Annotated in this window: 50 protein-coding genes, 4 tRNA genes and 1 pseudogene; 41 read left to right on the top strand and 14 right to left on the bottom strand. The window is 36.4% G+C overall.

Translation table 11 applies throughout. The annotated features are described in order from the left end of the window. Positions 1 to 351 precede the first annotated feature (351 nt). From ACFSO7_RS06855 to dnaA, 8 genes are all read right to left on the bottom strand, one after another. On the bottom strand, positions 352 to 1,443 hold the full coding sequence (locus tag ACFSO7_RS06855; RefSeq protein WP_377876557.1) for an HD-GYP domain-containing protein: 1,092 nt from the start codon (positions 1,441 to 1,443) through the stop codon (positions 352 to 354). A 193-nt stretch (positions 1,444 to 1,636) separates the two neighbouring features. Then, on the bottom strand, positions 1,637 to 4,156 hold the full coding sequence (gene gyrA, locus ACFSO7_RS06850) for a DNA gyrase subunit A (RefSeq protein ID WP_377876556.1): 2,520 nt from the start codon (positions 4,154 to 4,156) through the stop codon (positions 1,637 to 1,639). Positions 4,157 to 4,304: 148 nt separating this feature from the next. Continuing rightward, positions 4,305 to 6,212 carry a DNA topoisomerase (ATP-hydrolyzing) subunit B gene (gene gyrB, locus ACFSO7_RS06845; RefSeq protein ID WP_377876562.1) on the bottom strand — a complete coding sequence of 636 codons (1,908 nt, stop codon included), beginning with the start codon at positions 6,210 to 6,212 and terminating at the stop codon, positions 4,305 to 4,307. An 89-nt stretch (positions 6,213 to 6,301) separates the two neighbouring features. After that, the gene (remB, locus tag ACFSO7_RS06840; protein WP_377876554.1) at positions 6,302 to 6,550 is read right to left on the bottom strand and encodes an extracellular matrix regulator RemB; all 249 of its coding nucleotides are present in this window, start codon (positions 6,548 to 6,550) and stop codon (positions 6,302 to 6,304) included. A gap of 10 nt (positions 6,551 to 6,560) precedes the next feature. Then, the gene (recF, locus tag ACFSO7_RS06835; protein WP_377876552.1) at positions 6,561 to 7,679 is read right to left on the bottom strand and encodes a DNA replication/repair protein RecF; all 1,119 of its coding nucleotides are present in this window, start codon (positions 7,677 to 7,679) and stop codon (positions 6,561 to 6,563) included. 14 nt (positions 7,680 to 7,693) lie between these two features. Beyond that, on the bottom strand, positions 7,694 to 7,909 hold the full coding sequence (gene yaaA, locus ACFSO7_RS06830) for a S4 domain-containing protein YaaA (RefSeq protein WP_377876550.1): 216 nt from the start codon (positions 7,907 to 7,909) through the stop codon (positions 7,694 to 7,696). A 200-nt stretch (positions 7,910 to 8,109) separates the two neighbouring features. Continuing rightward, on the bottom strand, positions 8,110 to 9,246 hold the full coding sequence (gene dnaN / locus ACFSO7_RS06825; RefSeq protein WP_377876548.1) for a DNA polymerase III subunit beta: 1,137 nt from the start codon (positions 9,244 to 9,246) through the stop codon (positions 8,110 to 8,112). A 183-nt stretch (positions 9,247 to 9,429) separates the two neighbouring features. Beyond that, complete coding sequence (gene dnaA / locus ACFSO7_RS06820; RefSeq protein ID WP_377876546.1) at positions 9,430 to 10,776, bottom strand: chromosomal replication initiator protein DnaA; 1,347 nt, start codon at positions 10,774 to 10,776, stop codon at positions 9,430 to 9,432. A 731-nt stretch (positions 10,777 to 11,507) separates the two neighbouring features. On the opposite strand from dnaA, the gene rpmH reads away from it, so the two are divergent. The 11 genes from rpmH (at position 11,508) to ACFSO7_RS06765 (ending at position 21,844) form a co-directional block, all read left to right on the top strand. Next, complete coding sequence (gene rpmH, locus ACFSO7_RS06815) at positions 11,508 to 11,642, top strand: 50S ribosomal protein L34 (protein ID WP_377876544.1); 135 nt, start codon at positions 11,508 to 11,510, stop codon at positions 11,640 to 11,642. A gap of 138 nt (positions 11,643 to 11,780) precedes the next feature. After that, a complete protein-coding gene (rnpA, locus tag ACFSO7_RS06810; RefSeq protein WP_377876542.1) occupies positions 11,781 to 12,149 on the top strand; it encodes a ribonuclease P protein component in 369 nt (122 codons plus the stop codon). Between the two features lie 143 nt (positions 12,150 to 12,292). Next, a complete protein-coding gene (gene spoIIIJ, locus ACFSO7_RS06805; RefSeq protein ID WP_377876540.1) occupies positions 12,293 to 13,072 on the top strand; it encodes a YidC family membrane integrase SpoIIIJ in 780 nt (259 codons plus the stop codon). Next, a complete protein-coding gene (gene jag / locus ACFSO7_RS06800; protein ID WP_377876538.1) occupies positions 13,069 to 13,689 on the top strand; it encodes an RNA-binding cell elongation regulator Jag/EloR in 621 nt (206 codons plus the stop codon). The genes spoIIIJ and jag overlap by 4 nt, the downstream gene beginning before the upstream one ends. A gap of 273 nt (positions 13,690 to 13,962) precedes the next feature. Next, on the top strand, positions 13,963 to 15,348 hold the full coding sequence (mnmE, locus tag ACFSO7_RS06795; protein WP_377876536.1) for a tRNA uridine-5-carboxymethylaminomethyl(34) synthesis GTPase MnmE: 1,386 nt from the start codon (positions 13,963 to 13,965) through the stop codon (positions 15,346 to 15,348). Between the two features lie 73 nt (positions 15,349 to 15,421). After that, positions 15,422 to 17,311, top strand: coding sequence for a tRNA uridine-5-carboxymethylaminomethyl(34) synthesis enzyme MnmG (gene mnmG / locus ACFSO7_RS06790; protein WP_377876534.1), 1,890 nt, complete (start codon positions 15,422 to 15,424; stop codon positions 17,309 to 17,311). 25 nt (positions 17,312 to 17,336) lie between these two features. Continuing rightward, positions 17,337 to 18,053: a 16S rRNA (guanine(527)-N(7))-methyltransferase RsmG gene (gene rsmG / locus ACFSO7_RS06785; protein ID WP_377876532.1), complete on the top strand. Its 717-nt coding sequence runs from the start codon at positions 17,337 to 17,339 to the stop codon at positions 18,051 to 18,053. Positions 18,054 to 18,292: 239 nt separating this feature from the next. Further along, positions 18,293 to 19,096 carry a nucleoid occlusion protein gene (noc, locus tag ACFSO7_RS06780; protein WP_377876561.1) on the top strand — a complete coding sequence of 268 codons (804 nt, stop codon included), beginning with the start codon at positions 18,293 to 18,295 and terminating at the stop codon, positions 19,094 to 19,096. Between the two features lie 198 nt (positions 19,097 to 19,294). Next, positions 19,295 to 20,056 carry a ParA family protein gene (locus ACFSO7_RS06775; protein ID WP_377876530.1) on the top strand — a complete coding sequence of 254 codons (762 nt, stop codon included), beginning with the start codon at positions 19,295 to 19,297 and terminating at the stop codon, positions 20,054 to 20,056. Next, positions 20,049 to 20,903 carry a ParB/RepB/Spo0J family partition protein gene (locus tag ACFSO7_RS06770; protein ID WP_377876528.1) on the top strand — a complete coding sequence of 285 codons (855 nt, stop codon included), beginning with the start codon at positions 20,049 to 20,051 and terminating at the stop codon, positions 20,901 to 20,903. Before ACFSO7_RS06775 ends, ACFSO7_RS06770 begins: the two co-directional genes overlap by 8 nt. A gap of 230 nt (positions 20,904 to 21,133) precedes the next feature. Then, the gene (locus ACFSO7_RS06765; RefSeq protein ID WP_377876526.1) at positions 21,134 to 21,844 is read left to right on the top strand and encodes a DUF554 domain-containing protein; all 711 of its coding nucleotides are present in this window, start codon (positions 21,134 to 21,136) and stop codon (positions 21,842 to 21,844) included. A 114-nt stretch (positions 21,845 to 21,958) separates the two neighbouring features. On the opposite strand, the gene yyaC is transcribed toward ACFSO7_RS06765, so the two are convergent. After that, positions 21,959 to 22,576 carry a spore protease YyaC gene (gene yyaC, locus ACFSO7_RS06760; RefSeq protein ID WP_377876524.1) on the bottom strand — a complete coding sequence of 206 codons (618 nt, stop codon included), beginning with the start codon at positions 22,574 to 22,576 and terminating at the stop codon, positions 21,959 to 21,961. Positions 22,577 to 22,766: 190 nt separating this feature from the next. On the opposite strand from yyaC, the gene ACFSO7_RS06755 reads away from it, so the two are divergent. From ACFSO7_RS06755 to ACFSO7_RS06670, 18 genes and pseudogenes are all read left to right on the top strand, one after another. Next, positions 22,767 to 23,600, top strand: coding sequence for a mechanosensitive ion channel family protein (locus ACFSO7_RS06755; protein WP_377876522.1), 834 nt, complete (start codon positions 22,767 to 22,769; stop codon positions 23,598 to 23,600). Positions 23,601 to 23,637: 37 nt separating this feature from the next. After that, positions 23,638 to 23,835, top strand: a complete 198-nt coding sequence (locus ACFSO7_RS06750; RefSeq protein WP_377876520.1) for a DUF951 domain-containing protein — start codon at positions 23,638 to 23,640, stop codon at positions 23,833 to 23,835. Between the two features lie 71 nt (positions 23,836 to 23,906). After that, positions 23,907 to 25,913 (top strand): molybdopterin-dependent oxidoreductase, encoded by a 2,007-nt coding sequence (locus tag ACFSO7_RS06745; RefSeq protein ID WP_377876518.1) that lies wholly within the window; start codon positions 23,907 to 23,909, stop codon positions 25,911 to 25,913. Between the two features lie 124 nt (positions 25,914 to 26,037). After that, positions 26,038 to 26,781 (top strand): annotated as a pseudogene (locus ACFSO7_RS06740) (HAMP domain-containing protein); the annotation flags it as partial. Continuing rightward, positions 26,758 to 27,726: a methyl-accepting chemotaxis protein gene (locus ACFSO7_RS06735; RefSeq protein ID WP_377876560.1), complete on the top strand. Its 969-nt coding sequence runs from the start codon at positions 26,758 to 26,760 to the stop codon at positions 27,724 to 27,726. The pseudogene ACFSO7_RS06740 and the gene ACFSO7_RS06735, both read left to right, overlap by 24 nt. Positions 27,727 to 27,953: 227 nt before the next feature. Continuing rightward, positions 27,954 to 29,054 (top strand): redox-regulated ATPase YchF, encoded by a 1,101-nt coding sequence (gene ychF, locus ACFSO7_RS06730; protein WP_377876516.1) that lies wholly within the window; start codon positions 27,954 to 27,956, stop codon positions 29,052 to 29,054. A gap of 151 nt (positions 29,055 to 29,205) precedes the next feature. Next, on the top strand, positions 29,206 to 29,493 hold the full coding sequence (gene rpsF / locus ACFSO7_RS06725) for a 30S ribosomal protein S6 (protein WP_377876514.1): 288 nt from the start codon (positions 29,206 to 29,208) through the stop codon (positions 29,491 to 29,493). A 73-nt stretch (positions 29,494 to 29,566) separates the two neighbouring features. Next, positions 29,567 to 30,085, top strand: a complete 519-nt coding sequence (gene ssb / locus ACFSO7_RS06720; RefSeq protein ID WP_377876512.1) for a single-stranded DNA-binding protein — start codon at positions 29,567 to 29,569, stop codon at positions 30,083 to 30,085. Positions 30,086 to 30,133: 48 nt separating this feature from the next. Then, positions 30,134 to 30,376, top strand: coding sequence for a 30S ribosomal protein S18 (rpsR, locus tag ACFSO7_RS06715; protein ID WP_230497304.1), 243 nt, complete (start codon positions 30,134 to 30,136; stop codon positions 30,374 to 30,376). A gap of 133 nt (positions 30,377 to 30,509) precedes the next feature. After that, positions 30,510 to 31,451: a YybS family protein gene (locus tag ACFSO7_RS06710; protein ID WP_377876511.1), complete on the top strand. Its 942-nt coding sequence runs from the start codon at positions 30,510 to 30,512 to the stop codon at positions 31,449 to 31,451. 62 nt (positions 31,452 to 31,513) lie between these two features. After that, entirely contained in the window at positions 31,514 to 33,487 is a 1,974-nt protein-coding gene (locus tag ACFSO7_RS06705) for a DHH family phosphoesterase (RefSeq protein WP_377876510.1), read from the top strand. Beyond that, positions 33,484 to 33,933, top strand: coding sequence for a 50S ribosomal protein L9 (rplI, locus tag ACFSO7_RS06700; protein ID WP_377876508.1), 450 nt, complete (start codon positions 33,484 to 33,486; stop codon positions 33,931 to 33,933). The genes ACFSO7_RS06705 and rplI overlap by 4 nt, the downstream gene beginning before the upstream one ends. Before the next feature lie 127 nt (positions 33,934 to 34,060). Continuing rightward, positions 34,061 to 35,413 carry a replicative DNA helicase gene (dnaB, locus tag ACFSO7_RS06695; protein WP_377876506.1) on the top strand — a complete coding sequence of 451 codons (1,353 nt, stop codon included), beginning with the start codon at positions 34,061 to 34,063 and terminating at the stop codon, positions 35,411 to 35,413. Between the two features lie 350 nt (positions 35,414 to 35,763). Then, entirely contained in the window at positions 35,764 to 37,056 is a 1,293-nt protein-coding gene (locus tag ACFSO7_RS06690; RefSeq protein ID WP_377876505.1) for an adenylosuccinate synthase, read from the top strand. A gap of 366 nt (positions 37,057 to 37,422) precedes the next feature. Continuing rightward, positions 37,423 to 37,495, top strand: a tRNA-Lys gene (locus ACFSO7_RS06685). A gap of 16 nt (positions 37,496 to 37,511) precedes the next feature. Then, positions 37,512 to 37,583, top strand: a tRNA-Glu gene (locus ACFSO7_RS06680). Between the two features lie 69 nt (positions 37,584 to 37,652). Beyond that, positions 37,653 to 37,728, top strand: a tRNA-Asp gene (locus ACFSO7_RS06675). Between the two features lie 8 nt (positions 37,729 to 37,736). Then, positions 37,737 to 37,809: transfer RNA gene (locus tag ACFSO7_RS06670), tRNA-Phe, on the top strand. Between the two features lie 51 nt (positions 37,810 to 37,860). Here the strand turns inward: ACFSO7_RS06670 and ACFSO7_RS06665 are convergent. After that, positions 37,861 to 38,382, bottom strand: coding sequence for a DoxX family protein (locus ACFSO7_RS06665; RefSeq protein ID WP_377876503.1), 522 nt, complete (start codon positions 38,380 to 38,382; stop codon positions 37,861 to 37,863). Between the two features lie 594 nt (positions 38,383 to 38,976). Between ACFSO7_RS06665 and ACFSO7_RS06660 the strand changes: the two genes are divergently transcribed. The 8 genes from ACFSO7_RS06660 to rlmH all read left to right on the top strand — a co-directional run bounded on the left by ACFSO7_RS06660 (position 38,977) and on the right by rlmH (position 48,294). Beyond that, positions 38,977 to 40,446 (top strand): peptidoglycan DD-metalloendopeptidase family protein, encoded by a 1,470-nt coding sequence (locus tag ACFSO7_RS06660; protein WP_377876501.1) that lies wholly within the window; start codon positions 38,977 to 38,979, stop codon positions 40,444 to 40,446. A gap of 117 nt (positions 40,447 to 40,563) precedes the next feature. After that, complete coding sequence (yycF, locus tag ACFSO7_RS06655) at positions 40,564 to 41,271, top strand: response regulator YycF (RefSeq protein ID WP_377876499.1); 708 nt, start codon at positions 40,564 to 40,566, stop codon at positions 41,269 to 41,271. 9 nt (positions 41,272 to 41,280) lie between these two features. Beyond that, a complete protein-coding gene (walK, locus tag ACFSO7_RS06650) occupies positions 41,281 to 43,104 on the top strand; it encodes a cell wall metabolism sensor histidine kinase WalK (protein ID WP_377876497.1) in 1,824 nt (607 codons plus the stop codon). Next, entirely contained in the window at positions 43,101 to 44,423 is a 1,323-nt protein-coding gene (locus ACFSO7_RS06645; RefSeq protein WP_377876495.1) for a YycH family regulatory protein, read from the top strand. Before walK ends, ACFSO7_RS06645 begins: the two co-directional genes overlap by 4 nt. Then, the gene (locus tag ACFSO7_RS06640) at positions 44,410 to 45,204 is read left to right on the top strand and encodes a two-component system regulatory protein YycI (RefSeq protein ID WP_377876493.1); all 795 of its coding nucleotides are present in this window, start codon (positions 44,410 to 44,412) and stop codon (positions 45,202 to 45,204) included. The genes ACFSO7_RS06645 and ACFSO7_RS06640 overlap by 14 nt, the downstream gene beginning before the upstream one ends. A gap of 5 nt (positions 45,205 to 45,209) precedes the next feature. Continuing rightward, entirely contained in the window at positions 45,210 to 46,004 is a 795-nt protein-coding gene (locus ACFSO7_RS06635; RefSeq protein WP_377876491.1) for an MBL fold metallo-hydrolase, read from the top strand. Between the two features lie 206 nt (positions 46,005 to 46,210). Further along, a complete protein-coding gene (locus tag ACFSO7_RS06630; protein WP_377876489.1) occupies positions 46,211 to 47,434 on the top strand; it encodes a S1C family serine protease in 1,224 nt (407 codons plus the stop codon). A 380-nt stretch (positions 47,435 to 47,814) separates the two neighbouring features. Next, positions 47,815 to 48,294 carry a 23S rRNA (pseudouridine(1915)-N(3))-methyltransferase RlmH gene (gene rlmH / locus ACFSO7_RS06625; RefSeq protein WP_377876487.1) on the top strand — a complete coding sequence of 160 codons (480 nt, stop codon included), beginning with the start codon at positions 47,815 to 47,817 and terminating at the stop codon, positions 48,292 to 48,294. A gap of 373 nt (positions 48,295 to 48,667) precedes the next feature. On the opposite strand, the gene ACFSO7_RS06620 is transcribed toward rlmH, so the two are convergent. Next, positions 48,668 to 49,294: a TetR/AcrR family transcriptional regulator gene (locus ACFSO7_RS06620; RefSeq protein ID WP_377876559.1), complete on the bottom strand. Its 627-nt coding sequence runs from the start codon at positions 49,292 to 49,294 to the stop codon at positions 48,668 to 48,670. Between the two features lie 236 nt (positions 49,295 to 49,530). On the opposite strand from ACFSO7_RS06620, the gene ACFSO7_RS06615 reads away from it, so the two are divergent. Then, positions 49,531 to 51,213, top strand: coding sequence for an FAD-dependent oxidoreductase (locus ACFSO7_RS06615; RefSeq protein ID WP_377876485.1), 1,683 nt, complete (start codon positions 49,531 to 49,533; stop codon positions 51,211 to 51,213). Positions 51,214 to 51,318: 105 nt separating this feature from the next. Here the strand turns inward: ACFSO7_RS06615 and ACFSO7_RS06610 are convergent, their stop codons facing one another. Beyond that, a complete protein-coding gene (locus tag ACFSO7_RS06610) occupies positions 51,319 to 51,411 on the bottom strand; it encodes a hypothetical protein (RefSeq protein WP_377876558.1) in 93 nt (30 codons plus the stop codon). Positions 51,412 to 51,690: 279 nt separating this feature from the next. Next, on the bottom strand, positions 51,691 to 51,819 hold the full coding sequence (locus tag ACFSO7_RS06605) for a hypothetical protein (protein WP_377876483.1): 129 nt from the start codon (positions 51,817 to 51,819) through the stop codon (positions 51,691 to 51,693). Between the two features lie 152 nt (positions 51,820 to 51,971). On the opposite strand from ACFSO7_RS06605, the gene ACFSO7_RS06600 reads away from it, so the two are divergent. Together ACFSO7_RS06600 and ACFSO7_RS06595 are read left to right on the top strand one after the other, a co-directional pair. Next, complete coding sequence (locus ACFSO7_RS06600; RefSeq protein WP_377876481.1) at positions 51,972 to 52,646, top strand: ABC transporter ATP-binding protein; 675 nt, start codon at positions 51,972 to 51,974, stop codon at positions 52,644 to 52,646. Positions 52,647 to 52,651: 5 nt separating this feature from the next. Further along, complete coding sequence (locus ACFSO7_RS06595; RefSeq protein ID WP_377876479.1) at positions 52,652 to 55,336, top strand: ABC transporter permease; 2,685 nt, start codon at positions 52,652 to 52,654, stop codon at positions 55,334 to 55,336. Positions 55,337 to 55,561: 225 nt separating this feature from the next. Here the strand turns inward: ACFSO7_RS06595 and ACFSO7_RS06590 are convergent, their stop codons facing one another. Beyond that, the gene (locus tag ACFSO7_RS06590; RefSeq protein ID WP_377876478.1) at positions 55,562 to 56,734 is read right to left on the bottom strand and encodes an MFS transporter; all 1,173 of its coding nucleotides are present in this window, start codon (positions 56,732 to 56,734) and stop codon (positions 55,562 to 55,564) included. 81 nt (positions 56,735 to 56,815) lie between these two features. Between ACFSO7_RS06590 and yeiL the strand changes: the two genes are divergently transcribed. After that, positions 56,816 to 57,484 (top strand): transcriptional regulator YeiL, encoded by a 669-nt coding sequence (yeiL, locus tag ACFSO7_RS06585; RefSeq protein ID WP_377876476.1) that lies wholly within the window; start codon positions 56,816 to 56,818, stop codon positions 57,482 to 57,484. The last annotated feature ends 187 nt before the right edge of the window (positions 57,485 to 57,671 follow it).

Genomic DNA, 57,671 nt, shown 5'->3' with positions numbered 1-57,671 from the left:
ATAAAGTTTACTCTGGCATACTTCTATAATAGAAGTTTTTTATTTGTTAACGTTTGGTTGTTTAGTTTTCAAAGAGCAATTTGTTCAATCGCCTTGAAGCGACTTTAATAATATATCATTTTGAAATCTTTTCGTCAACACTTTTTTTTACTTTTAAATTTAAAAATAAAATCTTCTTTGTCGACTTGGTCTATTATATCAGGCTATATAAGTAAATACAAGTAATTTCTCAAAGCAAATTTTATTCATTTTCAACCATTGATTTAATTATTACTTAAAGAAAATAGTGCCTATTTATACTGAACACTAAGTTCAACATGAATAGGCATGATTTAAAGACGTATTAGCTTTTTACTGTAGTACTTCTTCTATAAATAAATGTCTGTTTTTCTCTAAATGAATGATATCGTCTGTTTCTAAAAGTTTAATTAGTGGACGTGTAGGATTTTGCCCGTCTATAAAGACGATTTCTGCTGTTTGCCCATCAGAAAGTTTTACTTTTCCACCAATTGAGAAATTCATTAATGCGGAAATTAAAACTTTAACTACACTCATATCAAATTTTCCAAAACTGTCCTGTAATATCATTTCTAAGACCTTAAACGGAGATTGCTTGCTCTTATACATTCTCTCCGATGTCATAGCATGGAAAATATCAGCTACTGCTATGATTTTGGCAAAGGTGTTAATTTTTGAATTTTGATCTCCTAAAGGATAACCGCTGCCATCAATTCTTTCATGATGTTGAAGAATGGCTACCTTAGTATCTTGCCTTAATACTTGAATCTCTTGGACTAGTCTATAGCTATAAATAGGATGTTTCTTAACTTCCTCATACTCACTAGCAGTTAACGCGGTCTTTTTATTTATAATGGTTGGGTTTATTTTCGCCATTCCACAATCTGCTAAACAGCCTGCCAATGATAGTTGGACCCAATCTCCTTTAGGAAAGTTTAATTTCTTTCCGATAAAACCACATACTAAGCCTACGGTAACAGCGTGATGGTAAAGATAATCCTCTTTATTTGATAGATGATGGAGGTAAAAAATTTCAGATGGCGATTCCTCTAATTTATCTAGCAAAGGTAGTAGAATTTCTCGAATAGGTCCAATCTTTATAGGAAGCCCTGCTTGCCAAGAAAGAAATTCCCTTTTATAGTCTTTAACAGCCTCTAAATATAGATCGATAAAACCTTTTACTACTTTAATATTTTTATTATCTATCTTTGGATTATCCTCTTCTATTAATTCAGCAGGAATAAAAGGCATGCCATTCACAAGAGTCTTTTCCACTGTTACATCCTTTATTAAAAAGGCATGCAAAACTTCTATCATTTCTCCTGTTAAGACGGTCTTCTTTGTAATAATCGGTCGATTGGTCCAACTGTAAACATCCTTAGTTAAAATACAACCTTCTTGTAATTCTTTTATTCGTACCTTCAATTCTGCCACCTCCTACTTTAAAGCTCTATTAAACTATATATTATGTTTCATTACGTTGTCGCTTTTAATACAGAGTCATCTATTTTCCCCTTACTATTTTACCTTATTTTTCAAAAAATGAATATAGTTATCGGTTTCAACCGCTATTCCAATAAAAAAAGGAACACATTTTTTTGTGCTCCTCTTTTTTTGCTTATTCGGATGTATGATCAGGGTCAACATCGGTTAAGTTAACATCAGTAGACTCATCTAATTCAACTATTTCCTCGTCTTTTTCTTCCTCTTTTGCAACCAATGCAACTGTAGCTACATTTTCATCGTCGTTTTCACCTAGGCGAATTAATCTTACCCCTTGTGTATTTCGTCCGATAATAGATACTTCATTTACGTCTAATCGGATTAGTACCCCACCTGTTGTGATAAGCATTAAATCTTCTTCACCTGTAACGGCCTTCATGGAAACTAAACTTCCATTTTTCTCAGTAACATGGCATGTTTTAATTCCTTTACCACCACGGCTTTGAACTCGGTATTCTATGGCAGCTGTTCGTTTACCATAACCATTTTTGGTAACAATAAGAATGTCAGTATTTTCCTCTAGTACTTCCATTCCTACAACAGCATCATTCTTACCTAATGTAATACCTTTGACTCCAGTAGCTGTTCTTCCCATTGAACGAACATCTGTTTCTGGGAAACGAATAAGCATACCATTTTTAGTACCAATAATAATCTCTTTTGAGCCATCGGTTAGTTTAACAGAAATCAATTCATCCTCTTCACGTAAATTCAACGCAATTAATCCATTATTTCGGATATTGCCAAATGAAGATAAAGGAGAACGTTTAGATACTCCTTCTTTTGTCGTAAAGAATAAATACCAATTATCCACAAATTCTTCTATCGGGATAATCGCATTCACCCATTCTCCCTTTTCAACTCCCAAAAGATTAATAATTGGGAGTCCTTTTGCTGTACGGCTAAATTCAGGAATTTCATACCCCTTTGTACGATAAACCTTTCCTTTATTAGTAAAGTATAGGATGGTGTTATGTGTAGATGTTGTAATCAAATGTTCCACAAAGTCATCATCATTCGTACCCATTCCCTGAATTCCACGCCCACCGCGTCTTTGTGCACGGTACGTAGAAACCGGAAGTCGTTTAATATATCCGTTATGAGTTAGAGTGATTACGATATTTTCTTGTGGGATAAGATCTTCATCTTCAATAAACTCTAAACCACCAGATACAATTTCAGTACGGCGTTTATCATTAAATCTTTCTTTAAGCTCAGTGAGCTCTTCACGGATAATTTCTAATACCTTTTCTTCATCTGCAAGAATTGCTTTCAATTCAGCAATTAATTTAATGAGATTTTGGTACTCTTCTTCAATTTTCTCCCGCTCTAATCCTGTTAAACGTTGTAAACGCATATCGAGAATCGCTTGAGCTTGTTTTTCAGATAGCTCAAATTTAGTCATTAACCCTTCACGTGCAATATCTGTCGTTTGTGAGCTACGAATTAATTGAATGACTTCGTCTAGATGATCAAGAGCGATTCTTAAACCATCTAAAATATGTGCCCTTGCTTCTGCTTTGCGCAATTCAAACTCTGTTCTTCTTCGAATGACTACTTTTTGATGGTCTAGATAATGAACTAAACATTGTTTTAAGCTTAAAACTTTTGGTTGTCCATCAACTAAAGCTAATGTATTTATTCCAAAGCTTGTTTGAAGGGCTGTTTGTTTATATAAATTATTTAATAAAACATTTGCATTTGCGTCTTTACGAACTTCAATGACAATTCTCATTCCATTACGGTCTGACTCATCCCGTAAGTCTGTAATCCCATCAATTTTCTTATCGCGAGCTAATTCAGCAATCTTTTCTATTAGTTTAGCCTTATTTACTTGGTAAGGTAATTCATTTACAATGATAACTTCTTTACCATTTGACTTTTGTTCAATTTCCACTTTCGCACGTAAAGTAATTGACCCTCTACCTGTTTCATATGCTTTGCGAATACCGCTTCGGCCAAGGATTAATCCTCCTGTCGGAAAGTCTGGACCAGGAATGATTTCCATTAACTCTTGGATTGAAATTTCAGGGTCATGACTAATCGCTAATACTCCATCAATAACCTCTCCAAGCTGATGTGGTGGAATATTGGTAGCCATTCCAACTGCAATTCCAGTTGTCCCGTTAACTAATAAATTGGGAAATCTCGCTGGTAAAACAACAGGTTCTCTTTCCTCACCATCATAGTTATCTTGGAAATCGATCGTATCTTTGTTGATATCTCTTAGTAATTCCATCGAAATTTTGGACATTCTCGACTCTGTATAACGCATCGCAGCTGCTGAGTCACCGTCTACCGATCCAAAATTCCCATGACCATCCACTAGCATATAGCGATAGTTAAAGTCTTGAGCCATACGTACCATCGTTTCATATACAGCAGAATCACCATGTGGGTGATATTTACCGATTACGTCTCCAACGATACGGGCGGACTTTTTATAAGGTTTGTCCGAATGCATGCCAAGATCATGCATAGCATATAAAATACGGCGATGTACAGGTTTTAACCCATCTCTTACATCTGGCAAGGCACGAGAAACAATAACACTCATTGCATAGTCAAGAAATGAAGATTTCATTTCTTGACTAATATTAATCTCTTTTATTTGGGAATTTGGTGTTTCAGCCATATTTGGTACCTCCTATTTAGGGTTGATCACCATACTTATAAAGCGAATAGACTTACTAAAAAGCTGAAAAACTAGATAAGCTATCACGTTTTTACTGGACAATTAAAAAAGAAAAGGAGGATAGGCCTCCCTAATCCTCATCTGATATTTAGATGTCTAAGTTCTTCACGTATAGTGCATTTGCTTCGATAAAGTTACGACGTGGCTCTACTTTATCACCCATTAACATTTCAAAGGTTTCGTCTGCTTCAATCGCATCTTCTAGACTGACCTGAAGCATTGTTCTAAACTCTGGATCCATCGTAGTATCCCATAATTGTCCAGCGTTCATTTCTCCCAAACCTTTATAACGTTGAATATTAGGCTTTGGTTGACTAGGTAATTCTGCAAAAATCCGTTCAAGATCTTTATCGTTATATGCATACTCAACTCGTTTACCTTGTTGAACTTTATAAAGCGGCGGTTGGGCAATATAAACATATCCTGCCTCTAAAATTTGTCTCATATAGCGGTAAAAGAACGTTAGGAGAAGTGTACGGATATGCGCTCCGTCCACATCTGCATCTGTCATAATAACAACTTTATGATAACGTGCTTTAGCAATATCAAAGTCTTCTCCAATTCCTGTACCTATCGCTGTAATCATTGCCCTAACTTCATTATTGGAGAGTATCTTATCTAATCTTGCCTTTTCAACATTAAGGATTTTCCCTCTTAATGGTAAAATCGCTTGAAAATGACGATCACGACCTTGTTTTGCTGATCCACCTGCCGAGTCACCCTCAACAATATATAATTCACTTATAGATGGATCCTTCGAAGAACAATCTGCAAGTTTACCAGGTAAACTTGATACTTCTAACGCACTTTTGCGTCTAGTTAGTTCTCGTGCTTTTTTTGCAGCAAGACGCGCGCGTGCAGCCATTAATCCTTTTTCTACAATCTTTCTTGCAACAGAAGGGTTCTCGAGTAAGAACTTTTCAAAGGTATCCGCAAACACCGCGTCTGTAATCGTTCTAACTTCAGAATTACCTAACTTTGTTTTTGTTTGTCCTTCAAATTGAGGATCAGGATGTTTAATCGAAATGATAGCAGTAATCCCTTCACGAACATCTTCTCCTGAAAGATTCGCATCTGCCTCTTTAAAAATACCGTGTTTCCTAGCATAATCATTAATTACTCTAGTTAATGCGGTTTTAAAACCAAATTCATGAGTACCGCCTTCATACGTATGAATATTATTAGCAAAAGAGTATAGATTACTTGTATAGCCGTCATTATATTGCAGGGCAACTTCCACGGTAATCCCTTCACGTTCACCATCCATATAAATCGGTTCGTCGTGTATGACTTCTTTCGTGCGGTTTAAATGCTCTACATATGATTTAATTCCGCCTTCATAATAATATTCGTTCTTTTTCCCTTCAGAACGTGTATCTTCAATCGTAATTTTAAGACCACGGTTTAAGAATGCTAATTCTCTAAGTCGATTAGACAAAGTTTCATAATCATATTCCAATGTTTCAGTGAAAATTTCACCATCTGGCTTAAAGTGAGTGGTTGTTCCAGTACGATCTGTTTCCCCAATGATTTCTAAGTCTGTCGTAGGAACTCCACGTTCAAACTTTTGATAATGGATTTTCCCTTCACGATGAACATAAACCTCTAATATGGTAGAAAGGGCATTAACTACAGAAGCACCAACTCCATGTAAACCACCAGATACTTTATATCCGCCACCACCAAATTTTCCACCTGCGTGAAGAACGGTATGAATGACTTCTACTGCAGGACGACCCATCTTTTCATGGATACCTACAGGGATTCCACGGCCATTATCTATAACCTTAATACTATTATCGGGTTCAATAACAACATTAATTTCATTACAGAAGCCTGCTAGCGCTTCATCAATACTATTATCAACGATTTCCCAGACTAAATGGTGTAAGCCCTTCGCACTCGTTGAACCTATATACATTCCAGGACGTTTTCGAACGGCTTCAAGACCTTCTAGTACCTGTATTTGATTCTCATCATAGGATTGTTCTTGAATTGCTTTTGGTTCCGTTGTCAAAACAGTCACCTACACTTTCCATACATTCTAAAATCTGATCTATCGTTTAAAAGCCATCGGAAAGGCTATTAATGATCAATTACATAAAGTTGCATTGACCTTTTCTTTAAAGTGGATGAAGCAAGCGGTGAAAAATAAATTTTTTCACTTGTAATCACTAAAGACTTAAAATGATTTTTTGAGAGATTTTCAGTATGTTTATCATTTTTCTGAAGAAATTCTGTTATAAATTCGGATGAATGAGCACTTTCCTTATCAAGGATTGCTATAATGTCCTTAGTTTTTACTAAAACTTCTTCTCCAATATGAATATACATTCGGGTCACCTCACTTGACTTTACTAATACATCCAGAATCCACTGTAAAAGTTGCCGCTTCTTTAAGTGTTTGGTGATCAATTCCCTCAACACTTGTTGTAGTAACAAAGGTTTGAACTTTACCTTGTATCGTATTTAATAAATGCGATTGCCTGTAATCATCTAATTCAGATAAAACATCATCTAAAAGTAGAATAGGATATTCTTTTATCTCTGAATGGATTAGTTCGATTTCGGCTAATTTAATAGATAAAGCCGTTGTTCGTTGCTGACCTTGCGAACCAAATGTTTGTACATCTCTGCCATTGACATAGAAAAGCAAGTCGTCACGTTGTGGACCAAATAGAGTCGCACCTCGTTCAACTTCTCGTTTCCTCACTTTAGCAAATTTATCTTCAAATCTTTCTATCATTTTCGACAATTCTTGTTGTTCTGATACTTCGACAGATGGTTTATATTCGATTTTCAATGTTTCGAGGCCCCTAGATATCCCTGCATGAATCGGTTTAGCCCATTTTTCAAGAAGGTCAATAAATTCAAAACGCTTCGAAACAATTTTAGCAGCAACGTTAATAAATTGATCTGTCAATATTTCTAACATCGCTTCATCACTTTGCTTATGAATCTGCATCATTTTTAAATAGTGATTCCGCTGTTGTAGTATTTTTTGGAATTGACTCATATCATGTAAGTAAATAGGAGAGACTTGCCCAATTTCCATATCTATAAATCGGCGCCTTATTTGTGGACTACCTTTCACAAGGTGGAGATCTTCAGGCGCAAACATGACTACATTCATATTTCCTACATATTGGCTTAACTTACGTTGTTCAATATGATTGAATTTCGCCTTTTTGCCTTTTTTGGATATGACTAGTTGCATTGGTAATGAGCCATGGCTTTTTTGAAGCCTACCTTCTATTTTAGCATATTCCTGGTCCCAACGAATTAAATCTTTATCATTTGTTGTTCGATGTGATTTTGCCATCGCTAAAACATAAATAGATTCCATGACATTTGTCTTACCTTGTGCATTTTCCCCAAGGATGACATTCACTTTATTTTCAAATTCAATTTGTAAATTTTCATAATTACGGTAATCTTGTAAAACTAAATGCTCAATATACATGAAATTGACGTCCTTTAGTTATCAATGACATATTCCCCAAACCCTGGAACATTAATATGGTCCCCGCTTCGAAGTTTTCTACCTCTTCGCTGATCTTGTTCACCGTTAATAAACACTTCATTTTCTTGTAAAAACCACTTTGCCATACCACCTGATTGAATCAATTCAGCCAATTTTAAAAACTGACCTAAAGTAATGTAATCAGTATCAATTTTTATTTGTTGGTTCATGGTTAATTTCACCCATTTCCAATTTTATACAATATAGTTACTAATACCAATTAAGATAAAAATGGCATCTTTAATTTTTTTAACATCTAATACTTTATTTTATCAATTAACTAGTTAATACACAAAGGAAAGCTGAAAAATTTATTTTGTGCGATTAATAAAAGAAAAAGGCTGCCTTTCATATGAGGCAGCCTCTATATTTAATAGGTTCTTACTGGAAGAATTAATTGTAGGATACTTTCATCATGAAGTGGTCTCATGAAAAATGGTCTCATTGCTCCAGTAAAACTTATTTGAACTTCTGTACCTTCTAATGCTTTTAATGCATCCATCATATATTTAGCACTGAAAGAAATTTTAAGTTCTTCGCCTTCTATAGATTGACCTTGAACTTCTTCCACTACTTTTCCGATTTCAGGTGTATTGGAGGAAATTTCAATAATTCCATTTGGGAGTGTTGAGAATTTAACCACATTATTTCTACCATCTCTAGCTAATAAAGAGGCACGATCAATGGCTTGTAAAAATTCCTTCGTATTGACAACAATATCCGTTTTACTTTCTGTCGGAATAAGACGAGAAGTATCTGGGTAGTTACCTTCCAAAAGTCTTGAATAAAATAATAAATGTTTTGCTTTAAAAAGTACTTGATTCTCTGTAATAACAATTTCAACAAAATCATTATGATCATCAAGAATTTTACTTAATTCATTTAAGCTTTTCCCAGGAATCACGACATTATATTGATCATTATTTTCTGTCTCAATTTTTGCTTTACGAAATGCCAGGCGATGACTATCTGTTGCAATACAGGTTAGATCTCCTTGTTCCACCTTCCAGTTTACACCTGTCAACACGGGGCGTGTTTCTGACGTGGACACTGCAAAAACTGTTTGTCGAACCATTGCTTTTAATAGATCGGTTGGTACACGGAAAATATTTTCTTCTGATAATTGAGGAAGCAGTGGATATTCCTCAGCATCAAGTCCATTTAAGTGAAATTCAGATTTTCCAGAACGAATGACTGTTTGAAGATGGTTTTCTACTTCAATTTCAACTGTATCCTTTGGCAGCTTTTTTACGATTTCACTAAAAAATCGAGCTTGTAAAACGATTGAACCCTGTTGTTTTATTTCAACAATTTCATCTCCAGATTCCTCTTTTGGAATGAAAGATTCAATTGAAATATCAGAATCACTACCTGTTAGTGTGACACCTTCGTTAGTAGCAACTATTTTTATTCCAGTTAGAATGGGAATCGTTGTTCTTGTAGAAACAGCCTTCATGACATCGAGAACACTTTGAACTAAGCGATCTCTTTGGATAATAAATTTCATTTTTTATCCTCCTTATGGAATATTCTTTTGGTCATTTACATATATTAATATGTTTTAAAAATATAGTAGAAGTACTAGTAGGGCCTGTTAGTATGTGGATAACTAACATAAGGTGAATAAAACACAGTCTATCCACATGTGGACAGACTGTGTGCAAGTAATAGAAAGTTATACACAAAAAAGCTAGACTTTCAGGATATCTTTTATTTCTTTTAATTGCTTTTCTAGCTGAGAATCGGATTGAAGTAATTTAGAAATTTTCTCATGGGCATGAATCACTGTCGTGTGATCTCTTCCTCCAAATTCTTCTCCGATTTTTGGTAAGGAGTAATCTGTTAATTCTCTTGATAGATACATAGCAATTTGACGAGGGAAAGCTACTGATTTTGTTCGCTTTTTCGCCTTGAAATCTTCTAATTTTATATTATAGTTTTGTCCAACTACTTTTTGGATATCCAAAATGGTAATCACTTTTGGTTTTGAGCTAGGAATAATATCCTTTAAAGCTTCAGCAGCTAGATCTGCATTAATATCTTTATTAATTAATGAAGAGTAGGCAACTACTCGGATTAGTGCCCCTTCAAGTTCCCTAATATTTGTATCGATTTGATTTGCTATATACAACATCACTTCATTAGGAATATCTAAACCTTCAGCTTTTGCTTTTTTTCTTAGGATGGCAATCCTTGTTTCCAAGTCTGGTGGAGTTATGTCAGTAATTAACCCCCACTCAAATCTGGATCGCAAACGATCTTCCAATGTTGGGATTTCTCTAGGTGGACGATCACTAGAGATAATAATTTGTTTACTTTCTTCATGTAAGGTATTAAAAGTATGGAAAAATTCCTCTTGTGTTGACTCTTTACCTGCTAAAAATTGGATATCGTCAATAAGTAAGACATCGACATTACGATATTTATTGCGAAATTCAATCGCTTTGTTGTCACGGATGGAATTAATGAATTCATTTGTGAATTTTTCTGATGATAAATAAACAACCTTCGCTTTCGGGTTGTGATCTAATACATAATGACCAATAGCATGCATTAAATGGGTTTTCCCAAGACCTACTCCTCCATAAATAAATAATGGGTTATAAGCCTTAGCTGGTGCTTCCGCAACTGCTAATGAAGCAGCATGTGCAAATCGATTGCCAGATCCAATAACAAAGGTATCGAAGGTATACTTTGCATTTAATATATTTTGGGAATATTCAACGGGTTCTTCTTCCTTTTTTGACTTCTTTTGAGGAGCTGGAAAGTCGAGTTCTTCCTCATTTTGATTTTGTGGAATGATAAACTTTATCTCAAGCTCTTCGCCAGTAATCTCAGCTAAAATACTAGAAATTAAATGGGAGTATCGTTCTTCGAGCCAGTCGCGTGCAAATTCATTTGGAGCAGTAATGACTAGTAAATCTCCTTGAAGGGAATGAGCTTTTGTTGATTTTAGCCATGTATCAAAGCTCGGTTTGCTAATCTTTTTTTCAATATTACTTAGGACAGCATTCCAAAGATCCGCAATATTTTTCAAACATTTCCCTCCTTTATACAAAAAAAATTTCCAATTGCATACTTATTCATCTGTATACAATGGGATTTAATAAATATTCATAACAATTCATGTGGATAAACATATATATAGGAAACAAGTAGATATTTCGACAATACCCACGACTTGTGGACAAAGTTTTACATTGTACGAGAATAACATGTCCACAGGTTATCCACAATCTGTGGATAATGAAACTAACGGAAAAATTTATCCAGAGTGAAAACACATTAATAATATCAAATAATATGCTGAGGTGCAATGGTTTTTCATACTTTATCCACAAGTCCCAATTCCTATGGATAAAAATTGTCCACAACACCTTTTCTTGTGAAAAACCTGTCAATATCATCTGTGGATATTAAAAAAGATGTCGAAAATTATCCACAAAACCCGAAAAGCGGAGGAGGCTTGTCGCCCCTAGCCGCTGGAGCTAGACACCCCCGAAAAGTGGAGCCGACTGTACTGCCCTGACAAGCGGAGGCGCTTGCTCATGAGTAACAAGCAAAAGACGTGTATCGATGTTCTCTTTTCTTCTAAACAATACTTAGATCTAAGTTTTCTATATTAAATTGAGTTAAATTTAAAAATAAAATAAACGGAAATTGTTGGTATCCATTAGAAACCTTACTCTTCTGGTTGACAATTTTCCTATTAGGTTTATATAATAGGAAAGACTGTCTGAACAGTAAATCCTCAGGGAGGTGTCATAGATGAAAAGAACATATCAACCAAATAAACGTAAACATAGCAAAGTTCACGGTTTCCGTGCGCGCATGAGCAGTGCAAATGGACGTAAAGTTCTAGCACGCCGTCGTCAAAGAGGAAGAAAAGTATTATCTGCTTAGGCCACTGAAATGTCTCAGTGGTCTTTTTTCTAATATTTATTTATTTTAATGGACGTTAAATCCCATGTTCTAAGCATTAGTCTTTTGGTAAAACTATTATTTAGTGAGAAAAAGCTTAGAAATTGCAGGTGTATACATATGAAAAAGAGTTTTCGAATCAAAAAAAATGCAGAATTTCAAGAGGTATTCAAAAAAGGTAGGTCAGTTGCAAATCGCCAGTTTGTTGTGTATTCCTTAAAAAAACCTGATCAGGCCAATTACCGAATTGGTTTATCTGTAAGTAAAAAAATTGGGAATGCCGTAACGCGTAACCAAATTAAAAGATATTTACGACAAACCTTTCTTGAGCTTACAGATCAAATACATAAAGATGTGGAGCTCATTATTATTGCTAGAAAACCTGCAGCAACGATGGGTTTTGCAGAAATAAAGAGCAGTATGATCCATGTATTAAGATTGGCTAAAGTATTAGAAAAAAAATCCGAAGTTGAGAAGAATCAAGGGTAGATTTTTCTTTTTATTCAAACCACTTGCTGGTAAAATACTCTTGTACAATATTTAGGAATAAAATCAATTTTATACCATAATGGACAAGTCTTATTCTTGTACTGTTATGAAACGATAAATCAACAAGTAGGGGGAATTAAGATTTGAAGAAAAGAATATTTCTTGTGATTGGCCTCATCTCGATCATGTTATTTTTATCGGGGTGTACGGAAGTGAAAAAGCCAATTACAGCGGAAAGTACTGGATTTTGGAATGAGTATATTGTCTATCCTTTATCTTGGTTTATTGTAAAAGTAGCGGAGACTGCCTGGGGAAGTTTTGGATTATCAATTATTTTAGTAACTATATTGATACGCTTAGTTTTATTACCATTAATGATAAAACAAACGAAAAGTTCAAAGGCGATGCAAGCGATACAGCCAGAGATGGCAGCTTTAAAAGAGAAATACAGTTCAAAAGATCAAAAGACACAACAAAAGCTCCAACAAGAGACAATGGCTTTATTTCAAAAACATGGTGTAAATCCATTAGCTGGATGTTTCCCGTTAATCATTCAAATGCCGATTTTAATTGGCTTCTATCATGCAATATCGAGAACACGAGAAATTGCCCAACATAATTTTCTATGGTTTGACCTTGGTTCTCCAGATCCGTACTATATTTTACCTCTAGTTGCAGGGGCGACAACTTTTATTCAACAAAAAATGATGATGGCTGGTACTGCTAATCAAAATCCACAAATGGCAATGATGCTTTGGATGATGCCAATTATGATCATTGTTTTTGCCATCAATTTCCCTGCTGCATTATCATTATATTGGGTTGTTGGTAATATCTTTATGATTGTACAAACTTATTTCATTAAAGGGCCGGACTTAAGAAAAGAAACTGCTACCGGCAATGCGGGAGGAGCAAAAAAGTGAAACAAGTAACTGCTACAGGGCAAAATGTCAATGACGCAGTAGAATCAGCTTTAGCTCAACTTAATACAACAAAAGACCGCGCAGAAATTTCTATTATTGATGAAGGTAAGAAAGGTATTTTCGGCATATTTGGATCTCGTCCTGCTGTTGTTAAAGTCACATTAAAGGTTGATCCAATCGAAGAGGCTAAGAATTTTATCATCAGCATTAGTGAACAAATGGGAGTTCCAATTCAAATTAACATCACACAAGAGGGTAAGAATGTATTTTTTGACCTTTCGGGTGAAAAAATTGCTCTCTTAATTGGAAAAAGAGGTCAAACCCTTAATTCGTTACAGTATTTAACTCAATTGGTGATCAATCGTTTTGCAGATCAATATTTAACAATTACTTTAGATGCTGAAGATTATCGAAAAAGAAGAAACGATACTCTTGTTCAACTCGCTGAAAGACTTGCTATTAAGGCCATTAAAACAGGACAAAATGTTGCTCTGGAACCAATGCCTTCATATGAGCGAAAAGTAATCCATACGGCTTTAGTCGATAATAGACGAGTAAAGACGTTTTCTGATGGATCAGAACCACATAGATATATTGTGATTACTCCAGTGAAATAACTTAAGTAAAAGGCTCCCACTAAAATGGGAAGCCTTTTTTTTGTGGTCTTTTTCAAGAGGTTAAAAAAGTATACCTTTTTTTGACTTCGAAAATTGCCCAGCGCAAGCGTGCTAGCCCCGCGATTTTCTTAGTTTGATTGTTTGTTGTTATTCACATGTGGATAAGTTAAAATAAAGCAGGCTGAATAAAAAAATGTGGATAATAATTTCGGATAAAGTTATTAACATTTATATAAAAACTTTGATAGTTAGAACGGAAAGTAGGTGAATCATTTGGATTTTGATACGATCGCGGCGATTTCTACTCCGATGGGGGAAGGGGCTATTGCTATTGTAAGATTAAGTGGAGATCAGGCCATTGCCATTTCGGATAAATTGTTTCGTGGTGTTGCTGGTAAAAGATTAATGGATGTTTCCACTCATACGATCCATTATGGACATTTAGTTGATCCAAAGACCGATATGGTTGCGGAAGAAGTGATGGTTTCCGTCATGAAGGGTCCAAAAACCTTTACAAAAGAAGATGTAGTCGAAATCAATTGCCACGGAGGACTAGTATCTGTCAATCGCGTATTACAACTTATATTAAATAATGGAGCTAGATTGGCTGAACCAGGTGAGTTCACAAAACGTGCTTTTTTAAATGGACGTATAGACCTCTCCCAAGCCGAGGCTGTAATGGATTTAATTCGAGCAAAGACGGATCGGGCAATGAGCGTTGCTTTAGGTCAAATGGAAGGGCGACTTTCTAGATTAATTCAGAAATTAAGGCAAGAAATTTTAGAAACATTGGCTCATGTAGAAGTAAATATTGATTATCCTGAGTATGACGACGTTGAAGAGATGACACATCAACTTCTAATAGATAAAGCGAAATATGTTCAATCGGAATTGAAAAAGTTATTACAAACGTCGCAACAAGGGAAAATATTAAGAGAAGGTTTGTCTACGGTAATTGTTGGCCGTCCGAATGTTGGAAAATCATCACTCTTAAATAGCCTTGTTCACGAAAATAAAGCGATTGTCACGGATATTCCTGGAACAACTCGGGATGTAATCGAAGAGTATGTAAATGTTAGAGGAGTACCATTAAAATTATTGGATACAGCTGGAATTCGTGAAACGGAAGATATCGTGGAACGAATCGGGGTGGAAAAGTCTCGTCAAGTGTTAAAAGAAGCGGATTTAATATTATTAGTGTTAAATTATTCTGATGACCTAACAGTTGAAGACGAGAATATTTTTAAAGCTGTTGAAGGAATGGACGTTATTGTTATTATTAATAAAATGGATCTCCCAGGGAAGATCCAAATGGACCGTGTGGAGGACTTAGCGGAAGGTCATAAGATTATTCAAACATCGCTGTTGGAAGAACGTGGGGTAGATGAGCTAGAAGAAGCAATTGCTCAACTTTTCTTTGAAGGGTCGATTGAAGCAGGCGATATGACCTATGTATCGAATAGTCGCCACATTGCGTTAATTAACCAAGCACTTTATACCATTGAGGATGCAATCCAAGGGGTAGAATCAGGTACTCCCATTGATATTGTCCAAATTGATTATACAAGAACATGGGAATTGTTAGGGGAAATTATCGGAGAAAGTGTCCATGAAAGCTTAATCGATCAATTATTCTCGCAGTTCTGTTTAGGGAAATAAGAAAAGCGAAGGCGGCTTGTTTAGCTCTGAAAGCTAGACAAGTCAGAAAGTTAGTTTTACAGGAGGTTAAAACATGCATTACGAGGCTGGGAATTATGATGTCATCGTTATAGGTGCTGGACATGCGGGAAGTGAAGCGGGCCTTGCAGCAGCACGTATAGGTGCTAAGACATTAGTTTTAACAATCAACTTAGATATGGTCGCCTTTATGCCATGTAACCCATCTGTTGGGGGACCAGCTAAAGGGATTGTTGTTAGGGAGATTGATGCCCTAGGTGGAGAAATGGGCCGAAATATTGATAAAACTTACATTCAAATGAGAATGTTGAATACAGGGAAAGGTCCAGCTGTCCGTGCATTAAGGGCTCAGGCCGATAAATTTTCATATCAGCATGAAATGAAGAAAACGATTGAAAATGAACCTAATTTAACTTTACTTCAAGGAATGGTTGAGCAACTACTTGTTGAAGATGGGGTTTGTCGCGGAGTGATTACGCAAACAGGCGCTATCTATCGATCTAAGTCAGTCGTTATTACAACAGGTACCTTCTTACGTGGGGAAATTATTTTAGGAGATTTAAAATATTCAAGTGGACCTAATAATCAACAGCCGTCCATTAAATTATCTGAGCATCTGGAGGAACTGGGATTTGACCTTGTTCGGTTTAAGACTGGAACTCCTCCTCGAGTTAATAGCCATACGATTGATTATAGTAAAACAGAAATTCAGCCGGGGGATGAAACTCCTAGAGCTTTTTCCTATGAAACAACGAAATACATTACAGATCAACTACCTTGTTGGTTAACGTATACAAATGATCAAACCCATTTATTAATTGATCAAAATTTACATCGTTCTCCTATGTATTCAGGGATGATTAAAGGGACTGGTCCTCGCTATTGCCCGTCAATCGAAGATAAAGTAGTTAGATTTAATGATAAACCTCGTCACCAAATCTTTTTAGAACCTGAAGGTAGAAATACTCAAGAAGTTTATGTCCAAGGACTTTCAACAAGTTTGCCTGAAGAAGTACAACATAAGTTAATCAGGTCGATTTCAGGACTAGAAAATGCACAAATGATGCGAGCAGGCTATGCGATTGAATATGATGCAATTGTTCCAACCCAGCTTTGGCCAACATTAGAAACGAAGAAAATTAAAAACCTTTATACCGCTGGTCAAATTAATGGAACATCTGGCTATGAAGAAGCGGCTGGTCAGGGCTTAATGGCAGGAATGAATGCAGCATTAAAGGCCCTTGGCAAAGAAGAAGTCATTTTAAGTCGATCAGATGCGTATATTGGGGTGCTTATTGATGATTTAGTCACTAAAGGGACAAATGAACCTTACCGTTTGTTAACATCAAGAGCAGAATACCGTTTACTGCTGCGTCATGACAATGCTGATTTAAGATTAACCGAAATTGGTCATAAAGTAGGTCTTATTCCAGATGAACGGATGAATCGATTCTTATCGAAAAAAGAAGCAATTAGTGCCGAAAAGGAACGATTGCAGTCCATCATCTTAAAACCATCCGGAGAAGTACAAGAACTAATTAAACAAATGGGCGGAAGTGAATTGAAGGATGGGATCCGTGCGTCGGATTTATTAAAACGTCCGGAAATGAACTATAGCCATATTGATCAATTGATACCATCTGAAATTAATCTTCATGAGGATGTTAAAGAACAAGTGGAGATTCAAATTAAATATGAGGGATATATTGAAAAATCTTTGCAGCAAGTAGAAAGATTGAAAAAGATGGAAAACAAAAAAATCCCCGAAAATATTGATTATGATGCTATATCTAGCTTGGCGAACGAGGCACGCCAAAAATTGAAGGAAGTTAGGCCGATTTCACTTGCTCAGGCTTCGCGTATCTCTGGAGTGAATCCCGCTGATATATCCATTATGTTGATTTACCTAGAACAAGGACGAATTGCAAAAATAGACAATGCCTGAATCATAAGAAAAAGGATGGCCGAAAATGATTGTAGAACAATTTCAACAAATGTTAGCGGAAAAGGGAGTTACTCTTACCTCTCATCAACTAAAACAATATGAGCTTTATTATGAAACACTTGTGGAATGGAATGAAAAAATGAATTTAACTGCTATCACCGAAAAAGGGGAAGTGTATTTAAAGCATTTTTTTGATTCCATTACTGCAGGATTTTATTATGACTTTTCAAAACCATTAACCGTTTGTGATGTAGGAGCGGGTGCAGGGTTCCCAAGTATCCCGATAAAAATAGCCTTTCCTAATATCCATGTGACGATCGTTGATTCTTTAAATAAGCGAATCACCTTTTTAGAACATCTAGCAAAGGTTTTACAGTTGGATCATGTTCGCTTTGTTCATGACCGTGCGGAAACCTTTGGACAAAATAAGGAATATCGTGAACAATTTGATATCGTTACAGCGAGGGCTGTTGCTAGGCTTTCCGTATTAAGTGAGCTTTGTCTGCCCCTCGTGAAAAAAGGTGGACAATTTATTGCGATGAAAGCAGCGAGTGCCGAAGATGAGTTGAAAACGGCTCAAAAAGCCATTCAAACATTTGGTGGAAAATTGGTGAAGCAGGAATCCTTTTTACTTCCACTTGAAAATAGTGAACGAACAATTATTTTTATTCAAAAGGAAAAGAATACGCCTAAACAATATCCGAGAAAACCTGGGACGCCTAATAAAACACCAATTGAATGATGATTTTTTAGAAAGCAACAATAAATGGGGATTACAATTTTTTCGGATTCATGCTAATTTTGATTTAATCTGTTTATTTAGGCAGGATAATGTCATTTTTATAAAGAATATGTATTATGGGAGTTTCGTAAAGGTGGTGTAGGGTGATGAAAAATTCTTTTTCACGCTTTTTTGGCCTCGGCGAAAAGGGAGAACAAGCTACTGTTGAAAAACAAGAGGTTCATAATTTGGAATTGACCATGGAGCAGCAGGAACCACAAGAAGAATATGAAGAGATTCGTAAAGTTCCTATTGGAAGTATTGTTCCCAATCGTTTTCAACCACGTACCGTGTTTGATGATGAAAAGATTGAGGAGCTTTCTAGAACGATTCACACTCATGGGATTATTCAACCGATTGTTGTTCGAGAGCTGGGAAAAGATCAATTTGAAATAATTGCTGGGGAGCGTCGTTGGCGTGCAATGAATCGACTTGGTTGGGAAGAAGTACCAGCCATTGTGAAAAATTTAAGCGATACCGAAACGGCTTCTGTTGCGCTTATTGAAAACCTTCAACGTGAGGAATTATCGCCAATCGAAGAAGCCATTGCGTATGGAAAGCTATTGGAGCTTCATAACTTAACACAAGAAGCACTAGCTCAAAGATTAGGAAAAGGGCAGTCAACGGTTGCTAATAAATTACGTCTGTTAAAGTTACCACAGGATGTTCAGGATGCATTGTTAAATAAATCAATTACAGAAAGACATGCTCGCTCGCTTATACCTCTTAAAAATCCAGAGTGGCAAGTTAAGTTACTAGAAGAAATAATTGCAAAAAATTTAAATGTAAAGCAAACGGAAGACCGTGTCGTTAAACTGCTTGAACAACATCATTCTAAACCAAAGCCAAAACGTAAGGCTTTTAGTAAAGATATGCGCATTGCGGTGAATACGATACGTCAATCCTTAACTATGGTTTCTGATAGTGGAATTGACTTAAATGCAGATGAAGAAGAATTTGATGAATACTATCAATTTACGATTCGAATTCCAAAGAAAAAATAAACTTATCATTTACAGTGAGAAACTAGATTTCACGTTAGTTGCTCACTGTTTTTTTATGGATGTTCCATGAAACGATAAGAATTTAAGATTATTTTTTAGTGAAAAAAACATTAATAAAGATCGTTTCATGATAAAATAGATTTTATGACTGTTAGTTTCTTGGAAAATAAGATTTATTGAGTGAAGGTAGGTGACGTCGTGGGGAAAATTTTAGCGATTGCCAATCAAAAAGGTGGAGTTGGTAAAACAACAACTTCTGTTAACCTAGGGGCCTGCTTAGCATATATCGGTAAGAAGGTATTATTAGTAGATGTAGATCCACAAGGAAATGCGACAAGTGGGATTGGCATAGAAAAATCTGCTGTGAACCAATGTATTTATGATGTATTAGTCGATGATGTGGAGGCGAAAGAGGTTATTTTGCCAGCATCAGTTGAAAATTTATATGTTTTGCCTGCTACGATTCAATTAGCGGGTGCTGAAATTGAATTAGTTCCAACTATTTCAAGAGAAGTGCGTTTGAAACGTGCTCTAGAAGAGGTCAAGGACCAGTTTGATTATATAATTATCGATTGTCCCCCCTCATTAGGACTTTTAACTCTTAATGCTTTAACGGCCTCTGATGCTGTACTCATTCCTGTTCAATGTGAGTATTATGCATTGGAAGGGCTTAGCCAGCTTCTCAATACCGTACGATTAGTTCAAAAACATTTAAATCAAGATTTGAAAATTGAAGGTGTACTATTGACGATGCTTGATGCACGAACGAATCTCGGTATTCAGGTAATTGAAGAAGTGAAAAAATATTTCCAGGATAAAGTATATAAAACGATCATTCCCCGCAATATTCGTTTAAGTGAAGCTCCGAGTCATGGGGAACCGATCATTATTTATGATCCAAAGTCTCGTGGAGCAGAAGTATATTTAGACTTGGCAAAGGAAGTGGTTGCTAATGGCTAAAGGTCTAGGGAAGGGTCTTAATGCATTTTTTGCTAATGTTGAGGCAAATAAGGATGAAACGATTGAAGAAATCAGTGTGAAAGAACTTCGTCCAAATCCCTATCAACCGAGAAAGGTTTTTCAACCAGAAGCAATTGAAGAATTAAAAAACTCCATTATTGAACATGGAATATTACAACCAATCATTGTTCGTAAAAGTATAAAAGGCTATGAAATTGTTGCCGGAGAAAGAAGATATCGAGCAGCAAAGGAAGCTAAATTCAGTAAAGTTCCTGCTATAGTACGGGAATTTTCTGAACAACAGATGATGGAATTAGCGGTTTTAGAAAATCTACAGCGTGAGGATTTAACACCAATTGAAGAAGCGGTTGCTTATTACACTTTGATGGACAAGCTTGATTTGACACAAGAAGTGTTAGCTAAACGTCTAGGAAAAAGCCGACCACATATTGCGAATCATGTGCGTTTATTATCATTACCTCAGAAAATACAAGATATGATTTCAACTGGTAAAATCACGATGGGACATGGTCGTACATTATTAAGTTTAAAACAAAAGGATAAAATGGTCGCTCTAGCAGAGAAGGTAATGAAAGATGGCTTAAATGTCCGTCAATTAGAACAAATTATTCAACAAATGAATGAACATGTTCCACGTGAAACAAAAAAGCCAACGAATGAAAAGGATATCTTTATTAAAGAACGTGAAACAGTTCTACGAGAACGTTTTGGAACAACCGTTCATATTAAACAAGCAAAAAATAAAGGAAAAATAGAAATTGAATTTTTCTCTAAAGAAGATTTAGAACGAATCCTTGAAATTCTCGATGAAGAGCAATCTATTTAATGGTCTTCCCTTTAAGAAAAGTTTTCTTAAGGTGTTGGCCTTTTCTTTTTATCCCAACATAACGGTCAGTAAGACCCCCACCTCAGAGATTCAGAGTGAACAAAGAAGATAGGTGGGGGATCAACTGCCCGTAAAGGTCCGATTGGTTCAACTAACCATCAGTAGGGGATGAAGCCCCCCACTGATGGAAGTTTCACTATACATTGGTAACAGGTTAGGTGGATGGAGATATGTTTTTATTAGGGACACTTGTGAATGGATTGTTAATTGTAATCGGTACCTTGTTAGGAAAACTGTTCCATCGTATACCAGAGGGAATGAAGTCCACCGTCATGCATGCAATCGGTCTAGCAGTTATCGTATTAGGGCTACAAATGGGATTTAAAAGTGATAATTTCTTAATTGTCATTATTAGTTTAGCAGTAGGTGCAGTAATTGGAGAGCATTTTGCTCTAGAGGATAAGTTGAACAAGTTGGGAGATTGGTTAGAAGGAAAACTAGGTTCAAGTAGCAAAGGGAGTATTTCTGAAGGCTTTGTAACAGCTACACTTATTTTTGTTATTGGGGCAATGGCGATTATAGGAGCACTAGATAGCGGGATTCGTGGGGATCATGATGTTTTATATACAAAAGCGATTATTGACGGCTTTACTTCTATAATCCTAGCAACTTCTCTTGGAATTGGTGTTATTTTTTCAGCTATCCCGGTTGTTTTATATCAAGGGTTAATTGCTTTATTTGCCACTCAAATCGATCGCTTTATCCCAAGTGCATTAATGGATAGTTTTATATTAGAAATGACAGCCACAGGTGGAGTCATGATTTTTGCCATAGGTTTAAATTTAACTGGAATAATTAAAGTGAAAGTAGCCAATCTGCTACCAGGCATTTTAGTAACAGGAATCATCGTAACGGTTATTTATTTTTATCAACAAATATAAGAAAAGCGCGGGGCGCCTTGAGGGGCTAGGACGCTTGCGCTAGACATTTTTCGAAATCCGAAAATATTATACTTTCTTATCTATTTAAAAAGAGTCAGGTCATCCTGACTCTTTTTAAATAGTTTCTTCTTTCTTAGTAAAGAATGTATTCCATTCAGCCTTTTTAGCCTTATATTGGGTACTAGCTTGATAAATTCCATTTGAAATGGTTTTAGCCATTTTTAATACTAGATTTAATCTCGTATTTTGCAAAACGAAGAACTCCATAAATCCACTTACATTGACGATTCCAGTAAGATGAATATCACCGACCGGTGGTAGTTCTTTATTTACACCTGCACCTGGCTTTACAGGACCATCAGCAAGTTGAATCGCTCCTACACTTTTTAGTTTCCCTAGACAAGCATCGATTCCAATAATAAACGGGTAGAAATGCTTTTGTTTAATTTCTTTTAGTTTTTCCTCAAGATTCACAGCATGAATCGGGTCATCCAATGTTCCATAAACGTAGAATGGGCTTGGCCCCTTTTCTTCGAGTAGTGTCCCAACCATTGGACCTAATGAATCACCAGTTGATCGGTCTGTTCCAATACAGACAAAGACGATTGGACGGATCGTATGAGGTGGAAACATATCTAAAAGCTCTTTTGCTAACAATTGAACAGCTTCTTCGTCATCATGGAAAACTTTAATTCCACCTCGCCTATCAAAAAAGCTTGGTTTTAGATTCATGTAGTCCACTCCTTTAAAATTCCTGCCATATAATGCTAAGTAGTAACAGTATACGGACGAATATGGGAATCTATACATGAGACTGTCTATTTATTTCAGTAACTATTATTTTTTACAAAAAAAAGGCTGAAAAAGATGATAAGATGGAAACATTAAATGATATAGAGTAAATTGAAAAGAAGGTGTTACTATGGATTATTTTATAGAAAAGTACAATCAATTCATGTTGAAAATTATGAATGAAGCTACATGGATAGATCTAGGGCTAATCATTTTAAAAATTATTGTTATCGTAATCTTGACACGTATTGTCATTCGAGTTGGAAAAATAGCCATTCATAACCTATTTAAAGTAAGGACAAAATCACCGCTTAGAACTTCTGAACGTCGTGAAAAAACAGTAATGAAGCTTCTAGAAAACATCCTTACGTATGTTGTTTCGTTTATGTCATTTTTAATGATATTATCTACATTATCAATCGAAGTGAAACCCCTTTTAGCGGGGGCGGGAATTGTCGGTTTAGCTGTTGGGTTTGGTGCCCAAAACTTAGTGAAGGATATTATTACAGGGTTTTTCATTATTTTTGAAGATCAATTTTCAGTTGGTGACCAAGTACGAATTGGTACATTTGAAGGAGTTGTTCAAGAAATTGGTCTTCGAACAACGAAAATAAAGAGCTGGACAGGGGAACTCCATATTCTACCAAATGGAAGTATTGTTCAAGTAACCAATTTTTCCCTACATAATAGTAAGGCTACCATTGATATAAGTATGGCTAATGAAACTGACCTTATTAGGATTGAAGAAGTCATTAGGCAGTTTTTAGATACTTTACCTGAAAAATATGAGGATTTAGTAAAAGTCCCAGAATTATTAGGTGTTCAAGCGTTAGGTGCTTCAGAAACCATTATGAGAATAGCGATTGAAACAAAGCCAATGAAACAAGTGGCTGTCAGTAGAATGGTTAAAAAAGATTTAAAATTATGGTTAGATCAACAGGGATTTGAAATCCAATATCCTTAAAAAAGGGAATCATAGATAAATAAGAAGGGGAATTTGAATGGAGCAAAAAGAGTTTGGTTTAAATGATATTGTTGAAATGAAGAAACCTCATCCATGTGGGATCAATCGCTGGAAAATCATTAGACTCGGAATGGATATTCGAATTAAGTGTGAAGGGTGTGCCCATAGCGTTCTTATTCCGAGAAGAGAGTTTTCACGAAAAATGAAAAAGATATTAGTGAAGCATGAAGACTAACTTCGTGCTTCTTTTTTTATCAAATTTATATTATTCTAGTAAAAAATGAATTTGGAATTGAGGTGTCGGAATTGGCAAAAGTCTATCAATCTTCTTGTTCTTTGAACTGTTGGGATAATTGTGGATTTGAAGTAACGGTGGAAGAAGGAAAAGTGATAAAAGTGGATGGTGCAGCGGATCATCCCATTACGAAGGGGAAAATTTGCGGTCGCGGAAGAATGTTAGAAACGAGGACCAATTCGGAACAGCGCCTTTTATATCCATTAAAAAAGATAAATGGAGCTTTTCAGCAAATTAGCTGGGAGCTTGCATTAGATGAAATTGCTGCTAAGATGCAAAGCAATAAAGACCAATTTGGCTCGACATCGATTCTTCACAGTCATGATTATGCCAATGGAGGTCTTTTAAAAAATATTGATAAGCGATTTTTTAATTGCTTCGGCGGCGTAACGGAACTGATTGGTTCATTATGCTGGGGAGCGGGAATTGAAGCACAAAAATGGGATTTTGGTGATGCATATAGCCATCATCCTGACGATGTACTAAAAAGTAAACATGTTGTTGTTTGGGGAAGAAATGTCGCACGGACAAATATGCACTTTTTCCAAAAACTTCAGGAAGCCAAAAAGCATGGCGCAAAAATCATTGTCATTGATCCTATCTTTAATGCAACAGCAAAAATTGCCCATGATTACATTTCTGTGAAGCCTGGGATGGATGGTCATCTCGCAGCAGGGATTATGAAGGAAATTCTCCAATCGAATCGTGAAGACCGAGAATTTATTGATCGTTATACAAAGGGATTTGAGGACTTAGAAGAACTTCTAAATTCTGTTTCCATGGAGGAGATTATCGAAAAGACAGAAGTTTCGATAGAAAATATTCAAAGGTTAGCTAAGATTTATAGTGATAGACCTACCTCATCATATTTAGGACTTGGAATGCAGCGATACGAAAATGGTGGAAACACTATTCGGTTAATTGATGCTTTAGTTGCGATTAGTGGAAACATTGGAATCGCAGGTGGTGGTGCAAATTACGGAAATCTCCAGGTTGGCCAAAATTTCCACTCTGAAGCTTTTACAATGGAAGAACGTAAACAACAATCACGTCAATTTACGATGATGAAACAAGCTGAAGAGATCCTTAATGCGAAGTTTCCTGAAATAAAAATGGTGTTTGTTACTTGTGGAAATCCTTTAACACAAGTTCCAAATACGGAATTAGTTAAAAGGGCATTTGAATCGGTAGAAACATTGGTGGTCATGGACCAATTTATGACAGATACAGCCAAGCTAGCTGAATATGTGTTACCAGTAACGACCATCTTTGAAGAGGAAGATGTATATTACTCATCTATGTATCATCATTATGTGAATTATGGGCCGAAACTCGTCGATGCACCTGGGGAGGCAAAGTCTGATTTATGGATATGGACTGAACTAGCGAAACGATTAGGTTTCGGAAGTGACTTTGATTTTTCAAGTGAACAGTGGCTTGAATTAGGCTTATCACCTTTGAAGAAGCATGGAATTTCTTTAGCGTATATAAGACAGGCTGGATTTGCTGAACTACCTGTGCAAAAAATTCCCTGGGAAAACTATCAGTTTAAAACGCCAAGTGGGAAGTTTGAATTTACTTCGACCGTTGCAGAGATGAAAGGTTTTAGTGGTAAATTGGAATTAACTCTTCCTAGAGAAACGAAATGGAATAATCCTGAACTTGCTTCAAAATATCCTTATTCCCTACTAACTATTCATCCATTACGTTCCAATCACTCTCAACATTATCATTTATTTCATCCAGAGCCTCGAATAAAGGTTGAGATAGCAATGGATATTGCCGAACAAAAAGGCTTAGTGGATGGTGATGAAGTAAAGGTTTGGAATGAAAGAGGATCAATTACAGGGAAAATTCAAATTATGAAGCAAGCCCATCCTCATACGATTAATATTGATGAAGGAATTTGGAGCCAATTCGGGGGATCTGTCAATGTATTAACGTCAAACCGTGAATCAGATAATGGTTTAGGCAGTACTTTGTATGATTGTCTTGTAAATATAGAAAAAGTAATATAACTATTTGTGAGGGCTACAGTGAAATTCTGTAGCCCTCTTTTAGGTGATTTGTTATACTTTTAGGGAATAGCAAATTTTGTCGAAAAATGGAGAAAAGTTAATAGTGGTGGAGGACTCGAATCGTATGACAATAAAAATGAAACTAATATCTATAATTATGATATTCATTATTACCTTAGTATTCTCCGGTGGTTACTCAATATATTTGTTGAAAAATACCGATAAAACATTTCAAGAGGTACAGGAAGATAAGGATATTCTTGTTCATTTAAAATCAATACAGTATCGAATAACTGGAATCTCAAATGATGAAAGAGCCTATCTCCTAGTTGGTGAGGAGTCGTTACCTGAGCAAATTAAAGAGAAGACTACTGAGATTGAAGAACTTTTTGATGAGATTGAACGTTCAAAGATTGAAAACTCAGATCTTCAAATTATAAAACAAATTAAGTCGAGCCAATCCGAATATTTAGCTGCAAGTAATCGGCTTGTAGAGGAGAAAAGGAATGGAAATGATGATGCGGCTGTGACCATTCATTTTCAAGAACAGAGGGAAATTCGGAAAGAGACATTAGAACCATTGGTAAATAGTCTAATAGCAGAGATTGAAAAAGAAGTTAGTCAAGATAACTTAACAGTAAAAAAGATGCAAACTATAAGAGAAGCGATATTAATTGGAGTTAGTCTAGCTTCTATTTTAGGTGGACTAGTTTGGGCCTTATTAACCATACGATCTATATTGAAGCCATTAAATTTAATGAATAATAAACTTAAGGAAATTTCAGACGGGGAAGGAGATCTTACTCAACATATTCGTTTAGATTCAAAAGATGAACTTAGTCAAATGGCCAAATCATTTAATCAAATGATAGAAAAACTCGCTTCACTTGTCAGACAAATTGGACTTCATGCAGACCAAGTAGCAGCCTCCTCTGAACAGTTAACCGTTAGTGCAGAAGAAACAAGCAAGGCAACGGAACATATTGCTTTAACGGTTCAAGAATTAGATGCTGGAACGACAAAACAGGTCAATAATGCTTCAAATTCTGTAAAAACAGTAAATGGAATTTCTTCTGCTATCCGTCAGGTTGCCATGAATACAGAAAATGTATCGGAAACGGTTATATTAGCTTCCAATCGCGCAGAAGATGGGAACCATTCGATTAAGAAGGTTGTTACACAAATGGATGATATTAATCAAACAGTTGGAGAGCTATCTGACGATATAAAAATGTTAGGTGAACAATCTAATCAAATTGGAAAAATAGTTGAAGTAATTACCTCTATTGCACAACAAACGAATTTATTAGCATTAAACGCCGCCATTGAAGCAGCTAGAGCAGGTGAGAATGGCAAAGGTTTTGCTGTAGTTGCTGATGAAGTTCGAAAGCTTGCTGAGCAATCAGCTCAATCCGCCCAACAGATTTCTGAACTTATTGCATCCATACAAAACAATACGGAAAAGTCTGTTCAATCAATGGAGAAAACAACTGTTAAAATGGACGAAGGATTGCAGCTAGTAACGATTGCTGGAAAATCATTTGATGAAATTCAGCTTTCTGTTCAAGATATTTCTGTACAAATAAAAGAGATCCTATTAGCTTCACAAAAAATGTCTTCAGGGGCAGAACAAATGGTACAATCAGTTAACATCATTACAAATTTATCCGAATCAGCAGCCGCAGGCACTAGAGAAGCATCGGTAGCTACTGAAGAACAGTTAGCATCAATGGAAGAAATTTCAGCAGCAGCAGCTTCTTTATCGCATATGGCAGATGAATTGAAGATGCTAGTTGGGAAATTCAAAGTGTAATTCAAAAGGAGAGTTAATAAAGCAAAGGTGTTCACAACAATCCATGTGAACACCTTTGCTTTTACCCTTGCACACTTATTAATGCTTGTCTTTTTTCAGGCATATCTCTATAATTGTGGAAGGTTATAGAAAAGAGCCGGTAGCTTATTCAGCCATTTGTGGCTGGACAACATTAAACTTTAAATCGACTTTTAATAGATATTCATATAGAAATGAGGAGTGGCAAAATGGCTTTAACAGCAGGTATTGTTGGCTTGCCTAATGTAGGTAAATCAACATTATTTAACGCAATTACTCAAGCGGGAGCAGAATCAGCAAACTATCCGTTTTGTACGATTGATCCGAATGTGGGCATCGTAGAAGTCCCGGATCACCGATTAAACAAATTAACAGAGCTTGTTCAGCCTAAGAAAACAGTTCCAACTGCATTTGAATTTACGGATATTGCTGGGATTGTTAAGGGTGCTAGTAAAGGTGAAGGATTAGGAAACAAATTTTTAGCAAATATTCGTGAAGTAGATGCTATCTGTCAGGTAGTACGTTGTTTTGAGGATGAAAATATTACTCACGTTTCTGGTAAAGTGGATCCAATTGATGATATCGAAGTCATTAACTTAGAGTTAATTTTAGCTGACTTAGAGTCCGTTGATAAAAGAATTAGTCGAGTTGAAAAAATGGCTCGTCAAAAAGATAAAGATGCAATGATTGAGTTAGAAATTCTATCAAAGTTAAAAGAGGCCTTTGAAGCAGGAAAGCCTGCACGTACTGTGGAATTCACTGAAGAGCAATTGAAAATAGCTAAAGGTTTACACCTTTTAACCATTAAGCCTGTTCTTTATGTGGCAAACGTAAGTGAAGAGGATATAGTAGACCCAACTGAAAATGAATATGTGAAACAGGTTCGTGAATTTGCAGCGAAAGACAATGCAGAGGTTATTGTCATTTGTGCCAAAATTGAGTCTGAAATTTCAGAGCTTGACGGCGAAGAAAAAGCCATGTTCTTACAAGAGTTAGGTATAGAAGAATCAGGTCTTGACCAATTAATCAGAGCAGCATATAGCTTACTTGGACTAGCTACTTATTTTACAGCTGGAGTTCAAGAAGTACGTGCGTGGACATTCCGCCGTGGAATGAAAGCTCCGCAATGTGCTGGAATTATTCACTCTGATTTTGAACGTGGTTTTATCCGTGCCGAAACCGTTTCCTATGATGATTTATTAGCAGGAGGAAGTATGACTGCCGCTAAGGAAGCTGGAAAAGTACGCTTAGAAGGTAAAGAATACGAAGTAAAAGACGGAGATGTCATCCATTTCCGATTTAACGTATAAATAACACAGGAGCCCCTTATTAAGGGGCTTTTTATTAATCTTAATGGTAACATTGCGTTTGAGGAATAGTTATGCTATAATTTTTTCTTGTGAGTAATGTAAATTGCTCCTTGCCCAAATGGGCCGTTTAGACCAAAAGGAGGTGACAGTGATGAGAAAGTACGAAGTTATGTACATCATCCGCCCAAACATTGAAGATGAAGCGAAAAAAGCTCTAGTTGAGCGTTTTAGTGGAATTTTAACTGACAATGGTGCGGAGATCGCAGAAGCGAAGGATTGGGGTAAGCGTCGTCTTGCATATGAAATCAATGATTTCCGTGATGGCTACTACCAATTAGTGAAAGTTAACGCAGCTCCTGCAGCGGTAGAAGAATTCTCTCGTTTAGCTAAAATCAGCGAGGATATTATTCGCCACATTGTAATTAAAGAAGAAGAATAAGACTATTTGACGATAGATACTTCTAGCATGAACGTTTCACGTGAAACAAGTTAGAAGGAAGGAGTTGGTTCTGATGATGAATCGCGTTGTTTTAGTTGGACGATTAACAAAAGACCCTGAACTAAGATATACTCCAAATGGAGTCCCAGTTGCTACTTTTACACTTGCTGTAAATCGTGCATTTACGAATCAAGAAGGTAATCGTGAAGCGGACTTTATTAACTGTGTTGTCTGGCGTCGTCCTGCTGAAAATGTAGCTAATTTCTTGAAAAAAGGATCTTTAGCTGGTGTTGATGGGCGTGTTCAAACACGTAGTTATGAAGGACAAGATGGAAAACGTGTGTACGTGACAGAAATCTTGGCTGAAAGTGTCCAATTCTTAGAGCCTAAAGGTTCTTCTGCAGGTGCTTCTGGTGATCGCGGTGAAGGTGGTTATTATAATAATCCTCCAAGAGAACAGAGGGCGCCTTATAACAACAATCAGAATCAACAACCATATAACAACAATAACCAAGGTTTTACACGTATTGATGAAGATCCGTTTGCAAATAGTGGACAAATTGATATTTCAGACGACGATCTACCATTCTAATACGTTTATAAATGATACGGTTAATCAATAACGAAGGAGGGACTTATTATGGCAGGCGGAGGACGCAGAGGCGGACGTGCAAAACGTCGTAAAGTGTGCTATTTCACTTCTCATGGTATTACACGCATTGATTATAAAGAAGTAGATCTTCTTAAGAAGTTTATTTCTGAGCGTGGAAAAATTTTACCACGTCGTGTAACTGGTACAAGTGCAAAATACCAACGTAAATTAACGATCGCGATTAAACGCGCTCGTCAAATGGCTTTATTACCATACGTAACTGGTGAGTAAACCATATTTCAAGCAGTGAGGAGATATCCTTGCTGCTTTTTATTTTAGTTCAAAGATAGATAAAGTTGAACGAACTTTCATTAGCCAGTAAAATAGGTTAGATAAGAACTTGAAAGTGATTCCGAGGTGAAACATGAATAATACACGAAGGTTAACTGAAGGGGCCGTTTTATTAGCCATTTTTGCCGTCTTACTTCTAATAACTATATTTGTACCATTTATTGGGACAATAAGTATTTGGTTCTTACCTTTACCATTTATTTATTTTGCATGGAAAAATGATGTAAAGAATATTACCGTATTCCTTATTGCTTCCTTTTTTATAACGCTAATCGTAGGAACAATTAAAGCCATTCCGTTAGCTTTTTTGTTTGGATTAACAGGGGTTACGTTAGGCTATTTCGTTCAAAAGAGAAAGAGCAGAATCGTTACATTGATGGCTGGGTCGATGGCGTTTCTAATAAGTTTGATCATCATTTATGGGGCTGCTGTCATTCTCTTTAAAATAAATTTCTTAGCAGACTCCATGGATTTATTAAAAAAATCATTGGATACATCGTTTCAACTATTAGAGTCAATGGGGAAAGAAAAAGATGCAGAAAAACTAAAGAGTCAAGTTGAACTAATGTTAAACATGTTTGATTTGTTACTTCCTAGCTTGCTCGTTATGAGTTCATTCACACTTGTCTTTTTTCTACAACTGATTCATTTTCCTATTTTAAAAAGATTTGGGCTGAACCCAGTAAAATGGACTCCTTTTCGTAATTTGTCTTTACCCCGAAGTATACTTTGGTATTATATAATTACCATTATTTTATCAATCCTTTTAAAGCCTGAAGAGGGTAGTTATGTGTATCTGGCTATCTGGAATGTAGCCTTTATTTTGCAAAGATTATTAGTCCTACAGGGTCTTTCCTTAGTTTATTTTGTTAGTCATTTAAAAGGATGGCCACTGGTTATTCCAATTGTGGTCACTGTCATCACACTAATTCAACCTTTGATACTTTATATTATTATGATATTAGGTATAATTGATTTAGGGTTTGAATTTAGAAAGAGAATATTTAAAAAATAAGTTTGATTCTATTTTGCCAACGATTTAGCAAGAAGTTTTTTTACTTAATAGGAGCTGAAAAAATGCCTCAATATTTAGAAAAGCGTTCACTCCGCTACCTATTATATGGGTTAATAGGATTAACCATGATTTTGCTTAGTATTTTAACCCTTTATAATTGGATCATTGGGCTTGTTGGATTCATCCTTATGTTTATCCCTTTCTACTTTATTTTTAATGTAGATCATAAACAAAGGAAAGAAGTCGAAGAATACATATCTACTTTATCCTACCGAGTAAAAAAGGTAGGCGAAGAAGCATTAATGGAAATGCCAATTGGGATCATGTTGATTAATGATGACTATTTTATTGAATGGGCCAATCCTTTTTTAGCCTCTTCCTTTGATGAAGATACGTTAGTAGGAAGATCTCTTTATGATGTCGCTGATGTCTTGATCCCACTAATAAAACAAGAAGTGGAAACGGAGACGATCTTGATTCATGATCGAAAGTTTAGAGTAATCCATAAACGGGATGAACGCCTTCTGTACTTTTTTGATGTGACTGAGCAATCGGAAATAGAGAAAATGTACAATGATGAGCGAACGGTTATTGCGATTATTTTTCTAGATAATTATGATGAATTAACTCAAGGTATGGACGATCAAATGAGAAGTAGTCTTAATAGTATCGTTACTTCGATTTTAAATAAGTGGGCGAATGATAATGGAGTTTTCTTAAAGAGAGTATCCTCTGAGAGATTTATTGGTGTATTTAATGAACATATTTTACATCAGCTAGAAAGAGGGAAATTTTCAATTCTAGATGAAGTGAGAGAAACCACAGCCAAACAAAACGTGCCTTTGACGTTAAGTATTGGTGTGGGTGCAGGGGTTACATCCTTACCTGAATTAGGGACCCAAGCTCAATCTAGTCTTGATCTAGCATTAGGTCGTGGTGGAGACCAGGTGGCGATTAAACAACCAAATGGTAAGGTTAAATTCTACGGTGGTAAGACAAATCCGATGGAAAAAAGAACAAGGGTCCGCGCAAGGGTTATTTCACATGCACTGAAGGAATTAATCTCAGAAAGTGACCAAGTTATTGTGATGGGGCATAAAAACCCTGATATGGACGCCATTGGAGCTGCAATAGGTATACAAAAAGTAGCAGAAATGAATCAACGAGAAGGCTTTATCGTCATGAATTTCCACGAAAATGATACCGGCGTTAGACGATTGATGGAAGAAATTAAAGGTCATGAGAAATTATTCTCAAGGTTTATTTCTCCAGAACAAGCGTTGGAAATAGCAACAGATGATACATTATTAGTCATTGTTGACACGCATAAACCATCGATGGTTATTGAGGAGAAAATTTTAAACAAAATAGATAGAGTAGTGGTAATCGACCATCATCGTAGAGGTGAGGAATTTATTGATAATCCAATCCTTGTCTATATGGAACCATATGCCTCTTCAACGGCAGAATTAATCACTGAACTGCTAGAATACCAACCTAAACGTGGTAAAATTGAAATGCTTGAGGCCACTGCCCTCTTGGCAGGAATTATCGTGGATACGAAAAGCTTTACCCTACGAACAGGGTCAAGAACCTTTGATGCCGCATCATATTTACGAGCACAAGGAGCAGACACCGTTCTAGTCCAAAAATTCCTGAAAGAAGATGTAAATATGTATGTACGAAAAGCAAAACTGATTGAATCAGTCGAGTTTTTCTATGATGGGATTGCCATTGCTAAAGGGAAAAACAGTGATGTATTTGATCAAGTTATTATTGCTCAAGCGGCAGATACATTGCTAACGATGGATGGTGTTCAAGCATCATTTGTCATATCCAATCGAAGTGATCATGTAATAGGAATTAGTGCTCGTTCACTTGGAGGGGTTAATGTTCAAGTGATCATGGAAAGCCTTAACGGTGGCGGGCATTTAACCAATGCAGCTACTCAGCTATCTGATATTACGATAGAAGAAGCGGAACAGAAACTTAAATCCGCCATTTCAGATTATATTGAGGGAGGAATAAAAGAATGAAAGTCATCTTTTTAAAAGACGTTAAAGGTAAAGGAAAAAAAGGCGAAGTAAAGAATGTAGCGGATGGCTATGCTCAAAACTTCTTAATTAAGCAAGGCCTTGCAGTTGAGGCTAATCAAGCAGCTGTTTCTACCCTAAATGCTCAAAAGAAGAAAGAAGAAAAAGTAGCAGCTGAAGAGCTTGAGGAAGCAAAAAAATTAAAGGTTGAATTAGAAAAAATTACAGTAGAATTAACAGCTAAATCTGGTGAAGGTGGCCGACTTTTCGGTTCCATTACGACGAAGCAAATTTCTGATGAATTACAAAAGAAATTCAACATTAAATTAGACAAGAGAAAAATGGAATTAAACGATGCCATACGAACACTTGGATTTACAAAGGTTCCCGTAAAATTGCATCATGAGGTTACAGCGACTTTAAATGTGCATGTAAAAGAAGGAAATTAATTTTTCGTCCACAGGACAGTGAAACATGTTAGAATGAATGATAGACATTAAAGGAAATGTGATCGGTTATGGCTGGTCACATTTTTTCTTATGATAAAAGATTCCTCTATTGAAGGAGGTTTTATAGATGAGTGATTTATTTGCCGATCGTCTTCCCCCACAAAATGTGGAAGCCGAACAAGCCGTACTTGGGGCGATTTTTCTTGAACCTTCCGCTTTGACAGCAGCATCAGAAATTTTGATACCTGAAGATTTCTATCGTGCGGCACATCAAAGAATTTTTAATGCGATGTTAACTTTAAGCGATCAAGGAAAAGCGGTCGATTTAATTACAGTGACAGAAAATCTAGCTGCTGCAAAAATTTTAGAAGATGTTGGCGGTGTCAGTTATTTAACGGAGTTAGCTGGTTCTGTGCCGACTGCAGCTAATATTGAGTATTATGCAAATATTGTTGGGGAAAAATCACTCTTAAGACGTCTCATTCGAACAGCAACGGATATTGCTCAAGATGGGTACACGCGTGAGGATGAAGTTGAATCTTTATTAAGTGAAGCCGAAAAAAACATAATGGAAGTGGCACAGCGTAAAAACGCAGGCGCTTTCCATAATATTAAAGATGTCCTTGTCAGAACATATGACAACATTGAAACCCTTCATCAACGTAAAGGTGATATTACAGGAATTCCAACGGGGTTTGCTGAACTTGATCGTATGACAGCTGGATTCCAACGAAATGACTTAATCATTGTTGGAGCTCGTCCATCTGTAGGTAAAACTGCCTTTGCCTTAAATATTGCGCAAAATGTAGCGACTAAGTCAGGTGAGAATGTGGCCATATTTAGTTTAGAGATGGGTGCTGAGCAGCTTGTCATGCGTATGCTTTGTGCAGAGGGGAATATTGATGCCCAACGTCTACGTACAGGTACTTTGACGGATGAAGACTGGGGTAAATTAACGATGGCCATGGGGAGTTTATCCAATGCGGGAATTTTTATTGATGATACTCCAGGTGTAAGAATTAGTGATATTCGTGCCAAATGCCGACGTTTGAAACAAGAACATGGACTTGGAATGATTTTAATCGATTATTTACAGCTCATTTTAGGAAGTGGACGTAGTGGAGAAAATCGTCAACAAGAAATCTCCGAAATTTCCCGTTCACTGAAACAATTAGCTCGTGAGCTTCAAATCCCTGTTATTGCTTTATCACAGCTATCGCGTGGTGTGGAGCAGCGTCAAGACAAACGTCCAATGATGTCAGATATTCGTGAATCCGGAAGTATTGAGCAGGATGCTGATATTGTTGCCTTCTTATATCGTGATGATTATTATGATAAAGAATCAGAAAACAAGAACATCATTGAAATCATTATTGCGAAACAGCGTAATGGTCCTACTGGAACCGTGTCGCTTGCCTTTGTGAAAGAATATAATAAATTTGTTAACTTAGAGAGAAGATTTGAAGATATGGGAGCTTAGGAGATTAGTATCATACTAGTCTCTTTTTTGTTGTCTGTTTTTTTATAAGTGTTGAAAATGTGAAATCGGCGGATATAAATGAAGTTCAAACGGATATAATTTAATTTTAGTCGGATATATTGAAAAAAAGTCGTATAAATAATAGTTTGAGTCGGATAAGTTTGATGTACAGTCGGAACACTATTTGAAGAGGCTTATTGAATCGAATATTATTTAATAATTTACGAACGTATTTAATATTATATATAAAAATTGTTCGTGTTTCATTGACTTTAATGTACTCTTACTGTTAAACTATGTATGGTTTTAAACAAATAAATGACTTTTCCAATCTTTTGGAGGTGTATGGCGTGTCATCAGTAGTAGTAGTAGGAACGCAATGGGGAGACGAAGGAAAAGGGAAAATTACCGATTTCCTATCAGAAAATGCAGAAGTTATTGCACGTTATCAAGGTGGAAATAACGCAGGACATACGATTCGCTTTGATGGTGAAACGTATAAACTTCACTTAATTCCATCGGGTATTTTTTATAAAGATAAAATTAGTGTAATTGGAAATGGAATGGTTGTAGATCCGAAAGCACTTGTAAAAGAATTAGCTTATTTACATGAAAGAAATGTATCAACAGATAATCTTCGAATTAGCAACCGAGCTCATGTGATTTTACCATACCATTTAAAATTAGATGAAGTGGAAGAAGAACGTAAGGGCGCAAATAAAATTGGTACTACTAAAAAAGGTATTGGACCAGCGTATATGGATAAAGCGGCTCGAATTGGTATCCGAATTGCTGATCTACTTGATAAAGAAATATTTGAAGAAAAATTAATTCGAAACCTGGATGAGAAAAATCGTCTATTTGAACGTATTTATGAAACAGACGGGTTTAAATTAGAAGATATATTAGATGAGTACTATGAATATGGACAGCAAATTAAACATCTTGTTTGTGATACATCTGTCGTATTGAATGACGCTTTAGATGAAGGTCGAAGAGTTCTTTTTGAAGGTGCTCAAGGTGTCATGCTAGATATTGATCAAGGAACCTATCCTTTTGTTACCTCTTCAAATCCAGTTGCAGGTGGCGTAACGATTGGTTCTGGTGTTGGTCCGACTAAAATTAAGCATGTAGTTGGTGTTTCCAAAGCTTATACTACACGTGTTGGAGATGGACCTTTCCCTACGGAACTAAAAAATGAGATTGGTGACCATATTCGTGAAGTAGGAAGAGAATATGGAACAACAACAGGACGCCCACGTCGTGTAGGTTGGTTCGATAGTGTAGTCGTTCGTCATGCTCGCCGAGTAAGTGGGATTACAGATCTATCTTTAAATTCAATCGACGTGTTAACAGGAATTGAAACATTAAAGATTTGTGTTGCGTATCGCTATCAAGGCGAGTTAATTGAAGAGTTTCCAGCAAGCTTGAAGGTATTAGCTGAATGTGAACCTGTATATGAAGAGTTCCAAGGCTGGACGGAGGATATTACAGGCTGCAAGTCATTAGATGAACTGCCAGTAAACGCTCGCCACTATTTAGAAAGAATTAGCCAATTAACAGGAATTCCTCTTTCCATTTTCTCTGTTGGACCAGACCGTGTCCAAACAAATGTGGTAAGAAGCCCTTGGCGCCAAAATTAATAAGAAAAGCGGAAGCGCCTTGGTAGCCCCGATAAAGAAGACTGGTCTATTGGCGAGAGTAACGAAGTCAGAGACCTAGTCGCACTTATGCAAACCGTTTTCTGGTTTGCCAAGCAAATGCTTCGACACCCGGAAAGTCGTTCTTTGACTTTTTGGGTGTCGAACATTTGACCTCGAGGTCGACAAGAGCGCGTAATCTTACTTACTCTTTTGAAAGGAAGTGGAGAAAACTTTACTCCACTTCCTTTTTTATTAAAATGTTAAAAATTTTTATTAAAAAAGGGTTGCTATTTATTCAATTACTGTGATAATATAAAAAGCGTCGTCATCGAAGGTATTTTTAATAATACTAAGTTATAAAAATACGAGCCATTAGCTCAGTTGGTAGAGCATCTGACTTTTAATCAGAGGGTCGAAGGTTCGAGTCCTTCATGGCTCACTTTTACTACTATTAAGGCCCATTGGTCAAGCGGTTAAGACACCGCCCTTTCACGGCGGTAACACGGGTTCGAATCCCGTATGGGTCATTGGCAATTGGTGGTTAGCGAGTGACTGGCAAGGACAGTTTCCTTGCTAACTACCATATACATAATTTAGGTTCCGTGGTGTAGCGGTTAACATGCCTGCCTGTCACGCAGGAGATCGCGGGTTCGATTCCCGTCGGGACCGCCATTTGATATGGCTCAGTAGCTCAGTCGGTAGAGCAAAGGACTGAAAATCCTTGTGTCGGCGGTTCGATTCCGTCCTGAGCCATCAAAAAAGAGGTTGATTCTTTAATGAATCAACCTCTTTTTTAAATCTTATTTATGAAGCGTTTGAAAGTTTCTTGTCATTCTGATGTTTAATATTACCTCCAACCTTTTTGCGGAGGAAAGGTATGACGTAATGGTCCAGTCCAAACTTCCCAGCATTGTATCCTGCTACCAAAATTATCATACCCATTATGATGTCTGTAGGATTATGAGAAACTGTGCCAGAAAGTAAGAATGAGAAATTCATAACGATTGCGAAGAAAGCGGCAGCAGTTGTAAAACATCCAAGGATAAGACCTAAACCGACTAAGAATTCCCCCCATGGTATTAATACATTAAATAGATCAGCATTAGGAAGGGCGAAGCCTTCTAGAAATGAAGTCCACCAACCGTATACGACTCCATCAGGACCTTTAACAGGGTTAGCGACTGCTCCTTGTAAAAAACCGCTAGCATCAAAACCATCTGAAATTTTATGGAAACCTGCAGTTAGCCACTGATATCCAAGAAACAACCGAATTACTGTCAATAGAGCAGCTGATACAGTATTCTCTCTTAACCATTTCATTAACATGAAAATCGCTTCCTTTCAATCAATTATTAATATATTGTTTACACCATTAATATATCAAAATAAATCAAAAGAAAAACGAATTTGTGAACTATTTCACAAATCTGTAAAAACAAATTGACAAATATTTGAACAATGAATACAAATTGGAACAAAAGAGAAAACAGTCAAGTTGTTAAATATTTTGAGGCAAAGCTTATAACTTCCATTAAATCATAGAGCTGAGCGAAGTCTGTTATCTTTGTAATATAATTGTAATATTAGGACAAGCCCTTTTAGTTTGACTCTGACACTTGTCCTATTTCATACTAATGAAAGTAATTCCTTATAGCTAGTCAGATAGGAAGCTTTAGTAGGATGAATTTACCATATATGTGTTGTAAATTTATTTTATAAAACTCCCATTTAATTTCCAATATCAGTAACAAAATGTCAGTTTTTATACATTTTTGTTACATTATAGAGACTAGTAAACTTTTTTCCTACTTTTATGGTAAAGTGGAGAAGTGCTAAAATTGCAGTAATATTTCAAATATAGTTATATAGCACTAGATTACGAGAGAATAAATGGCTTCGTAGTTTAGGAGGAACGCTTAAATGTCAATGAATCTTTTCAATAAATTGAGTAAATTGAATAAAAAAATAACAAATATAAAGCTATCCAATATTAAAAAGGTAGCCTTTACTTCGTTATTTGCTACATCTATTGCTTTTGGATATTCTTCAAATTCTTTAGCGGGTGCAGGTTTAACTACTGTTTATTATGTTTATTTAAATAATGAATACATAGGTACTATTTCAAATAAGAATGTTTTAAATAAAGTAGTGGAAGATAAAGTTGAGCAGTTAAAAGAAGTTTATAAAAATAAAGATATAGCAGTAGGTTCACAATTATCCTATATACCTGAACAAGTTTTTAGATCTACTGCAAATGATCAATCTGTAATAGATAAAATTCAAAATGATTTAAAGCCTCTGGCAGATGCAGCTGCAGTTGTCATAGGAGATAAATCTGCTGTCTATCTTGAGAATGAAAAGATGGCGCAGGAAGTTGTTCAAAGTTTAAAGTTACAGTATGTATCAAAGGAACAATTGGAGGAGCTTGAGGCTAGACAAAAGTCACCGAATGTTTCTTTAGTTCCATTAAAAGAAAATGAGTCTCGATTATTAGACGTTTCTTTCTCTGAAAATGTTTCAGTTAAAAAAGAAAAAATCACCCCTGATAAAATTTTCACTGTGGTAGAAGCTTTAAAGTATATTAAAAAAGGAACTTTGGAGGAAGTGAAGTACAAAGTTCAAGATGGGGATGTTTTAGGAACGATCGCGAGTGACCATAACTTAAAATTAGAACAATTATTAAATTTAAATCCTGGTTTAACAGAAGATTCAGTAATAAAAATAGATCAAGAACTTAATGTGACAGTTCCAAAACCATTAGTGAGAGTAATGGTTGAAAAAGAAGTATATTTGAAAGAAGAAATTCCATTTGAAAGACAAGTACGAGAAAATGCTGATATGTATAAAGGAGACACAAAGGTTCAACAGGAGGGTAAAGTAGGTTTACGAGCTGTTAACTATGTGGTCTCTGAACAAAATGGAAAACCAGTTAAAAAACAAGTAATCAAAGAGGATGTTCTAGTAGCTCCTTTCAATCATATTGTGTTAAAGGGGACGAAAGTAATTCCTTCTCGTGGTGAAGGAAGCTTTAGTTGGCCAACATCAGGTGGTTATATTTCAAGTAATATGGGCTACCGTTGGAATAAAATGCATAAGGGAATAGATATTGCGAGACCAAGTAATTACACTATTAAAGCTGCTGATAATGGCATTGTTGTTTTTGCAGGCTGGGATGGTGGTTACGGTAAAAAGGTGGTTGTCGATCATCAAAATGGATATCGCACTGTTTATGCTCATTTATCTGCTATTGATGTGAATGTCGGTCAAACTGTTCCAAAAGGTTCTGCCCTTGGGCAAATGGGATCTACGGGTGACTCTACAGGCACACACTTACATTTTGAAGTCTATCGTAATGGTGCTCTAGTCAATCCACTAAATTACATAAAATAAAATTTTAATGAGTCTCTAGAATATCTAGAGGCTCTTTTCATTTCCGTAGATGAATTCATTCTATAGAAATGGTAAAGTAATGAGAGAACCTATGATTTTTCAGGAGGGTGAAATAGATTGAAGAAGATTCTTGTTGTAGACGATGAAAAGCCAATTGCAGATATTATACAATTTAATTTAAAAAAAGAAGGCTATGAGGTTGTGTGTGCTTATGATGGCAATGAAGCGCTAAGAAAGGTAGAAGAGATTCAGCCGGATCTTATCTTACTTGATATTATGCTACCTCAGAGAGATGGAATGGAAGTTTGCCGGGAAGTTCGAAAAAAGTATGAAATTCCCATTATTATGCTAACAGCAAAAGACTCTGAAATTGATAAAGTATTAGGACTTGAACTAGGTGCAGATGACTATGTCACAAAGCCATTTAGTACTCGTGAATTAATTGCACGTGTAAAAGCGAACTTGCGCCGCCACCAACAAATTACATCAGTAGTTGATTATGAAGAGGAATCAAATGAAATCTCAATCGGCTCCTTAACGATTCATCCAGATGCCTATGTAGTATCGAAACGGGGAGAAACCATTGAGCTGACACATCGTGAATTTGAACTTCTCCACTACCTTGCCAAGCATATTGGGCAGGTGATGACAAGAGAACATTTGCTACAGACAGTTTGGGGCTATGATTACTACGGAGATGTACGAACAGTTGATGTAACAGTTCGTAGACTTCGTGAAAAAATTGAAGATAGTCCAAGTCACCCAACATGGATTGTTACTCGAAGAGGAGTAGGCTACTACTTGCGCAATCCTGAACAGGAGTAAGATGATTACATGAAAAAAGTAGGTTTTTTCCGATCCATTCATTTAAAGTTTGTTCTCATCTATGTGTTGCTCATTTTGATTGCGATGCAAATCATTGGTGTTTATTTCGTCAGGCAGTTAGAGGAGACATTATTAACGAATACGATTCATTCGATAAAAGAACGAGTTAATTTGCTTGCTTATGATATAGAAGAGGAAATGATTAAAGAACGAGATAAAGAAGATCCAACGAAGGAAGACGCCATTAAAAATGTATTAAAGGACTATCGGGCAGTAGATATTTCTGAAATCCGAGTGATTGATGGTAGGTCTTTAAAAATTATAGGAACCTGGCCTGATACACGGGGAGTAGTAGGACAAAGAACAACAGAACTTATTGTCAAACGCTCGATTGTTCTTGAAGAAGAGGAAAGCGAAATCCTCATTGATCCGAAAAGACGTCATCGAACTTGGGTACTGGCTACACCCATTAAATCAAACCGGGAAGTAATCGGTTCGATCTATTTAGTCGCAAAAATCGAACCGATTTTTAGTCAAATGAAAACGATTAATAATATTTTAGCGACTGGGACAGCGATTGCCCTTGCGATTACGGCTATTTTAGGCGTTTTATTGGCACAAACCATTACGAGGCCTATTTCAGATATGAAAAAACAGGCTCTTGCGATGGCAAAAGGGAATTTTTCACGAAAAGTAAAGGTATATGGATATGATGAAATTGGTCAGCTAGCGATTACCTTTAATAATTTAACGAAGAAACTGCAGGAGGCTCAAGCCACTACCGAGGGTGAACGAAGAAAGCTCTCATCAGTCCTCTCCTATATGACGGATGGAGTTATCGCCACAGATCGTAAAGGGCGAGTCATTTTAATCAATGAGCCAGCGGCAAAAATGTTGAATGTTTCACGTGAAACAGTTCTATCTCAGTCGATTGTTTCGTTGCTGGGTCTTGAGGACGAGTATTCATTTGAAGATTTATTAGCAGAGCAAGATTCTGTGATTTTGGATTATAGTACAAAGAATAAACATTATATTCTCCGCGCCAATTTTTCTGTTATTCAGAAGGAAACGGGCTTCGTAAATGGATTAATCACTGTCCTTCATGACATAACGGAGCAGGAAAAAATAGATATGGAAAGAAGAGAATTCGTTGCCAATGTATCTCATGAGTTAAGGACGCCACTTACGACAATGAGAAGTTATTTAGAAGCTTTAGCGGAAGGGGCTTGGCAGGATAAAGAGATTGCTCCGAAATTCCTTGAAGTCACCCAAACGGAAACAGAACGAATGATTCGATTAGTAACCGATTTATTACAGTTATCGAAAATGGATAGTCGGGACTACCATCTTTCTAAAGAATGGGTTAACTTTATCGCTTATTTCCATCGGGTGATTGACCGTTTTGAGTTAACAAAGGACCAAAATGTGAGTTTTAATCGACGATTGCCGGAGGAACCGATTTTTGTTGAAATTGATGAAGATAAAATGACACAAGTATTAGACAATATAATCTCTAATGCATTAAAGTACTCTCCTGAAGGTGGACAAGTTACTTTTTCAATTGAAGAACAGGAACGTTTCATCATTGTTAGTATATCTGACGAAGGAATGGGTATTCCAGAAGACAATATTGAGCAGATTTTTGAACGTTTTTATCGTGTGGATAAAGCAAGGACAAGAAAACTTGGAGGAACTGGTTTAGGTCTTGCGATCGCAAGAGAAATGGTGAATGCACACGGTGGTGATATTTGGGCTATGAGTGAAGAAGGAAAAGGTACAGTTATTTCTTTCAGTCTTCCTTATGAACGTTCTGAAGAGGATGATTGGTCATGACATATGAAAATATTAAATCCGCTATATTGGCTTTTCTTGTAGTTAGCAGTGCCTTCCTTACATGGAATCTATGGACATATCAACCTGATTATAAAACAATGGAAAATACGAATTATGTTCAACAAGTGTCCATTGGTGAAAAGAAGGATATTAAAACGGTTATCAAACCAGATCAAGTGCTCTTTCATTACCAAAAGTCGCACTTTGGAACTGTTGGTACAACTGATATAGATAAGATTGTCCGTGAAATGAGTCAGTGGAATATTTATGACGTGAAAAATTATACAAACAAAGTGGAAAACTTCCATTCTCTTGTTCATGGAAATGGAAATGTTGAAATAATATTTCCCGAGAAAGTTCCGCTCGATATTTATAAAAATGTCTTGAATTTTGAAAATAAGTCGATTCCCAAATTTAGTTTTGATCGTATTGTGATTGACATGGAAAATATTCAAAAAGAAACAGGTACGATTTATTTTGTTTCGTATGGAAAAAAAGAAGTCTATATTAGTCATGTTAGCAGTTCGGATTTGGCGGATTTTAACCGAAGTTTTTTCAAAATATCTTATCGATATCCGAAATATCTTGTGTTTAAACCATCTAAAGAAAATGTATTATTTCTTCCTGAAAAAGAAACGGTTATGATGAAATATAAATATTATCCAGATTATCTTGATTCAGAGAAATTTAAAGAAGCCCTTTTTAATGATCCTAGCTTTGTTCAAAAGACCTTCATTCCTGAAGGGGAAGAGTATACTGACGGTTCTAGTAAGATGAATATTTATCATAATGAGAATTTACTTTTCTATATTAACCCTGTTGAAGAAAGTGAGTTTATAGGGAGCCCTTTCGAAATTATTCATAGAGGGATTGAATTTATTAATGAGCATGGGGGCTGGACAGATCCGTATCGTTTTGCCGGAATGGATGAGCGGAATCAAAGAATTACCTTTCGACTTTATAGTTCGGATGGCTATCCTGTTTTTAATGAGAAAGGCATGTCCGAAATTATTGAAGTATGGGGGCCAAATGAGATTACTAAGTTTTTACGTCCAAACTTTTCTCTTGATCTTCCACTCCGAACGGAAATGTCAGAGGTTACTACCCCATCTGGGAAGGAAATCTTTGAATTTCTAAAAGCAAAGGAAGATTTCAAAATAGAAAATCTGCAAGACTTAAAGTTGGGTTATCACATGGAAAGAGATCCAAAAGAACCCAGATTATTAGTCTTGGTTCCATCTTGGTTTTATAAGTATAATGATTCATGGGGCCAGATTCGTACTAATATAAATAGGGGGGACCGTAATGGATTGGAGTAAGATTAAAACCATCTTCATTATCTCGTTCCTCATTTTAGATTTATATTTGACGTATCAGTTTTTGCTTATTCGGGATGCCAATAAATACGAACTTATTTCGGAAGTTTCATTAGAGACGAGTTTAAAGGATAATGAAATTAGCTTTGATGAATTACCGAAAGGGCCAATTAAAGATCAGTATTTAAGCGCCAAACCAAAGGAATTTAATAAGGAAGAGCTCAGTCAATTAAAAAACCAGATGATTACAATTGTTGAACACACGACCGTCGAAAGTATTCTGGAAAAGCCAGTTTCATTGACTAGTAAATTCGATCCTTTTGAAGCTCAAAATTTCTTAGATGCCTATGTTTTAAATGGCGACCAGTATGGATTATGGAATTTCGATGAAGTTGCTAAAACGATTACCTTCTATCAAAAATTCGATAATAAGATGTTTTACGAAAATATTAATGGGAAGGTCGTTATTCATTTAAATCAAGACTTCCAAATTATTTCTTATGAACAAACGTATTTAGAGTCGATTGAAAATTTGACAGACAGGGAAGAAATTTTACCAGCTATTAAGGCGATCGAAGCTCTTTATCAAAAAGGTATGCTTATGCCAAAAAGTAAAATTTCTCTCGTCGAATTTGGGTATTCAACCCTTGTTCAATTAGCTGCCTCACAAGTATTAACGCCTACATGGCATTTTGTTGTGGAAGGTAATGGCCATTTATATGTCAATGCTTTTGAAGGGCAAATTATTCAATTTAATAGTGAGGAAAATAAATTAATGGAGTGAATGAAATGTCTTTAAGTTTGAGTGTTCTTGCGAGTGGAAGCACGGGGAATGCCATATATGTAGAAGCGGAAGAACAGTCATTTTTAATAGATGCGGGTTTGAGCGGAAAACAAATGGAAGGTCTTTTTAAACAAATTGATCGAAGAATAGATGATTTATCTGCTATTTTTGTTACGCATGAACATAGTGATCATATAAAAGGAATCGGTGTATTAGCACGAAAATACAAAATTCCTGTCTATGCGAACGAAAAGACGTGGAAAGCAATGGATCCTTTGATCGGCGAGGTTTCATTAGATCAAAAATTTGATTTCCAAATGGAGACTGTGAAAACTTTTGGTAGTGTAGATATTGAATCCTTTGGCGTCTCACATGATGCGGTGGAACCAATGTTTTATGTCTTCCATCATGGTGGAAAAAAGATTGTGTTAATAACGGATACTGGTTATGTCAGTGATCGGATGAAGAAAATTATTACGAACGCCAATGCCTATGTGTTTGAAAGTAATCATGATGTTCAAATGTTAAGGATGGGGCGCTATCCATGGAATATTAAACGAAGAATCTTAAGTGATGTTGGCCATGTATCGAATGAGGATGCTGCCATCGCGATGAGTGAAGTGATTGGGGATCAAACGAAAAGAATTTATTTAGCTCATTTAAGCTTGGATAATAATATGAAGGATTTGGCGCGGATGTCCGTATCGCAAACACTAGAAAGTACGGGAATTCGAGTAGGAGAATCCTTTCAGCTTTATGATACAGATCCAAAAACACCTACAAAGCTTGTAGCGGTATAGACGATTCGAAAGGAAGAGTAGAATTTATCTATTCTTCTTTTTTTATCAAAAAAATAATTGAAGAATAATGATGCCTCGAAATCAATTAAATAACAAAGAAGGAAACGAGGTACATTTTTAGAATTAATATATAGGAAAGAGTAATATAGTGGGTTTGTTGGCAAAATAATTTTAGTGATACATATGTCAGAAAGGATGGGTGTCATTTGGGTTATTATGATCAAGAGCATGAAAATCGTTATCAAAAGGGAAATAGGGGTGGATTTTTTATTGCAAGTCTTGTCGGAGCCATTCTAGGGGCTATTCTCGTCATTATTGCCATCCCGACGTTAGCAAACTTTGATGTCCTACCCTATAAAGTAGAGCCAAATGAGAACTTAGCGGAAGAAGATAGACAAGTACATGAACAAGGTCAAGTCACTGCGGCAAAAACGTTTAATATAGATATAAATACACAAATTACGAAAGCCGTTGATAAAGCAGCTGATACGGTTGTAGGGATTACGAATCTTCAAACCTCTAGCTTTTGGACAGATGATGAAGCAGTGGAGGCTGGAACAGGTTCGGGAGTAATTTATAAAAAAGCGGGAGATAAAGCTTTTGTCGTGACGAATCATCATGTCGTTGAAGGGGCAACTGAGCTAGAAGTGACTTTAGATGACGGAACAAAAGTTCCAGCAAGGCTTCTCGGCAGTGATGTTTGGACAGATCTAGCTGTTCTTGAAATTAGTGCAAAAGACGTTAAGAAGATAGCTGAATTTGGAAATTCTGAAAAATTAAGACGCGGTGAACCAGCGATTGCTATAGGAAATCCTTTAGGGCCAACTTTCTCAGGGTCTGTTACACAAGGGATTATTTCCGGCTTGGAAAGAACGATTCCAGTTGATATCAATGAAGATGGCGTGGAAGACTGGCAAGCAGACGTTATTCAAACAGATGCTGCAATTAATCCAGGAAATAGCGGTGGTGCACTCGTAAACATTGATGGACAGTTAATTGGAATTAACTCCATGAAAATTGCTCAAAATGCAGTAGAGGGAATCGGTTTAGCCATTCCGATCGATAATGCAAAACCGATTATCGATGACCTTGAAAGATTTGGAGAAGTTCGCCGACCATATATGGGTGTGGAATTAAAATCAGTTTCAGAGATCCCGGCCTACTATCAACAAGAAGCATTAAAATTGCCAAAGGATATCAATTATGGTGTGGCAATTCGTACAGTCGAACCAAATTCTCCAGCCGCACAAGCTGGGCTTAAAGAGCTAGATGTCATTGTGGAAATGGACGGGGAAGAAATTAAAGATGTCATTGATTTACGAAAGCATCTGTATAATAAAAAACAAATCGGGGACCAAATGGAAATTAAGTTTTATCGAAATGGAGCACTAAAAACAACGACAGTAAAGTTAGGTGGAGAAACATTATAGTGTGTGAACAGGAAGGCAGTATGCTTTCCTGTTTTTTTTAGGATTAAAGATGACTATTGCACTTTTTTTTCTCAGTGATAAGATGATTGTGGATAAGTTAGAACGAATTTGTTTAAAAATAAATAGAAGGAAGAATGACAATATAGGAAGAGTATTATGCAGGATTTTCGGACGTGAAAATAAGTAAAATGGGACATTTTTTAGTAAAATAGGAGTGGAAATTAGTTATCAACAACCTGTGAATAGTGAAAAAAAGGGCTGTACATATGGTAGGGAACGAATGCTCCCATACAAGATGTGGATAATAAATGTGGATATGTGGATAACTATTGTGGATATGTTGTTTGTAAACTGTTTGTAACATAGTGAGGGTGTGGATTGTGAATATTTCTATTATTTCTGTTGGTAAGTTAAAAGAAAAATATTTAAAGCTGGGGATAGATGAATTTTCAAAACGATTAACAAGCTACGCCAAAGTCGACTTAATTGAAGTCCCAGATGAAAAGGCACCGGAACAACTAAGTGAACTTGAAATGGAACAAGTCAAACAAAAAGAAGGAGAACGAATTCTAGCAAAAATTTCTCCAGATACATATGTCATCGCTTTAGCCATTGATGGGAAAATGAAATCTTCGGAAGAATTGGCAGACTCGCTTGATAAACTAGCTACGTATGGAAAGAGTAAAATTGCTTTTGTTATTGGTGGATCGTTGGGGTTGAGTAAAGAAGTATTGGCAAGGTCAGATGAGAAGCTTTCCTTTTCAAGGATGACGTTTCCGCATCAGATGATGAAGTTGATATTGTTGGAGCAGGTTTATCGGGCGTTTCGGATTATGAGGGGTGAACCTTACCATAAGTAAATGGAGTAGCTCTTTCATTTTAGCGATGAAGGCAAAATGAAGGCGCAGGAAAGGAAAAGTCATTGATCAATGTGATATCCTTTATCGTTTTCTTTGTACTAGTATTGTTTTTTAGGAACAGAGAAAAATGCAATGATGGTGCTTCGACTAAATTTATTACAGGCTTCTTTTAGGTTGCCACAGTAATAGAAATAACCTATTTATTTGAAAGAAAACTAAGAAAATTGTTCTTTATTAAGGCAGGGTATCGTGTAGTAATATTTATACTATTAGGATGGATTTTAGGGGTGAGAAGATAATGGGACGAGGGGAACCTCGTCCCATTATCCTTTTCTCTTACATAAGGGAATACTAAAAGGGATCTTCCTCTTCTTCAGTGACCTTCTTTTAAAGTAGTAGGGGACTGCCCTTTTTTTACTATTAATGACTCAGTTGGAAAATAGTTAATTACTTTAACTAGTTGTTTTGCCATATAGTCCGGATGAGGTTCTAGTCCGTTCTTTATCCAGTCTAAAATCAAACCTAAAATACCATAAGCGTAGAAAGTTGTATAAAGGTGGTTATCTAAATTAGGGTCAGGTGGTGTTAATAGGATAATTTCCTTTTTGAAAAATTTTGTAATGGATTGTAAAAATGACTTCTCAAAGCCAGGTATTGATTGAAATTTCCCCCAAAGTTTGTAGAAATCTTTATTTTTCATAATGTGATCAAATATGATGATGTCTGAAGGGGATAGAGAGTTTAGATGAATCTGGTTTTTCTTTTTATAGGGATATTTGAATGCTTCAATGAGTGCAATCGTTTTATCAGAGATAATTTCTTCTGCCAATTCTTCTTTAAAATTGTAGTGTCGATAGAAAGTTGCACGATTATAATCAGCATGGTTCACAATGTCCGTCACCGTAATTTGATCATATCTTTTTTCCTCCATTAATTTGATAAAAGCCTGTTTTAATTGCATCTTCGTTCTGCGCACTCGTTTATCCACGCTCTGATCCATTAGTGTCACTTAATTCACTCCAAAAATTATTTATATTTTAAACATATTTATGAAATCTGTTGTTTATCAATACAACATGAAAGATTTTATTGATTGATTGATTGGATTAAAGGAATTTATAGTAGTAACAAGGGAGGATATTGCTATTATAATTTTTCTGAATTTTCCCTTAATAATTAATAATAGTGTACCATATTTTCAAAAACCTTAAAATTTCAATGAGGAGGTTAGACATATTGGGTAAACATTGGGATTCCAGCTTTGATGTGGTAGTCGTTGGTTCTGGGGCAGGGGGATTGACCGCTGCATTAACTGCTAAGTTACGAGGACTTTCAGCTATTGTTATAGAAAAAACTGAGCTTTTTGGTGGTTCCACCTCTAAATCAGGAGGAACGGTGTGGATACCAAATAACCTTTACCTTGAAAACGCTGGTGTTGAGGATTCATATGAGCAAGCAAGTGCATATATGGATGCAACCGTAGGTGATCGGGTACCCAAATCTTTAAAGGAAGCGTACCTGGTCAGAGGACCTGAGATGATAAAATATCTCTACGAAAATACGGAGCATGTGAGATGGGAATATACTTCTGGGTATTCAGATTATTATCCGAATCTGCCTGGAGGGAAACCTAGTGGACGTGCAATTGAAGCGCAGCTTTTCGACCTTTGTAAATTAGGGAAAGACGAAGAGAATATGCGTAAATCCGGGCTGCCAACGAAAGGTATGGTGTTGAAGTCAAGCGAATTTCATAAAGTAAATATGATTACAAGGACATGGATTGGAAAAAAGACGTCATTGAAAGTAGGTATGCGTCTCATTCGCACGAAGCTAAGTTCATATAATCCTGCTACTCTAGGAGAGGCACTTGTTGCCCGGTTATATGCTTCGCTTAAGGAAGCTGGCGGGGAGGTTTGGTTGTCTACCCCATTTCATGATCTTGTATTTGAAAATAATCGTGTTACCGGAATTATTGCCGAACAAAATGGTAAAAACATAAAAATTGAAGCTCGTTGTGGTGTTGTTTTTGCCTCTGGAGGCTTCTCCCACAATCATAGACTACGTGAAAAATATTTACCACAACCATCCAATGTAGATTGGACTTTATCATCTGAAGGACAAACGGGCGATGTAATTGAACCTAGTCGCAGATTAGGAGCAAAACTGGATTTGATGGATAAGATGTGGGGAACGCCAACATCCATCCCACCTGGTTCTCCGGCATTTATGCCTGTAGCAGAACGGGCTACTCCAGGTCTAATTATTGTGAATAGTGAAGGGGAACGTTATTTAAATGAATCGGTCCCGTATCATGAATTTGTTGATAAAATGTATGAAAATAACAAAGGCGGGGCATCAACGATTCCATCTTGGATGATATTTGATCAAACAGTGAAAAAGCGGTACCTAATTTTTGGCATCATGCCTGGTCAAGCATTCCCAAAAACATGGTTTGAAACAGGATACACTAAAGTTGCGGAGACACCTGAAGAACTGGCGGAAAAAATGGGTGTACCACCAAAGAAACTAGCAGCAACAATCGCTCGATTTAATAAGTTTGCTATTGATGGACATGATCAGGATTTCCATCGTGGTGAAAGTGCTTACGACCGCTATTATGGTGATCCAACATTAAAAAGTCCAAATTTAGCCCCATTAGAAAAAGCACCTTTCTATGCCATTCCGATTTATCCCGGGGACATTGGGACAAAAGGTGGCTTAGTTACAGATAACTTTGCAAGAGTCCTTCAGGAAAATGGACAGCCTATACAAGGATTATATGCTACTGGAAATTGTGCAGCTGCTGTTATGGGAGAAACCTATCCGGGACCTGGTGCTACCATAGGACCAGCGATGGTGTTTGGCTATATTGCAGTAAGTGAGATGGCTGCAGTTGCTGCAAGACCTAAAGAAGCATAGGATTAAGCAGAGATTAGTTCAAGTAATAAAAAAAATGAGTGTTATTGGGAATCTGCTGGATCAGTCGTACAGACCATTACCTTTGGTCTGTACGACTATTTTTTATTAATTAGATGGTAAATGAATAATAAAAGTAGTCCCCTTAATACTCTTTACTTCAATTTTCCCATTGTGAGACACGACATATTGTTTGGCGATAGCAAGACCTAAGCCAGTTCCGCCAGTGTATCTTGTTCGTGCTTCATCGGTACGATGAAACGGTTAAATAAATGTGGCAGGTGTTCAGGCTCAATGCCAATATAAGTTGGTTAGCGATGTCCAACATATTGGAAAGGATAAAAAGAAGTTCAATAAAAATTAAAGATAGGCTTTTTGACCAATATTATATGTCCAAGTTATATTAAATTAATCGAGATCCACACATTGAAAAACGGCCGGAAAAGTGATTCATGGTCATTTTTTCGATGTGTCTTTACGTTAGTTAAATGGAATTACCCAAAATGTCTGCATTCTGTAAAGAACTCCTTTTTCACCCATTACTTTCATAAGCTCAAATAAATCAGGTGTAGTGGTTCTATTAGTTAGAGTGATCCTAATTACCATCACTACATCACCAACATGCCCTTTGCAATGGTTAGGACCCGCTTTTTATTGCTTCATATCCCTTTTCCAATTGAGTGAAAATTTTCTGAAAATAGTGAATCCTTTTTCCTATGTATTTCGTCTAATATTAGGTACATAAGGGGAGGATGAAATAAATGATCTATATTCAAGGCTTGGAAAAGTCTTATTTTGGTGATGGGATTATCACAAAGGTATTAGAGAATGTGAATCTAACATTTGATAGAAAAGATTTTACAACGATTGTTGGTCCTTCAGGATCGGGAAAGTCTACGCTTTTAAATATGATTGGTTCTTTAGATAAACCAACAAATGGCAAGGTTATTTATGAGAATGAAGATATCTTTACGATGAAACATAATAAACTAGCAGACTTTCGTTTTGAAAACATTGGCTTTGTTTTTCAACAATTTCAGCTATTGCCAACTTTAACGGCGATTGAAAATATTATGGCTCCCTTATTTTCAAGGAAGACACCGTATTCTAAACAGGAACGAGCAGAGGAGTTATTGGACCTCCTTGGTTTAAGTGATAAGAAAAATGCTTTACCCTCACAATTATCTGGCGGCCAGCAGCAACGAATTGCCATTGCTCGGGCGTTAGTCAATTCTCCCAAATGGATTCTAGCAGATGAACCTACTGGTAACTTAGATCAGAAAAATGGTGAAATCATCTTTGAAATTCTTAAGAAATTAAACAAAGAACAAGGCTGTGGGATCATCTTAATCACGCATGATAACACTTTGGCTGAGAGTTGTGATAGAACCATTTATTTAACAGATGGCAAAGTCGTAAACGATGTTCGGAGGTGAGGCCATTGTTTCAATTTATTATTAAAAATTGGCTAAGGAATAAAAAACGGATGATTCCGATGTTTATTGGTGCCTTGATCATTAGCTCCGGTTTAGGATACATATCAGGGGTACAAGAAACGAGCAGAGGCACGATTGAACATATTTTGCAAAAGAAATGGAGGTCTTCCTATGATATCGTTGTCAGGCCACCTGATTCAAGAAGCATTACGGAAGATCATAAGCTGCTAGAACCTAACTATTTAAGTGGTATTTCTGGTGGAATCAGCCTCGAACAACTAGGTATGATTAAAAACATCGACGAAGTAGCGATTGCTGCTCCAATTGCTGTTATTGGTAATACATCTGCTATCATCACTTTCGATAAACTGCATAGGCAGGATTTAAAAGATCCAGGGGTTTATAGTTTTTCGTATAAAACGATGTCCGATAATGGGGTTCGTAAAGAAGAAAGGGAAACGTATACTGAGTACTTTACGACCCAAGAATGGGCTCCTCAAATAGATGAGCCTTCAGAGTATCTACCATATGGTGTAGTTTATTGGCCAGGCTTGGTTTCTTCCTGGACCAATCAATTATTAGTCGGTGTGGATCCGATTGAAGAGGCAAAACTTGTCGGGCTAGAACAGTCGATTATTCCTATTGGAGAAAGTCGCTACTTTACAGATCAAGACATTGTGACAGAAAGTGAAGGGAAATTAAGGAGTAGAAATATCCCATTTAAGATTTCTCAAATTCCAATCATTGTTAGTAAAGAGCAATTTGTAACGGAAACCTACGAGTTTACGATAAAGAAATTGGATCTTCCATTTTCTGATAGAGAAATAGCAAGGGAAACAATGGAAACAGTTTTAGAAAAGGGTGGAATAGATTATTTAAAGACAATTGAGTCGAAGGAAGTCGAACATTACACCTATGATTCAAAGTTAGGTCATCAGATTTATCTAGCAAAAATGACAGGAATCGATCCAGAAACTCAAAAACCGTACTATCATCCTAAACGTGATGCTGAATTTTCTTGGTCCGTATCGTCAAAGGCTGCACCTTTAGACTATAAAGAAATTCAAAGCCCCTTTAAAGAGAAATGGAATTATGCTTTTGAAGTCCAGCCTAAGAAAATCTCCATAGGAGAAAATGTATATTACGCCTATCGTCCTTATGAAAGATATACAGAGAACTTGCTGGATGCCCCAAAAATAGAGCCTTACTACGTTGGACTTTATGATCCTTCAAAACTGTCTTTAACAATGGATCCTTTAACAGATGTGCCAATGGAAACCTATCGACCAGCAACGGCTAGTCTCGTGTTAGATAAAAATGGGAAGCCTATCAATCCACCAGCAACTATTAATAATGAAGGAAAGCCTTTTAGTCTTTTAACAAGTCCTCCTGTTTTACTTACAACGATTGAGGCGGCTAAAAGTATAATGGGTGATAAGCCCATCAGCGCCATTCGAGTTAAGGTATCTGGAGTTGAAAAAATGAATGAAGATAGCCAGGCCATTTTAGAAAAGGTGGCAAGGACGATAGAAGAGAAAACGGGGTTGATCACCGATATAACTTTAGGCTCGTCACCCCAACCCACTTTAAGCTATATCCCAGATAATGGTCCGAAAGAATCGTTGGGGTGGATTGAGCAACCTTGGGTCAAACTAGGAACTGCTTTCGGAATTTACAAAGAGTCCAAAGTAGGCAGCAGTGCTTTAATGTTCATCATTATGTTAGTAGCGATTATTTATGTGATCTCGACAAATATTGTTTCATTTTTGTCTCAAAAAAAGGAACTGGCATTGCTATTAGCTATTGGTTGGCGAAATGGAAATTTAGTAAAAATGGTTCTCTATGAGGCTCTTATACTAGGAGTATTTGTAGCTGTAGCATCTTTATTAATGAGTTTTGTTGCCTATTTCCAAAGTGATGATGAAATTCCTTTATCAATTGTGAAATTTATTCTCATAGGCATAGTTGGTTTTTTCATTTATTTATTAGGAGCTATTGTTCCTGCTTTTATTGTAGGTCGGATTAAGCCAAAAGAAGCGATGAGTTCAGGTGAAATCTCGCAAAATTCACGCCGATTAACAAGGGTTAGAGGGATATTCACGATGGCTATTGGCCATTTCTTTGGAAAATGGAAACGCAATGCTTTGTCAGTTGCTTCAATCATGCTACCTACCTCACTCCTGATGTTTTTCATCTTTGTTTCGTTCCGACTAAAAGGAGTACTATACACCACTTGGTTAGGGCAATTTGTCGCGATGGAAATTGGAGTATCCCATTATATCATTATAGGAGTCTCCTTACTGATTGCGATCTTAACCACATATGAAATCATGTGGCAGAATGTCTCTGAGAGAAGTGCAGAACTATCAGTCTTAAAAGCATTCGGTTGGAGTAATAGATCGGTTCAATCACTTGTCCTCACAGAAGGGCTTATTTCGGGAATTCTATCAGGATTATTCGGGTACTTAGTCGCATTAGGATTCATTAATCTTATTTATCATCAGCTACTAATTAAAGAGATTTGGTTGATTTCTATAGCTATCATTCCAGTAATAGTTGGACTCGTGGGTGCCTTTATACCAGCTCAATTCGCAGTACGAATCAGTCCAGTTCAAGGGATGAGTCAATCCATAGATAACTATAAAGACATGAATCAAAGAGCCCAGAGTAGGGATAGTGCCTCGCTTTAGGCAGTATGGAATAAATAGGAAAAAAACGCCAGGTAAATAAGTGTGATGAACCGTACCATAAGCAAATAAGGTTTTTCCTTATACGTTGTGTATAGTTGCAGAAAAAAAGATGAGATTTTTCTAAATCAGATAAATCTCATCTTTTTGTTATAGAAATATATTTGAACCTTAGAAAAACGAAGGTTTGTAAAGTTGAATGGGTTTTGTAAGAACTAGACATGAGATTTAAATATACATGAAAACTTCTTTTCTAAGTTCTACTTTTCGATATACAAGCGCAAACAGCATTGCTGGCAGGGTACAAACAATCATTCCGATAAAGGCATATCTTGGCTCAATCTCGTATAAATAGCCCCCGAAAATGGTAAACACTGCAGTACTCCAACTAAGTGCAAGCGCTGAATACATGCCTTGTGCTTTTGCAATCTGAGCGTGTGGAATGTTTTTGGTTAAGTATTTCATAAAGGCATAATGCCCCATAGCAAACGAGAACGCATGCAAAGTTTGCGCGAAACAGAAAACAATTACATTTGGAAAGGCAAACACGAGCATCCAACGTACGGATGACCCAATTGCTGCTAATGTCAGTAAGGTGCCTACTGAAAATTGATTGAAGCGTTTATCTGCAATGGAGAAGAATATGATTTCTGCAATGACGGCAATGTTAATAATAAGACCAATAAGGTATATCGGTGCATGGATTTCTTGTAGGAAAATATAGCCATAATTATAATAAGTCGCATGTGCTGCTTGTAGTAAAATGACAATAATAAGTATCAAACCAAAGTGTTTAATACGGAACAAGTGTAATATGCCTATTTTTTGTGTTTGGTCTACTTGCGGCTTTTTGGATAAAATATTTGGTGCATGCATAAAACCGAGACACACAAATACCAATGTACCAAGTAAAAATGCCCAAAAAATCACTTTATCTCCAAACATTCCTGTAAAAATGGTTAAAATCATGCCGACTGAGACAAACCCAATGGACCCCCACTGACGACTTCTTCCGTAATATCTTAATTGTTTACTTTGTACAAGGACGCTGGCAGCACTTTCTAAAGCTGGCATCAGTGTTGGGTAAAATAGGTGTAATATAATCGTTACTACGAGTAAACCAGCAAAGGAGCTTGTCGGAATATAACAGAGAATGGCAACCAGTGTGCCTATTGCTGCCATATTTAATTGTATTTTACTGCTAACTTTCGTTGATAAATAAGGAAATGCAAATAATGTAGAAATGCCTCTTGCAATTAAACCGAGGCTCATGATCAAACTAGCTTGTGGGACAGTCATTCCTTTTGAATAAATCAGCCACCCTGACCAATAAGGTAGAAAAACGCCCCATGTCATAAAAAAACTAAAAAACCTTATACTCATCCAACGTTGTGTAGCCATTCTTATCCCCCTCATTAAATGCATGTTATCATGGAATTAAATATGAATAATATGAGATATCTCATATTTTTGAGGTGGAAAATGGAAGTTTACAAAGGTGAGAAAAAAAGGCTGTATTTGGAGAATAACTCAATAGCACATCTATTTTCCTTTGAAGTTGAAGAGTTTATGGAAGTTCATGAATACAGGCGTGATGAATGGATTATTCAAGAGGGCATGAGCCCAGATTTTTTATTTTATGTAATGGAAGGAAAAGCAAAAATATATGTAACACATCAAAATGGGAAAGTTTCCTTAATTAATTTTATCAATGCTAATGACTATATTGGAGAAATGGAATTATTAAATGACGTGTACTATACAAAGGGGATTCAAGCATCGACGAAGACCATTTGTTTTACGCTTCCATTTCATCGATATCGCACACAATTGCTGGAGGATGCAAAATTCCTACGTGAATTAACCAAGTTTTTAAGTGTAAAGGCAACACATATGGCTACGAAGTATTCACAAAGCCTTGCTTTCCCGCTTGAAAACCGGCTTGCGGATTTTATTTTGCAAACGGCTGATGAAGGGATTTATAAGGAGAAACACGTAGTAGTTTGTGATTATTTAGGTGTATCCTATCGACACTTATTGCATGTACTTACACAATTTTGCGAGAGAAGATTCTTGCAAAAGATAGGACGGAACTATCAAATTAAACAATACCATTCGTTGTATGAACTTGCCGAAGTATTGAAATATTAAAAACCATTTAGATAAAATGATGTTGTTCAAAAGCCAAATTAGGGCAAGTGCCAGGCATCTTCCAAATTTCTGGATGGTGCCTAGTATAGTAAATAGGTCAAATAAATAGAAAAAGGCCACCGTTTTCATTGTAAAATGGAAGTACCTATCACAGAACTTCCAATATTACTACCCTAACCAAGGAGAT

The sequence above is a fragment of the Bacillus sp. CGMCC 1.16607 genome (assembly GCF_042683745.1).
Classification (GTDB): Bacteria; Bacillota; Bacilli; order Bacillales; family Cytobacillaceae; genus Pseudoneobacillus.
Note: the sequence above shows the minus strand (reverse complement) of the source record. Positions and strands in the feature narration are given on the sequence as shown.

Coding starts and splice junctions, on each gene's coding strand:
- gyrA (WP_377876556.1), bottom strand. CDS start 4,156: ATGGCTGAAACACCAAATTCCCAAATAAAAGAGATTAATATTAGTCAA.
- remB (WP_377876554.1), bottom strand. CDS start 6,550: ATGTATATTCATATTGGAGAAGAAGTTTTAGTAAAAACTAAGGACATT.
- recF (WP_377876552.1), bottom strand. CDS start 7,679: ATGTATATTGAGCATTTAGTTTTACAAGATTACCGTAATTATGAAAAT.
- yaaA (WP_377876550.1), bottom strand. CDS start 7,909: ATGAACCAACAAATAAAAATTGATACTGATTACATTACTTTAGGTCAG.
- dnaN (WP_377876548.1), bottom strand. CDS start 9,246: ATGAAATTTATTATCCAAAGAGATCGCTTAGTTCAAAGTGTTCTCGAT.
- rpmH (WP_377876544.1), top strand. CDS start 11,508: ATGAAAAGAACATATCAACCAAATAAACGTAAACATAGCAAAGTTCAC.
- rnpA (WP_377876542.1), top strand. CDS start 11,781: ATGAAAAAGAGTTTTCGAATCAAAAAAAATGCAGAATTTCAAGAGGTA.
- mnmG (WP_377876534.1), top strand. CDS start 15,422: ATGCATTACGAGGCTGGGAATTATGATGTCATCGTTATAGGTGCTGGA.
- rsmG (WP_377876532.1), top strand. CDS start 17,337: ATGATTGTAGAACAATTTCAACAAATGTTAGCGGAAAAGGGAGTTACT.
- noc (WP_377876561.1), top strand. CDS start 18,293: ATGGAGCAGCAGGAACCACAAGAAGAATATGAAGAGATTCGTAAAGTT.
- ACFSO7_RS06770 (WP_377876528.1), top strand. CDS start 20,049: ATGGCTAAAGGTCTAGGGAAGGGTCTTAATGCATTTTTTGCTAATGTT.
- ACFSO7_RS06765 (WP_377876526.1), top strand. CDS start 21,134: ATGTTTTTATTAGGGACACTTGTGAATGGATTGTTAATTGTAATCGGT.
- yyaC (WP_377876524.1), bottom strand. CDS start 22,576: ATGAATCTAAAACCAAGCTTTTTTGATAGGCGAGGTGGAATTAAAGTT.
- ACFSO7_RS06755 (WP_377876522.1), top strand. CDS start 22,767: ATGGATTATTTTATAGAAAAGTACAATCAATTCATGTTGAAAATTATG.
- ACFSO7_RS06750 (WP_377876520.1), top strand. CDS start 23,638: ATGGAGCAAAAAGAGTTTGGTTTAAATGATATTGTTGAAATGAAGAAA.
- ACFSO7_RS06735 (WP_377876560.1), top strand. CDS start 26,758: ATGGCCAAATCATTTAATCAAATGATAGAAAAACTCGCTTCACTTGTC.
- ychF (WP_377876516.1), top strand. CDS start 27,954: ATGGCTTTAACAGCAGGTATTGTTGGCTTGCCTAATGTAGGTAAATCA.
- rpsF (WP_377876514.1), top strand. CDS start 29,206: ATGAGAAAGTACGAAGTTATGTACATCATCCGCCCAAACATTGAAGAT.
- ssb (WP_377876512.1), top strand. CDS start 29,567: ATGATGAATCGCGTTGTTTTAGTTGGACGATTAACAAAAGACCCTGAA.
- rpsR (WP_230497304.1), top strand. CDS start 30,134: ATGGCAGGCGGAGGACGCAGAGGCGGACGTGCAAAACGTCGTAAAGTG.
- ACFSO7_RS06710 (WP_377876511.1), top strand. CDS start 30,510: ATGAATAATACACGAAGGTTAACTGAAGGGGCCGTTTTATTAGCCATT.
- ACFSO7_RS06705 (WP_377876510.1), top strand. CDS start 31,514: ATGCCTCAATATTTAGAAAAGCGTTCACTCCGCTACCTATTATATGGG.
- rplI (WP_377876508.1), top strand. CDS start 33,484: ATGAAAGTCATCTTTTTAAAAGACGTTAAAGGTAAAGGAAAAAAAGGC.
- dnaB (WP_377876506.1), top strand. CDS start 34,061: ATGAGTGATTTATTTGCCGATCGTCTTCCCCCACAAAATGTGGAAGCC.
- ACFSO7_RS06665 (WP_377876503.1), bottom strand. CDS start 38,382: ATGTTAATGAAATGGTTAAGAGAGAATACTGTATCAGCTGCTCTATTG.
- ACFSO7_RS06660 (WP_377876501.1), top strand. CDS start 38,977: ATGTCAATGAATCTTTTCAATAAATTGAGTAAATTGAATAAAAAAATA.
- walK (WP_377876497.1), top strand. CDS start 41,281: ATGAAAAAAGTAGGTTTTTTCCGATCCATTCATTTAAAGTTTGTTCTC.
- ACFSO7_RS06645 (WP_377876495.1), top strand. CDS start 43,101: ATGACATATGAAAATATTAAATCCGCTATATTGGCTTTTCTTGTAGTT.
- ACFSO7_RS06640 (WP_377876493.1), top strand. CDS start 44,410: ATGGATTGGAGTAAGATTAAAACCATCTTCATTATCTCGTTCCTCATT.
- ACFSO7_RS06635 (WP_377876491.1), top strand. CDS start 45,210: ATGTCTTTAAGTTTGAGTGTTCTTGCGAGTGGAAGCACGGGGAATGCC.
- ACFSO7_RS06620 (WP_377876559.1), bottom strand. CDS start 49,294: ATGGATCAGAGCGTGGATAAACGAGTGCGCAGAACGAAGATGCAATTA.
- ACFSO7_RS06600 (WP_377876481.1), top strand. CDS start 51,972: ATGATCTATATTCAAGGCTTGGAAAAGTCTTATTTTGGTGATGGGATT.
- ACFSO7_RS06590 (WP_377876478.1), bottom strand. CDS start 56,734: ATGGCTACACAACGTTGGATGAGTATAAGGTTTTTTAGTTTTTTTATG.
- yeiL (WP_377876476.1), top strand. CDS start 56,816: ATGGAAGTTTACAAAGGTGAGAAAAAAAGGCTGTATTTGGAGAATAAC.